Source organism: Streptomyces sp. B8-7, from assembly GCF_058833805.1.
The window spans coordinates 746,607-802,545 of record NZ_JBYRRL010000003.1; the positions used below are offsets into that span (position 1 = coordinate 746,607).

Annotated in this window: 52 protein-coding genes and 1 pseudogene (2 of these 53 only partly in view); 25 read left to right on the forward strand and 28 right to left on the reverse strand. The window is 74.4% G+C overall.

The window, feature by feature from the left end:
- Positions 1-124: pseudogene (locus AC5K6T_RS18420) on the forward strand (DUF6332 family protein) (its annotated part extends 113 nt beyond the left edge of the window); the annotation flags it as partial.
- Between the two features lie 128 nt (positions 125-252).
- Here the strand turns inward: AC5K6T_RS18420 and AC5K6T_RS18425 are convergent.
- A complete protein-coding gene (locus AC5K6T_RS18425; protein ID WP_493210363.1) occupies positions 253-981 on the reverse strand; it encodes a TetR/AcrR family transcriptional regulator in 729 nt (242 codons plus the stop codon).
- 368 nt (positions 982-1,349) lie between these two features.
- Between AC5K6T_RS18425 and AC5K6T_RS18430 the strand changes: the two genes are divergently transcribed.
- Entirely contained in the window at positions 1,350-1,823 is a 474-nt protein-coding gene (locus AC5K6T_RS18430; RefSeq protein WP_493210365.1) for a nitroreductase family deazaflavin-dependent oxidoreductase, read from the forward strand.
- Positions 1,824-2,157: 334 nt separating this feature from the next.
- On the opposite strand, the gene AC5K6T_RS18435 is transcribed toward AC5K6T_RS18430, so the two are convergent.
- Positions 2,158-3,546: a geranylgeranyl reductase family protein gene (locus AC5K6T_RS18435; RefSeq protein WP_493210366.1), complete on the reverse strand. Its 1,389-nt coding sequence runs from the start codon at positions 3,544-3,546 to the stop codon at positions 2,158-2,160.
- Positions 3,547-3,834: 288 nt separating this feature from the next.
- On the opposite strand from AC5K6T_RS18435, the gene AC5K6T_RS18440 reads away from it, so the two are divergent.
- Positions 3,835-5,190: a dipeptidase gene (locus tag AC5K6T_RS18440; protein WP_493210368.1), complete on the forward strand. Its 1,356-nt coding sequence runs from the start codon at positions 3,835-3,837 to the stop codon at positions 5,188-5,190.
- A 241-nt stretch (positions 5,191-5,431) separates the two neighbouring features.
- Here AC5K6T_RS18440 and AC5K6T_RS18445 read toward each other — a convergent pair whose 3' ends face one another.
- The 3 genes from AC5K6T_RS18445 to AC5K6T_RS18455 form a co-directional block, all read right to left on the reverse strand.
- Positions 5,432-6,484 (reverse strand): NUDIX hydrolase, encoded by a 1,053-nt coding sequence (locus AC5K6T_RS18445; RefSeq protein ID WP_493210370.1) that lies wholly within the window; start codon positions 6,482-6,484, stop codon positions 5,432-5,434.
- A 181-nt stretch (positions 6,485-6,665) separates the two neighbouring features.
- The gene (locus AC5K6T_RS18450) at positions 6,666-6,869 is read right to left on the reverse strand and encodes a hypothetical protein (protein WP_493210372.1); all 204 of its coding nucleotides are present in this window, start codon (positions 6,867-6,869) and stop codon (positions 6,666-6,668) included.
- 201 nt (positions 6,870-7,070) lie between these two features.
- A complete protein-coding gene (locus AC5K6T_RS18455; RefSeq protein WP_493210374.1) occupies positions 7,071-8,027 on the reverse strand; it encodes an ROK family protein in 957 nt (318 codons plus the stop codon).
- A gap of 125 nt (positions 8,028-8,152) precedes the next feature.
- On the opposite strand from AC5K6T_RS18455, the gene AC5K6T_RS18460 reads away from it, so the two are divergent.
- Both AC5K6T_RS18460 and AC5K6T_RS18465 read left to right on the forward strand, forming a co-directional pair.
- On the forward strand, positions 8,153-9,280 hold the full coding sequence (locus AC5K6T_RS18460; RefSeq protein ID WP_493210376.1) for a LacI family DNA-binding transcriptional regulator: 1,128 nt from the start codon (positions 8,153-8,155) through the stop codon (positions 9,278-9,280).
- A 7-nt stretch (positions 9,281-9,287) separates the two neighbouring features.
- Positions 9,288-10,217 carry a hypothetical protein gene (locus AC5K6T_RS18465; protein ID WP_493210378.1) on the forward strand — a complete coding sequence of 310 codons (930 nt, stop codon included), beginning with the start codon at positions 9,288-9,290 and terminating at the stop codon, positions 10,215-10,217.
- Between the two features lie 151 nt (positions 10,218-10,368).
- On the opposite strand, the gene AC5K6T_RS18470 is transcribed toward AC5K6T_RS18465, so the two are convergent.
- The 6 genes from AC5K6T_RS18470 to AC5K6T_RS18495 form a co-directional block, all read right to left on the reverse strand.
- A complete protein-coding gene (locus tag AC5K6T_RS18470; protein WP_493210848.1) occupies positions 10,369-11,673 on the reverse strand; it encodes a DUF6986 family protein in 1,305 nt (434 codons plus the stop codon).
- Between the two features lie 161 nt (positions 11,674-11,834).
- On the reverse strand, positions 11,835-12,809 hold the full coding sequence (locus AC5K6T_RS18475; RefSeq protein WP_493210380.1) for an electron transfer flavoprotein subunit alpha/FixB family protein: 975 nt from the start codon (positions 12,807-12,809) through the stop codon (positions 11,835-11,837).
- 53 nt (positions 12,810-12,862) lie between these two features.
- The gene (locus AC5K6T_RS18480; protein WP_493210382.1) at positions 12,863-13,651 is read right to left on the reverse strand and encodes an electron transfer flavoprotein subunit beta/FixA family protein; all 789 of its coding nucleotides are present in this window, start codon (positions 13,649-13,651) and stop codon (positions 12,863-12,865) included.
- 218 nt (positions 13,652-13,869) lie between these two features.
- A complete protein-coding gene (locus AC5K6T_RS18485) occupies positions 13,870-14,379 on the reverse strand; it encodes a flavin reductase family protein (protein WP_493210384.1) in 510 nt (169 codons plus the stop codon).
- A 40-nt stretch (positions 14,380-14,419) separates the two neighbouring features.
- Positions 14,420-14,500, reverse strand: a complete 81-nt coding sequence (locus tag AC5K6T_RS18490; protein WP_493210850.1) for a putative leader peptide — start codon at positions 14,498-14,500, stop codon at positions 14,420-14,422.
- Positions 14,501-14,620: 120 nt separating this feature from the next.
- The gene (locus tag AC5K6T_RS18495; RefSeq protein ID WP_493210852.1) at positions 14,621-14,932 is read right to left on the reverse strand and encodes a thioredoxin family protein; all 312 of its coding nucleotides are present in this window, start codon (positions 14,930-14,932) and stop codon (positions 14,621-14,623) included.
- Between the two features lie 711 nt (positions 14,933-15,643).
- Between AC5K6T_RS18495 and AC5K6T_RS18500 the strand changes: the two genes are divergently transcribed.
- Positions 15,644-16,372 carry a lysophospholipid acyltransferase family protein gene (locus AC5K6T_RS18500; RefSeq protein WP_493210386.1) on the forward strand — a complete coding sequence of 243 codons (729 nt, stop codon included), beginning with the start codon at positions 15,644-15,646 and terminating at the stop codon, positions 16,370-16,372.
- A gap of 16 nt (positions 16,373-16,388) precedes the next feature.
- Here the strand turns inward: AC5K6T_RS18500 and AC5K6T_RS18505 are convergent, their stop codons facing one another.
- From AC5K6T_RS18505 to AC5K6T_RS18520, 4 genes are all read right to left on the reverse strand, one after another.
- Positions 16,389-16,991 carry a transglutaminase domain-containing protein gene (locus tag AC5K6T_RS18505; RefSeq protein ID WP_493210388.1) on the reverse strand — a complete coding sequence of 201 codons (603 nt, stop codon included), beginning with the start codon at positions 16,989-16,991 and terminating at the stop codon, positions 16,389-16,391.
- Between the two features lie 80 nt (positions 16,992-17,071).
- Positions 17,072-18,142 carry a threonine aldolase family protein gene (locus AC5K6T_RS18510; RefSeq protein WP_493210390.1) on the reverse strand — a complete coding sequence of 357 codons (1,071 nt, stop codon included), beginning with the start codon at positions 18,140-18,142 and terminating at the stop codon, positions 17,072-17,074.
- Positions 18,139-18,885, reverse strand: coding sequence for an SDR family NAD(P)-dependent oxidoreductase (locus AC5K6T_RS18515; RefSeq protein WP_493210854.1), 747 nt, complete (start codon positions 18,883-18,885; stop codon positions 18,139-18,141). Before AC5K6T_RS18515 ends, AC5K6T_RS18510 begins: the two co-directional genes overlap by 4 nt.
- Positions 18,886-18,929: 44 nt before the next feature.
- Complete coding sequence (locus AC5K6T_RS18520; RefSeq protein WP_493210392.1) at positions 18,930-20,327, reverse strand: DUF6421 family protein; 1,398 nt, start codon at positions 20,325-20,327, stop codon at positions 18,930-18,932.
- Between the two features lie 337 nt (positions 20,328-20,664).
- Between AC5K6T_RS18520 and AC5K6T_RS18525 the strand changes: the two genes are divergently transcribed.
- Complete coding sequence (locus AC5K6T_RS18525; protein WP_493210394.1) at positions 20,665-21,393, forward strand: glycerophosphodiester phosphodiesterase; 729 nt, start codon at positions 20,665-20,667, stop codon at positions 21,391-21,393.
- 75 nt (positions 21,394-21,468) lie between these two features.
- Here the strand turns inward: AC5K6T_RS18525 and AC5K6T_RS18530 are convergent, their stop codons facing one another.
- On the reverse strand, positions 21,469-22,014 hold the full coding sequence (locus tag AC5K6T_RS18530; protein ID WP_493210856.1) for a GNAT family N-acetyltransferase: 546 nt from the start codon (positions 22,012-22,014) through the stop codon (positions 21,469-21,471).
- Between the two features lie 68 nt (positions 22,015-22,082).
- Here AC5K6T_RS18530 and AC5K6T_RS18535 point away from each other — a divergent pair, with 68 nt between their 5' ends.
- The 5 genes from AC5K6T_RS18535 (at position 22,083) to AC5K6T_RS18555 (ending at position 26,323) form a co-directional block, all read left to right on the forward strand.
- Positions 22,083-22,478 carry a VOC family protein gene (locus AC5K6T_RS18535; RefSeq protein WP_493210396.1) on the forward strand — a complete coding sequence of 132 codons (396 nt, stop codon included), beginning with the start codon at positions 22,083-22,085 and terminating at the stop codon, positions 22,476-22,478.
- A gap of 309 nt (positions 22,479-22,787) precedes the next feature.
- The gene (locus tag AC5K6T_RS18540) at positions 22,788-23,336 is read left to right on the forward strand and encodes a DUF5134 domain-containing protein (protein WP_493210398.1); all 549 of its coding nucleotides are present in this window, start codon (positions 22,788-22,790) and stop codon (positions 23,334-23,336) included.
- A 172-nt stretch (positions 23,337-23,508) separates the two neighbouring features.
- A complete protein-coding gene (locus AC5K6T_RS18545; RefSeq protein WP_493210399.1) occupies positions 23,509-24,447 on the forward strand; it encodes a M56 family metallopeptidase in 939 nt (312 codons plus the stop codon).
- Positions 24,448-24,516: 69 nt separating this feature from the next.
- Entirely contained in the window at positions 24,517-25,209 is a 693-nt protein-coding gene (locus AC5K6T_RS18550; RefSeq protein WP_493210401.1) for a phosphatase PAP2 family protein, read from the forward strand.
- 358 nt (positions 25,210-25,567) lie between these two features.
- Entirely contained in the window at positions 25,568-26,323 is a 756-nt protein-coding gene (locus AC5K6T_RS18555; protein WP_493210403.1) for a TetR/AcrR family transcriptional regulator, read from the forward strand.
- 183 nt (positions 26,324-26,506) lie between these two features.
- On the opposite strand, the gene AC5K6T_RS18560 is transcribed toward AC5K6T_RS18555, so the two are convergent.
- A complete protein-coding gene (locus tag AC5K6T_RS18560; RefSeq protein ID WP_493210405.1) occupies positions 26,507-28,009 on the reverse strand; it encodes an LVIVD repeat-containing protein in 1,503 nt (500 codons plus the stop codon).
- A 217-nt stretch (positions 28,010-28,226) separates the two neighbouring features.
- On the opposite strand from AC5K6T_RS18560, the gene AC5K6T_RS18565 reads away from it, so the two are divergent.
- The gene (locus tag AC5K6T_RS18565; RefSeq protein ID WP_493210407.1) at positions 28,227-28,895 is read left to right on the forward strand and encodes a DUF305 domain-containing protein; all 669 of its coding nucleotides are present in this window, start codon (positions 28,227-28,229) and stop codon (positions 28,893-28,895) included.
- Positions 28,896-29,113: 218 nt separating this feature from the next.
- Here AC5K6T_RS18565 and AC5K6T_RS18570 read toward each other — a convergent pair whose 3' ends face one another.
- Positions 29,114-29,875 (reverse strand): DUF6214 family protein, encoded by a 762-nt coding sequence (locus AC5K6T_RS18570; protein ID WP_493210408.1) that lies wholly within the window; start codon positions 29,873-29,875, stop codon positions 29,114-29,116.
- Between the two features lie 192 nt (positions 29,876-30,067).
- Here AC5K6T_RS18570 and AC5K6T_RS18575 point away from each other — a divergent pair, with 192 nt between their 5' ends.
- Positions 30,068-31,468 (forward strand): FAD-dependent oxidoreductase, encoded by a 1,401-nt coding sequence (locus AC5K6T_RS18575; protein ID WP_493210410.1) that lies wholly within the window; start codon positions 30,068-30,070, stop codon positions 31,466-31,468.
- On the opposite strand, the gene AC5K6T_RS18580 is transcribed toward AC5K6T_RS18575, so the two are convergent.
- The gene (locus AC5K6T_RS18580; protein ID WP_493210412.1) at positions 31,441-31,800 is read right to left on the reverse strand and encodes an ArsR/SmtB family transcription factor; all 360 of its coding nucleotides are present in this window, start codon (positions 31,798-31,800) and stop codon (positions 31,441-31,443) included. The genes AC5K6T_RS18575 and AC5K6T_RS18580 overlap by 28 nt on opposite strands.
- Before the next feature lie 105 nt (positions 31,801-31,905).
- Between AC5K6T_RS18580 and AC5K6T_RS18585 the strand changes: the two genes are divergently transcribed.
- Positions 31,906-32,985, forward strand: coding sequence for an NADH:flavin oxidoreductase/NADH oxidase (locus tag AC5K6T_RS18585; protein ID WP_493210413.1), 1,080 nt, complete (start codon positions 31,906-31,908; stop codon positions 32,983-32,985).
- A gap of 15 nt (positions 32,986-33,000) precedes the next feature.
- Here AC5K6T_RS18585 and AC5K6T_RS18590 read toward each other — a convergent pair whose 3' ends face one another.
- Entirely contained in the window at positions 33,001-33,765 is a 765-nt protein-coding gene (locus AC5K6T_RS18590; protein WP_493210415.1) for a PaaX family transcriptional regulator C-terminal domain-containing protein, read from the reverse strand.
- A 104-nt stretch (positions 33,766-33,869) separates the two neighbouring features.
- On the opposite strand from AC5K6T_RS18590, the gene AC5K6T_RS18595 reads away from it, so the two are divergent.
- The gene (locus AC5K6T_RS18595) at positions 33,870-35,534 is read left to right on the forward strand and encodes an acyl-CoA dehydrogenase family protein (protein WP_493210417.1); all 1,665 of its coding nucleotides are present in this window, start codon (positions 33,870-33,872) and stop codon (positions 35,532-35,534) included.
- A gap of 145 nt (positions 35,535-35,679) precedes the next feature.
- Here the strand turns inward: AC5K6T_RS18595 and AC5K6T_RS18600 are convergent, their stop codons facing one another.
- Entirely contained in the window at positions 35,680-36,285 is a 606-nt protein-coding gene (locus tag AC5K6T_RS18600; protein ID WP_493210419.1) for an Rv1733c family protein, read from the reverse strand.
- 276 nt (positions 36,286-36,561) lie between these two features.
- Here AC5K6T_RS18600 and AC5K6T_RS18605 point away from each other — a divergent pair, with 276 nt between their 5' ends.
- The 4 genes from AC5K6T_RS18605 to AC5K6T_RS18620 all read left to right on the forward strand — a co-directional run bounded on the left by AC5K6T_RS18605 (position 36,562) and on the right by AC5K6T_RS18620 (position 40,632).
- Positions 36,562-37,647 (forward strand): WD40/YVTN/BNR-like repeat-containing protein, encoded by a 1,086-nt coding sequence (locus AC5K6T_RS18605; protein ID WP_493210420.1) that lies wholly within the window; start codon positions 36,562-36,564, stop codon positions 37,645-37,647.
- Between the two features lie 239 nt (positions 37,648-37,886).
- Positions 37,887-38,564 carry a uracil-DNA glycosylase gene (locus AC5K6T_RS18610; RefSeq protein WP_493210421.1) on the forward strand — a complete coding sequence of 226 codons (678 nt, stop codon included), beginning with the start codon at positions 37,887-37,889 and terminating at the stop codon, positions 38,562-38,564.
- The gene (locus AC5K6T_RS18615) at positions 38,561-39,565 is read left to right on the forward strand and encodes an N-acetylglucosamine kinase (protein ID WP_493210423.1); all 1,005 of its coding nucleotides are present in this window, start codon (positions 38,561-38,563) and stop codon (positions 39,563-39,565) included. Before AC5K6T_RS18610 ends, AC5K6T_RS18615 begins: the two co-directional genes overlap by 4 nt.
- A 143-nt stretch (positions 39,566-39,708) precedes the next feature.
- The gene (locus tag AC5K6T_RS18620) at positions 39,709-40,632 is read left to right on the forward strand and encodes a sirohydrochlorin chelatase (protein WP_493210425.1); all 924 of its coding nucleotides are present in this window, start codon (positions 39,709-39,711) and stop codon (positions 40,630-40,632) included.
- A gap of 33 nt (positions 40,633-40,665) precedes the next feature.
- Here AC5K6T_RS18620 and AC5K6T_RS18625 read toward each other — a convergent pair whose 3' ends face one another.
- Positions 40,666-41,691 (reverse strand): lactonase family protein, encoded by a 1,026-nt coding sequence (locus AC5K6T_RS18625; protein ID WP_493210427.1) that lies wholly within the window; start codon positions 41,689-41,691, stop codon positions 40,666-40,668.
- Between the two features lie 219 nt (positions 41,692-41,910).
- On the reverse strand, positions 41,911-43,494 hold the full coding sequence (locus AC5K6T_RS18630; protein WP_493210428.1) for an FUSC family protein: 1,584 nt from the start codon (positions 43,492-43,494) through the stop codon (positions 41,911-41,913).
- A gap of 274 nt (positions 43,495-43,768) precedes the next feature.
- Between AC5K6T_RS18630 and AC5K6T_RS18635 the strand changes: the two genes are divergently transcribed.
- Positions 43,769-44,248 carry an Lrp/AsnC family transcriptional regulator gene (locus AC5K6T_RS18635; protein ID WP_493210430.1) on the forward strand — a complete coding sequence of 160 codons (480 nt, stop codon included), beginning with the start codon at positions 43,769-43,771 and terminating at the stop codon, positions 44,246-44,248.
- A 17-nt stretch (positions 44,249-44,265) separates the two neighbouring features.
- On the opposite strand, the gene AC5K6T_RS18640 is transcribed toward AC5K6T_RS18635, so the two are convergent.
- Positions 44,266-45,126, reverse strand: coding sequence for a LysR substrate-binding domain-containing protein (locus AC5K6T_RS18640; RefSeq protein ID WP_493210431.1), 861 nt, complete (start codon positions 45,124-45,126; stop codon positions 44,266-44,268).
- A gap of 58 nt (positions 45,127-45,184) precedes the next feature.
- On the opposite strand from AC5K6T_RS18640, the gene AC5K6T_RS18645 reads away from it, so the two are divergent.
- Both AC5K6T_RS18645 and AC5K6T_RS18650 read left to right on the forward strand, forming a co-directional pair.
- Entirely contained in the window at positions 45,185-45,580 is a 396-nt protein-coding gene (locus tag AC5K6T_RS18645; RefSeq protein WP_493210433.1) for a DUF5997 family protein, read from the forward strand.
- A 336-nt stretch (positions 45,581-45,916) separates the two neighbouring features.
- The gene (locus AC5K6T_RS18650) at positions 45,917-46,831 is read left to right on the forward strand and encodes a peptidoglycan-binding protein (RefSeq protein ID WP_493210435.1); all 915 of its coding nucleotides are present in this window, start codon (positions 45,917-45,919) and stop codon (positions 46,829-46,831) included.
- Between the two features lie 39 nt (positions 46,832-46,870).
- Here AC5K6T_RS18650 and AC5K6T_RS18655 read toward each other — a convergent pair whose 3' ends face one another.
- A complete protein-coding gene (locus AC5K6T_RS18655; protein WP_493210857.1) occupies positions 46,871-48,352 on the reverse strand; it encodes an MFS transporter in 1,482 nt (493 codons plus the stop codon).
- A 1,059-nt stretch (positions 48,353-49,411) separates the two neighbouring features.
- Between AC5K6T_RS18655 and AC5K6T_RS18660 the strand changes: the two genes are divergently transcribed.
- A complete protein-coding gene (locus AC5K6T_RS18660; protein WP_493210436.1) occupies positions 49,412-50,596 on the forward strand; it encodes a type III polyketide synthase in 1,185 nt (394 codons plus the stop codon).
- A gap of 296 nt (positions 50,597-50,892) precedes the next feature.
- Here AC5K6T_RS18660 and AC5K6T_RS18665 read toward each other — a convergent pair whose 3' ends face one another.
- Positions 50,893-53,055: a SpoIIE family protein phosphatase gene (locus AC5K6T_RS18665; protein ID WP_493210438.1), complete on the reverse strand. Its 2,163-nt coding sequence runs from the start codon at positions 53,053-53,055 to the stop codon at positions 50,893-50,895.
- A 326-nt stretch (positions 53,056-53,381) separates the two neighbouring features.
- Positions 53,382-53,804, reverse strand: coding sequence for a secondary thiamine-phosphate synthase enzyme YjbQ (locus tag AC5K6T_RS18670; protein WP_493210439.1), 423 nt, complete (start codon positions 53,802-53,804; stop codon positions 53,382-53,384).
- Between the two features lie 209 nt (positions 53,805-54,013).
- On the opposite strand from AC5K6T_RS18670, the gene AC5K6T_RS18675 reads away from it, so the two are divergent.
- Positions 54,014-55,081 carry an NAD(P)-binding domain-containing protein gene (locus AC5K6T_RS18675; RefSeq protein ID WP_493210859.1) on the forward strand — a complete coding sequence of 356 codons (1,068 nt, stop codon included), beginning with the start codon at positions 54,014-54,016 and terminating at the stop codon, positions 55,079-55,081.
- 84 nt (positions 55,082-55,165) lie between these two features.
- Here AC5K6T_RS18675 and mltG read toward each other — a convergent pair whose 3' ends face one another.
- Positions 55,166-55,939 carry the 3' portion of an endolytic transglycosylase MltG gene (gene mltG / locus AC5K6T_RS18680; RefSeq protein WP_493210440.1) on the reverse strand. Its footprint extends 102 nt past the window's final position, so 774 of the gene's 876 nt are visible here — the last part of the coding sequence; its start codon lies off the right edge, out of view; its stop codon occupies positions 55,166-55,168.

Consider the following 55,939-nt stretch of genomic DNA (forward strand, 5'->3'; position numbering starts at 1 on the left):
GATCACCGGGCCGGTCCGGCTCCTCGACCTGCCGCATCCGCGGCTCCTCGACCTGTCGCATCCGCTGCGGACCCTGCTGCCGTACACGGGAGCGGTCGTCACACCCGTGCTCTCCACCGCCCGCGTGGTCGCGGTACCGCCCGCACCCGGCGGAGCAGGACATCGGCCGGCACCGGAGGCGGAGACCGTCGGCCGGCACGGGCAGGGAGGCCGGTGCCGGGCGCGGCAGGGCGGGCGCGGACCGCGGTGGGCTCAGGCGCTTCCGGCGGGGTTCCCGGAGGGTCCCTGCTGCGGGTACACCAGGCCGACCCCGTGCGCGAGCTGGGTCACGGCGTGCCGGAAGAACGGCCCACGCTCCTCGACGACCCGGGTGAACTGCCCGAACACCTCGAAGCCGACCAGCCCGTACAGCTGGGCCCAGGCCGCGACCAGGGCGGCGACCACCTCGGCGGGCAGGTCGGGCGCGAGGTCCGCCGCCATGCGCTCCGCCTCGGGCCGCAGCTCTGCGGGGAGCCTGGTCCGGGCCACACCGAGTCCGCGATGAGCGTCCCGGACGACGGCGACGAGGAGCAGACCCACCCGCGCGGCGGGCCGGACGGTCGTCTGCGGCGCGGCGTAGCCGGGCACCGGTGAGCCGTAGATGAGGGCGTACTCGTGCGGATGCGCGAGCGCCCAGCCGCGCACGGCCTCGCACACGACCGTCCAGCGGCGGACGGGGCTCGCGTCGGCCACCTCGGCGTGCGCGGACTCGGCCGCCTCGCCGAGCGAGTCGTAGGCGTCGATGATGAGCTCGGTGAGGAGGTCGTCGCGGCTGGGGAAGTACCGGTAGAGCGCCGACGACGCCATGCCGAGCTCGCGGGCGACGGCCCGCAGCGACAGTCTCGCGGCACCTTCCGCGGCGAGCTGGCTGCGCGCCTCGTCCTTGATGGCTGCGGTGACCTCGATCCGGGCGCGGGCGCGGGCTCCTTGTGCGGGCTTCATGGGGTGCAGTGTGCCACGCGGCGAGAGCAGTGCACGCATTCGAGAGCGGTGCACGCATTCGGGAGCGGTGCACGCACTTGTGAGCAGCGAACGCGCAGGTGGGCGACGGACGCACGCGTGAGCCTTGCACGCGCGCGAGGGCAGTGAGCTGCGCATGGGAGCAGCGCTTCCCTTCGAGAGCGGTGCTCCACGACGCGAGCACCGTTCGCCGCACGCGACACGACACGACACAAAGAGAGAGCAGTGCTCTCCATTCGGAGCACTGCTCTTGTTTTGGCCGCCGACTCCGTGCACACTGTTCTTGAGCGAGAGCAGTGCTCACAAACCGGAGCAGTGCTCCACCACATCGCAGCCCCGAGGGGATCCTCATGTCGACGTCCACGCCCTCCCCGTCGCCCGCGCCGTACTACCTGAAGGCCGGCCCCGTGGCCACCCGCCTCAACGGCGTCATCGGCTGGCTCGCCCGGCACGGCATCAGTCTCGCGGGGACGGCGGAGCTGTCGGTGAAGGGGCGCAAGAGCGGACGGATGCAGCGCATCCCGGTGAACCCGCACACCCATGACGGCGCCCGCTATCTCGTCTCGGCCCGCGGGCACTCCCAGTGGGTGCGCAACATGCGCGCGGCCGGCGGCGGCGAGCTGCGGGTGGGCCGCAAGGCGCGCGCGTTCACCGCGCAGGAGCTCCCCGACGCCGAGAAGCTCCCGATCCTGCGCTCCTACCTGGAGAAGTGGGGCTGGGAGGTCAACCAGTACTTCCAGGGCGTCACGGCGAAGTCCTCCGACGAGGAGATCCTGGCCTCCGCCGGAGACCACCCCGTGTTCCGGATCACCGTCGAGGGCTGACACCGGTCCGGTCCGGCGAGCCGCAGCGCGCCCGGGATCCGGCACGCCTGCGCGGCGCCGGGCCCGGGCATCCCGCCCCGTCGATCGGCCTGTTCACGACTGGGCCCCGGCGCTCGTCCCGGGTCGTGTTCCGACCGCAACGCCCGTCCGCCCGGAACGGGCGGGGCCCGGCGCGTGCGGAGCCGGGGTACCTCGCACGCCCTTGCGGCAGCGGGGGAGCATCGCAAGGCGGAGGACCGCCCGCGTACCGGGCGGACGCGGGCGGCCCCGACAACGAACACGGCAGGATGCCGTGCCAGGCGCCGCGGACCGGGCGGGACCCTCGCAGAACGCCCTAGCCCTGTCCCCCGGCGCTCCCGGCGCCCCCGGCGCCCTCGCTCCCCGCGTCGGCCCCGCCGCCGGCGCCGGTCCCCTCACCCGCACCGCTGCCGCCGACGCCGACCTCGGCACCCCGGCCCGCACGCGCTCCGCGGGCCCCGGTCCCGGCCCGGCCGGGACCGTCCGGCTGTGCGCCCTCCCACCGGTCCAGCACGGTCAGCAGCCGCTGCACCATCGGCCGGTCCCGCATCAGCTCGCCCAGGGTCGTGCTCCCGCGGGTGATGTCCGTGAACGCCCGCCACGCGGGGCGGAATCCGGTGAGCGCGGCGTGGAAGACGCCGGGGCGCCGCTCGAACGCGGTGAGCAGCCGCTTGCCGACGGCCATCTCGACACCGAGCCCGGCCTTGACGGCGAAGGCGTAGTTGAGGGCCTGGCGGCGGGTGTCGACGCCGTCGTGCGCCTCCGCGATCCGGACCGCCCACTCCCCCGCGAGCCGCCCGGAGCGCAGTGCGAAGGAGATGCCCTCACGGGTCCACGGCTCCAGCAGGCCCGCCGCGTCACCGCACACCAGGACCCGGCCCCGGGAGAGCGGGGAGTCGTCGGAGCGACAGCGCGTCAGGTGCCCGGAGGAGAGGGTGGGTTCGAAGCCAGCCAGGCCGAGCCGGCCGATGAAGTCCTCCAGATAGCGCTTGGTGGCGGCGCCCTCGCCGCGCGCGGAGATCACGCCGACCGTCAGGGTGTCGCCCTTGGGGAAGACCCAGCCGTAACTGCCGGGCATCGGGCCCCAGTCGAGCAGGATGCGGCCCTTCCAGTCCTCGGCGACCGTCTCCGGCACCGGGATCTCGGCCTCCAGACCGAGATCGACCTGGCCTAGCTTCACCCCGACGTGCGCTCCTATCCGGCCGGCACTGCCGTCGGCGCCGACCACGGCCCGCGCCAGGACCGTCTCGCCGTCCTGCAGGACGACCGCGACGGTGCGCCGGTCGGGCACCGCGGAGCCGTGCTGCTCGACCCGGGACACCGCGACACCGGTGCGCAGTTCGGCGCCCGCCTTCTGCGCGTGCTCGACGAGCTGCCGGTCGAAGTCGGACCGGTTCACCAGCCCGAACAGCATGTGCCGGGAACGGCGGGTGCGGCCGAAGCGGCCGTGGTGGGTGAACGTCACGGCGTGCACCCGGTCGCGCAGAGGGAGGTCGAAGCCGGGGGGCAGGGCGTCCCGGGAAGGGCCGATGATGCCGCCGCCACACGTCTTGTACCGGGGCAGTTCGGCTTTCTCCAGCAACAGCACACGCCGTCCGGCGACCGCCGCCGCGTAGGCGGCGGAGGCCCCCGCGGGTCCCGCGCCCACCACGACGACGTCCCACGCCTGCCGCTCGTCGTCCGCCGAAGAGTTCTCGCTGCTCACGATGGTCTACTGCTCCCGGTCCAGCCGCCTGCCGCATCTGTCCCCCGCATCCTACGGCGGGCCCCCGCGTCTTCCCGATCATGCCGGTGCCGCCGTACGGGCACCGCCTGTCCCCTGCCCAGCCGGCCCGCCCTCACACCCCCGCCCCCGGACCTGCGTCCGGCCCGTCTCCCGGGGCGGCCCCCCGGGCCTGCGGCCTGATCCATGCGCCGGAATCCGGCCGGGACCCCCTGTGGGAAAATCGCGCCACCCAAGTCGTCCAACGTCGCACCTACGAGGAGCGTGCCCATGTCGTCGAACCCGGTCGCCGAGACCGTCGCCGCACTGATGCCCAGGGCCAGGACGGAACTCGCCGAGCTGGTGGCCTTCAGGTCGGTGGCGGACTTCGACCAGTTCCCGAAGAGCGAGAGCGAGGGCGCCGCACGCTGGGTCGCCGACGCGCTCGGCGCCGAGGGCTTCGAGGACGTCGCCCTGCTGGACACCCCGGACGGCACCCAGTCGGTGTACGGCTTCCTGCCGGGCCCCGAGGGCGCCCGGACGGTTCTGCTCTACGCGCACTACGACGTGCAGCCGCCGCTGGACGAAGCGGGCTGGACGACGCCGCCGTTCGAGCTGACCGAACGCGACGGACGCTGGTACGGGCGCGGCGCCGCCGACTGCAAGGGCGGCGTGGTGATGCACCTGCTGGCGCTGCGGGCGCTGAAGGCGAACGGCGGCATACCGGTGCACGTGAAGTTCATCGCCGAGGGTTCGGAGGAGATGGGCACCGGTGGCCTCCAGCAGTACGCCGAGGCGCATCCGGAACTGCTGACCGCCGACACCATCGTCATCGGCGACGCGGGCAACTTCCGGGTGGGCCTGCCCACCGTGACCACCACGCTGCGCGGCATGACGACGCTGCGGGTGCAGGTCGACACGCTCCAGGGGAACCTGCACTCGGGGCAGTTCGGCGGCGCCGCACCGGACGCCCTGGCCGCGCTGATCCGCGTGCTGGACTCGCTGCGCGCCGAGGACGGGACCACCACCGTGGACGGGCTCGGCCAGGGAACGCCGTGGGAGGGGCTGGCCTACGACGCGGAGCAGTTCCGGGCGGACGCCAAGGTGCTGGACGGGGTCGGGCTGATCGGTTCCGGCTCGGTCGCCGACCGCATCTGGGCGCGGCCGTCGGCGACCGTGCTCGGCATCGACTGCCCGCCGGTGGTGGGCGCGACGCCGTCGGTGCAGGCGAGCGCCCGGGCGCTGATCGGCCTGCGGGTGCCGCCGGGGGCCGACGCGCTCGAGGCGACGAAGCTGCTGGAGGCACACCTGGAGGCCCACACGCCGTGGGGGGCCCGGGTGACGACGGAGCGGATCGGACAGGGTCAGCCGTTCCGGGCGGACACCTCCAGCCCGGCGTACCGGGCGATGGCCGACGCGATGGCGGTCGCCTATCCGGGTGAGGACATGCAGTACGCCGGCCAGGGCGGCTCGATCCCGCTCTGCAACACCCTCTCCTCGCTGTATCCGGAGGCGGAGATCCTGCTCATCGGCCTCAGCGAGCCGGAGGCGCAGATCCACGCGGTGAACGAGAGCGTGTCGCCGCAGGAGCTGGAGCGCCTGTCGGTGGCGGAGGCGCTGTTCCTGCGGAACTACGCCGCGAGCTGACATCCTCCGGATGCGCGGGGCTCCGCCCCGGCGGGGCCCCGCGCATCACCGTCCACGGCCGGCGCCGCCGGGCGTGTCCGCCTCGCCCGGTACACCCGCCCCGCCCGCCCCGCCCGGCGCGGACGGTCGCGCGGCCCGGTGTGACCGCGGCCCGCGGGACGACGGGACGACGGCACGGCGGGACGACGGCACGACGGCACGGCGGGACGACGGCACGGCGGGACGACGGGACGACGTGCGGTCAGCCGCCCTCGCCGGCCGGGACGCCGGCCTCTAGGTAGACCGCCGATGCGCGCTGGCGTGCCCGCAGGGCCCAGCGCAGCCGCTCGTAGCGGACGGGCGGCAGCAGGCGGGCGGCCTCGTCCTCGCTCGCGAAGCGCCAGGCGCGCAGTTCGGGGCCGGGCAGCAGCAGGCGTTCGGCCGCGGCCGGGTCCAGCCGGCCGCCGTCGAAGAGCAGGCGCAGGCCGCCGTAGCCGGGCGGCGCGGGGCGTTCCCAGTCGACGACCAGCAGACGGGGTACGGCGGTCAGCCGGATGCCGGTCTCCTCGGCGACCTCGCGCATGCCCGCCCGGGCGGGTGCCTCGCCGGGTTCGACGACGCCCCCGGGGAACTCCCAGCCGGGCTTGTAGGTGGGGTCGACGAGCAGGACCCGGTCGTCCTCGTCGAAGAGCAGGACGCCCGCGGCGACGGTCTCGGCGGTGGGTTCGGCGGTCTGCACGATGGCACAGGCGGGCGCGGTACCGGAGGCGACGGCGTCCGCGATGCGCGCGGCGGTCTCGTCCGGGGTGAGCGTTCCGTTGTCGACGGGGTGTGCGTCGGTCAGCAGCCAGCCGCCGAGGGCCGCCAGGTAGGGCTCGATGTGGTCGTGGGACCACTGGCGGACGCGGATCTCGCCGTCGGGCAGGTCGGGCGGGATCTCACGGCGGGCGATCCGCTCGCGCAGGATCGTTTCGGCCGGAGTGAGGACCACATGCCGGACGGCGATCCGGCGGGCGGCGAGCCCGCCGAAGATCTCGTCCCGGTACTCCTGCCGCAGCAGCGTCATGGGCACGACGAGGGTGCCGCCGAGTTCGGCGAGCAGCGCGGCGGCGGTGTCGATGACGAGCCGCCGCCAGACCGGAAGGTCCTGGAAGTCGCTCGTCTCGGCGAGCCGTTTGGCGGGCAGCAGGTGGGTGAGCGCCCCTGAGACGAGTTCGGGGTCGAAGAGCGTGCTGTTCGGGATCAGGTCGATCAGCTCCCGTGCGGTGGTCGTCTTCCCCGCACCGAACGCGCCGTTGATCCAGACGACGGTCACGATTCCCCCTCTTCTGTTGGCCCCCAGTGGCTTGCCCGCTCCACCCTGCCACGGAAACCAGGCGCAGTTGAGGGCCGGGGAACGGCGAGGGCGCCGGACCCGTACGAGGGGTCCGGCGCCCTGGCGGCCGGGCGGCCCGTGGTCGGGGCCGGCCGTCGCGGGTGGCGAGGAAGGCGGGCGGTCAGCCGTTGCGCGCCGTGTCGCCACCGGGCGCGCTGTCGTCGGCGCCCAGGCTGTCGCTGGCGATCGTGTGGTCCAGTGCGCTCAGGGTGCCGTTGACGTCGAGGTCGCCCAGGTCCTCGCCGAGGGCGTGGGACGGGGTGACCGCGGCGACGACGAAGCCGGTGGCGAGGGAGGCGATGGCGAGCATGCTGCGCTTCTTCATACCGGTCTCAACGCCACCCGTGGCGGGAAGGTCACGGCCGCGGGGCGAGCCCGTCGCCCGCCCCACCCGCCCGGACGGACCGGTCCGCCGCCGGCCGGCCCCGGACCGCCGGTGCCCCCTGCGGGCGGACCGGCGCCGCTTCCGGACAAACCGGTCCGTCCCCGCGGCCGGGCCGGTGCGGGGCCGTCCCGTGCCTCCGCGTCAGGCCCGGACGCGGACCGCGGCCGGTCGTTGCGCGAGGGCCGCCGCGGCGGCGCCCACCAGCCCGGCGTCCGTGCCCATCGCGGCGGGCACCACCTTCAGGTTCCGTACGAAGGAGAGGGCGGCGTAGTCGGCGAGAGCCTCGCGCAGGGGGGCGAAGAGGACGTCGCCGGCCCTGGCCACTCCGCCCCCGACCACCGCGATGTCGGTCTCGACGAGGGTCGCCGTCGCGGCGATGCCCGCGGCGAGTGCCTGGGCGGCGCGGGCGAAGGAGGCGAGGGCGAGGGGGTCGCCGGACCGGGCGGCCGCGGCCACCGCGGCGGCGGAGGTGTCACCGTCGGGACCGGGCAGCCAGCCCGTCTCCCGGGCGCGCCGGGCGATGTTGGGGCCGCTGGCGATGCGTTCGACGCAGCCGCGGGAGCCGCAGGGGCAGGGGTCGCCGTCGAGGTCCACGCTGATGTGGCCGATGTGACCGGCGTTGCCGCTGGGGCCGGGGTGGAGCCGGCCGCCGAGGACCAGGCCACCGCCGACCCCGGTGGAGACGACCATGCACAGCGCGTTGTCGTGGCCGCGGGCGGCACCCTGCCAGTGCTCGGCCGCGGTGATGGCGACGCCGTCCCCGATCAGCTCGACGGGGAGCCCGCCGGTCGCCCCCCGGACCTCCGCGACCAGCGGGTATCCGCGCCAGCCCGGCACGTTCACCGGACTGACCGTGCCGGTGGAGGCGTCGACCGGGCCGGCGCTGCCGATGCCGACGGCGCGCACGCGGCCCCACAGGGGCGAGCCGCCCAGTTCCGCGAGCACCTCCCGTACGGCGTCCATCACCGTGTCGCCGTCCTCCTCGGCGGGCGTGGGCCGCTGGGCGCGTGCGAGGATCCGGCCGTCGCCGTCCACCAGCGCGCCGGCGATCTTGGTGCCGCCGATGTCGAGTGCGGCCACGAGGGCGGTGTGCGTCAAGGTCTGTTCTCCCCGTCAGCCATGGGATAGGGCAGGTCGTGCGCAGCACTGTCCGGCGGTGGGGCGCGCGGGCGAAGAGCGCGGTGGACAGTGTCCCCCGGGCCTGACAACGTTGTCCAGGCTCTATGCTCGACGCCACATCCTCATACAATCCACGGATCGACGCACCCCCGGGACCACAGGACAGGACAGGACACCCCACCGTGGCCGATGCCATCCGCCGAGCCGACGGGCTCTCCACCGCCCGTTACGGGAACCGCCCGACGATGAAGGACGTCGCCGCACGGGCCGGTGTCGGCCTGAAGACCGTCTCGCGGGTCGTCAACGGCGAGCCCGGCGTCACGCCCGACACCGAACGGCGGGTGCAGGACGCCATCGAGGCGCTGGGCTTCCGCCGCAACGACAGCGCCCGGGTGCTGCGCAAGGGCCGCACCGCCAGCGTCGGCCTGGTTCTGGAGGATCTCGCCGACCCCTTCTACGGCCCGCTGAGCCGGGCCGTGGAGGAGGTGGCGCGGGCCCACGGCGCGCTGCTGATCAACGGTTCCAGTGCCGAGGACCCCGACCGGGAGCAGGAGCTGGCGCTGGCGCTGTGCGCCCGGCGGGTGGACGGGCTGGTGATCATCCCGGCGGGGACGGACCACCGCTATCTGGAGCCGGAGATCAGGGCGGGCGTGGCCACGGTGTTCGTGGACCGGCCGGCCGGGCGGATCGAGGCGGACGTGGTGCTGTCCGACAACCACGGCGGGGCCCGCTCCGGGGTCGCCCACCTCATCGCGCACGGGCACCGCAGGATCGGGTTCATCGGTGACATGCCCCGTATCCACACCGCGGCCGAGCGGCTGCGCGGCTACCGGGCCGCCATGGAGGACGCGGGCATAGCGGTGCAGCCCTCCTGGATGTCGCTCGGCGCGACCGGCGCGGAGCGGGTGCGCCGGGCGGCGGAGGAGATGCTGTCGGGGCCCGACCCGGTCACCGCGATCTTCACGGGGAACAACCGGGTGACCGTCACCGTGGTCAGGGTCCTGGCCGGGCACACCCGCCGGGTCGCCCTGGTCGGGTTCGACGACGTCGAGCTCGCCGACCTGCTGCGGCCGGGCCTGACGGTGGTGGCGCAGGACGCCGCCACGCTCGGGCGAACGGCCGCGGAACGGCTGTTCGGGCGGCTGGAGGGCGGACTGGTCGCCCCGGAGCGGATCGAGCTGCCCACCCGGCTGGTCGCCCGCGGCTCGGGCGAGCTGCCGCCGGCGGACTGAGCGGCTCGTGGAGACGCGGCGGCACACGCTTGAGGCCCTGGGACTCGCCGGGGTGCCGCTGGACGATCCCCTGAGCTACCCGGGCGCATGGCCGGACCGGTCCGGCCTGCTCGACGGGGACGCTCTGCTGCCCCTGGAGGGCTCCGTGCATCCGGGGCGCGAACCGGTGCTCGCGGTCGGCTCCAACGCGTGCCCGGGCCAGCTGCGCCGCAAACTGTCCGAGGCCGGTCTCGTCGCGCGGGTGCCGATGGTGCGGGTCCGCACGACCGGTCTCGGTGTCGGCGTCTCGGCCCATGTGAGCCGCGCCGGGTATGTGGCGGCGGCGCCGTTCCGGGCGCCGGACGAGGTGCGGGAGCTGTTCGTGCTCTGGCTGGACGCCGAGCAGCTTGCGGCCGTCGACGCCGGGGAGGGCGCGGCGCGGCCGGACGGCAACTACCGGCGGGCCTGGCTGCCGGAACCGGTGGTGCGGGTGTGCCCGGCGGACGGGCGGACCCTGCCCGGAGTGCACGCGTACGTCGGCCGGCGCGGGGTGCTCCGCGACAGCCGCGGCCTGCCGCGTGAGCACCCCGGCGAGCGGGCGCTGCTCACCGCTCTCCTGCGGGAGCACCGCTCGCTGCGGGAGCTGTTCGGGGGGACGCCGGAGGAGTTCGTGGCGCGCGCCCGGTCCGATGCGGCGCTGCGCGAGCGGGGCGCGCGGGCGTTCGCACGGGAGCGGCTCGTGACGCCGTCCGGCCTCGAACCGTTCGTCCGCCCGGTCGTGCCCCGCGTCGTGCCCCCCGTCGCGTCCCCTCTCGCACCGTCTCCCGTGCACCCTCCGCCACGGCCGGGGCCGGGCGCCGGCCGGGACGGCGGCCCGGGACCCGGCCCGCACCCGGGCGGCGGGCCCGGGCGTCCCGGGTCTCCCGGGCACCCCGGCGCTCCGGGCCGTCCCGGCTGATCCGGCCCGCCGCTCCACCGGGGAGAGGCGTGGCCGGGCGGCCGTGCGGACGGCGGCCGGACAGCCGGCCGGGGGCGGCCGTGGACGGCGCCCCCGAGGGCGGCTGGGCGGCCGGCACCGCGGAACCGGGCGGCGGCGCCCGGCTGCGGCGCTACTGGGCGGAGGCCGTGAGGCCGCCGCGGCGGGGGGCGGCGAACCCCTCCAGGTCGGCACGGGACAGTCCGGTGAGGCGGGCGACCTCGGCGGTGTCGAGGGCGCCGCAGTCGAGGCCGCGCAGGAGGTAGCCGCTGAGGGCCTTGGCGGTGGCGGGCTCGTCCATGACGTCACCGGCGGCGTGGCCGGCATAGCGGGCGAGACGGTCGGCGGCCTGCCGGAATCCCTCGCGGTAGAAGGCGAAGACGGCGGCGTAGCGGGTGGGGAGGTGGCCGGGGTGCATGTCCCAGCCCTGGTAGTAGGCGCGGGCCAGGGCGCGGCGGGTGAGGCCGTAGTGCAGGCGCCAGGCCTCGTGGACCTGCTCGGTGGGGCCGACGGGCAGGACGTTGGTGGAGCCGTCGCAGACGCGGACGCCGGTGCCCGCGGCGGCCACCTGCATGACGGCCTTGGCGTGGTCGGCGGCGGGGTGGTCGCCGGCCTGGTGGGCGGCGGAGACGCCGAGGCAGGCGCTGTAGTCGAAGGTGCCGTAGTGCAGGCCGGTGGCGCGGCCCTCGGCGGCCTGGATCATGCGGGCGACGGCGGCGGTGCCGTCGGCGGCGAGGATGGCCTGGCTGGTCTCGATCTGGATCTCGAAGCCGATCCGGCCGGGCTCCAGGGCGTGGGCCTTCTCGAAGCCGTCCAGCAGCCGGACCATGGCGGTGACCTGCTCGGGATAGGTCACCTTGGGCAGGGTGAGGACGAGCCCGCCGGGCAGGCCGCCGGCCCGCATCAGGCCGGTGAGGAAGATGTCCAGGGTGCGGATGCCGCGGTCGCGGACGGGCGCCTCCATGCACTTCATGCGGATGCCCATGCAGGGGGCGGCGGTGCCGGCGGCGTACGCCTCGGCGATCAGGCGGGCGGCGCGGGCGGCCGCCGCGTCCTCCTCGGCGTCGGGGCGGGGGCCGTAGCCGTCCTCGAAGTCCACCCGCAGGTCTTCGACCGGTTCGCGTTCCAGCTTGGCGCGGACGCGGTCGTGGACGGGCTCGGCGAGTTCCGCGGACAGGCCGAGGACCCGGGCGAAGGAGGCGGCGTCGGGGGCGTGGGCGTCGAGGGCGGCGAGGGCCTGGTCGCCCCAGGAGCGGAGGGTGTCGGCGGCGAAGGCGTCGCCGGGCACGTAGACGGTGTGCACGGGCTGGCGGGTGCCGGGGTCTCCGGGGTAGAGGCGCTCCAGTTCGGCGTCGACGGGGGCGAGGGAGGCGCTGATCTCCGCACCGACCGTGTCCGTGAGGCTCGTCGCCACCTGCTCCTGCTGGCCCTGGCCCATACCCATACCCTCCATTTTCCGCTGTACGGAATCAACAATCCGTTGAATGAAGTTATCCGGGCTCTTCGCGCTGGTCAACATCCGGGGGCTGCGCCGGGACACGGCGAGGCCCCCGTGACCGGGCTGGCGGGTCACGGGGGCCTCGTACGGCCGTGCGGGGATCAGCCCTTGCGGGTCTTGATCTCCTCGGTCAGCTGGGGGACGACGTCGAACAGGTCGCCGACGACGCCGTAGTCGACCAGCTCGAAGATCGGGGCCTCGGGGTCCTTGTTGACGGCCACGATGGTCTTCGAGGTCTGCATGCCCGCGCGGTGCTGGATCGCGCCGGAGATGCCGTTGGCGATGTACAGCTGCGGCGACACGCTCTTGCCGGTCTGGCCGACCTGGTTGGTGTGCGGGTACCAGCCGGCGTCCACCGCGGCGCGGGAGGCGCCGACGGCCGCGCCGAGGGAGTCGGCGAGGGCCTCGATGACCGCGAAGTTGTCCGCGCCGTTGACACCGCGGCCGCCGGAGACCACGATCGCGGCCTCGGTCAGCTCCGGACGGCCGGTGGACTCCCGCGGGGTGCGCCCGGTGACCTTGGTGCCGGTGGCCTTGTCGGAGAAGGTCACGGCCAGGGCCTCGACGGCGCCCGCGGCCGGCGCGGCCTCCACGGCGGCGCTGTTGGGCTTGACCGTGATGACCGGGGTGCCCTTGGAGACACGGGACTTGGTGGTGAAGGACGCGGCGAACACCGACTGGGTGGCCACCGGGCCCTCGTCGCCGGCCTCCAGGTCGACGGCGTCGGTGATGATGCCGGAGCCGATGCGCAGCGCCAGGCGGGCGGCGATCTCCTTGCCCTCCGCGGAGGACGGCACCAGCACGGCGACGGGGGAGCCGCCGGCGGACACCGCCTCGACCGCGGCCTGCAGCGCGTCCACCTTCGGGACGACCAGGTAGTCGGCGTACTCGGCGGCCTCGTGGGTGAGGACGCGGACGGCGCCGTGCTCGGCGAGGGCGGCGGCGGTGCCGGCGGCGCCGGCCCCCAGCGCGACGGCGACGGGCTCGCCGACGCGGCGGGCGAGGGTCAGCAGCTCAAGGGTCGGCTTGCGGACGGCACCGTCCACGTGGTCGACGTAGACGAGGACTTCAGCCATGGGATTGCTCTCCTGCGTAACGAAGTTGAGGGGCGGTCGGCGACTGCAGGGCCTTAGATGAACTTCTGGCCCGCGAGGAACTCGGCGAGCTGCTTGCCGCCCTCGCCCTCGTCCTTGACGATGGTGCCGGCCGTGCGGGCCGGACGCTCGGCCACGTTCGTGACCGCGGTCCAGGCGTTCTCCAGGCCGACCTCGTCGGCGTCGATGTCCAGGTCGGACAGATCCCAGGACTCCACCGGCTTCTTCTTGGCGGCCATGATGCCTTTGAAGGACGGGTAGCGCGCCTCACCGGACTGGTCGGTGACCGACACGACGGCCGGCAGGGAGGCTTCCAGCTGCTCGGAGGCGGCGTCGCCGTCGCGGCGGCCCTTGACGGTGCCGTCCTCGACGGACACCTCGGACAGCAGGGTGACCTGCGGGACGCCCAGCCGCTCGGCGAGCAGGGCGGGCACGACGCCCATGGTGCCGTCGGTGGAGGCCATACCGGAGACGACCAGGTCGAAACCGGCCTTCTCGACGGCCTTGGCCAGCACCAGCGAGGTGCCGATGGCGTCGGTGCCGTGCAGGTCGTCGTCCTCGACGTGGACGGCCTTGTCGGCGCCCATCGAAAGGGCCTTGCGCAGCGCGTCCTTGGCGTCCTCGGGGCCGACGGTCAGCACGGTGACCTCGACGTCGTCGTCCGAGTTCTCGGCGATCTGCAGGGCCTGTTCGACGGCGTACTCGTCCAGCTCGGAGAGCAGGCCGTCCACGTCGTCACGGTCGACGGTCAGGTCCTCGGCGAAGTGCCGGTCGCCAGTGGCGTCGGGCACGTACTTCACAGTGACAACGATCCTCAAGCTCACGCCGGCTCTCCTACTGCATCGTCATTTCTCGACTGCCTCTTGCAGGCAGCATAGGCGCCACAAGCGGCCTGTCCCGATCGGGGCGACCCGGCGCTCCGACCGAAATATTACTCGTCAGTACACCCAGTTCGTTCCCACTAAGCAAGCGCTTTGAACTGTGACCTTCGCAACGCAGCGTAACCGGAATCGGACCGCCGCGCAGAGCGGGAACGGCGTGATCAATCCCGCAGAGCGGTGAAGCGGCCCTGGTGGTAGAGGAGCGGACGCCCGGCGCCCGAGGCATCGCCGAGGACGACCTCGGCCAGCACCAGCCGGTGGTCACCGGCGGGCACCCGGGCGACGACCCGGCAGATCAGCCAGGCCGGCACGCCGTCGAGGACGGGCACACCCCCGGGACCCTCGCGCCAGTCGGTCGCCGGGCCGAAGCGGTCGGCGCCGCTGCGGGCGAAGGTGGCGGCGAGCTCCTGCTGGTGCTCGCCGAGTATGTGCACGCCCACATGCTCGGCCTCGGCGACCGCGGGCCAGCTGGACCCGCCGGTGCCGATGCCGAAGGAGATCATCGGGGGCTCGGCGGACACCGAGGTGAGCGAGGTGGCGGTGAAGCCGGCGGGACCCGCCGGGCCACTCGCGGTGATCACCGCGACACCCGCGGCGTGCCGCCGGAAGACCGACCGCAGCAGGTCGGCGGAGGCGAGCTGAGGGGTACCGAGGCCGGACAGGGCCGTCATGGAGTTGTCCTTCTGCCGTAGGGGAGCGGATCGCGGGGGCTCAGCGGCCCGGACAGCGCGCGCTCGACGTACGGGCCAGGTCGATGTGCACCCGGCGGGTCAGCAGGATCGGGGACGGCATGGAGGTCAGGCTGACGACAAGGGGGCCGCCGCGTCAAGTTCACGCCGTCCGGCACCCGCAAGTTCGCGCTGTCCGGCACCCGTCGGCGCACCGGGCCGCCCCGGCCCTCCGCGGGCCCCCTCACCGCTGCCCGACCGCGGCCCCGAGGGCCGCGATCACATCCGCCCTGCGCGGCTGCCCGCCGGCCCTGCGCACGACCCGCCCCCCGGAGTCGAGGACCAGCACCGTCGGAGTCGCGCGGATGTCCAGCGCCCGCACCAGTTCCAGCCGGGCCTCGGCGTCGACCTCCAGGTGAACCACCCCGGGCACCATGGCCGCCACCTCCCCCAGCACCCTGCGCGTGGCCCGGCACGGCGCACAGAAGGCACTGGAGAACTGCACCAGCGTGGCGCGCTCGCCCAGCCCCCCGCCCAGTTCGGCCGGGCCCAGCACCGCCCCCTCGCCGGCCTCGACGGCAACGGCGGCACCGACGGCCCTGCCGCCCTCGCCGCCCTCGCAACCGTCGGCGTCCCTGTCGTCCTGGTCGCCCGTGCCGCCGTTGCCGCCGTTGCCGCCGTTGCTGCCGTTGCTGCCGTTGCTGCCGTTGCTGCCCTTGTCGCGCCCGCGCACCCGCGTACTCCCCTTCCGTCCCTCGTCTTCCGTTTCTCGTCATCGGCGCTGCGCCCGGTCCCGCGCCGCGCGCCGGTCTTCCGCTCCTCGCCCGGCCCCGGAGCGTCCGGTCCCGGAGCGCCCGGTCCCGGAGCATCCGGTCCCGGAGCGCTCCGCCGTCCTGCGCCGCCCCGGGGCACCGCGTGCTCACCTGCCGCTCGCGGGTGCGCGGGTGCGCGGGTGCGCGCCCCCGCAGACGCAAGCGCTCCCGGCCCCGCAATGATTCCCGGCCAGGCATGGGGTCCCGCTCGCGCGGGGCTCGACGGCCCTGCGGCCGGAGCCCGCTGCGACCATCGCACCCGGAGTAAAGAGCTCCCCAAAGTGCGAGGTGGAGGTGGCGTGGACGTGACGAGGATCTCGCCCGGGACGGGCACGCGGGCTGGCTCCACAGGCGTTCTTGGGGCACGATCTGCGAGATGCCGTACACCTACGGCTGCGTAACTTTCCCGCCGGGAGCCCCTTTCCCAGGCTGAGCAGAAAGGGCCCGTCCCCCCTATGGCAGAGCTCGTGTACCGCCCCGTCGTCGGCCTGGCCCTGACCATGTTCAAGGTGTGGGACCTGAAGATCGACTGCAAGGGATCGGAGAACATCCCCCGGTCGGGCGGTGCCGTGCTGGTGAGCAACCACATCAGCTACCTGGACTTCATCTTCGACGGCCTGGCCGCGCTGCCGCAGAAGCGCCTGGTGCGCTTCATGGCCAAGGAGTCGGTCTTCCGCCACAAGATCTCGGGCCCGCTGATGCGCGGCATGAAGCACATCCCGGTGGACCGCGCGCAGGGTGAGGCCGCCTACCGGCACGCGCTGGACTCGCTGCGTTCCGGCGAGGTCGTCGGCGTCTTCCCCGAGGCCACCATCTCGCCGTCGTTCACCCTCAAGGGCTTCAAGTCCGGTGCCGCGCGCCTGGCCCAGGAGGCCGGCGTACCGCTGGTCCCGATGGCCGTGTGGGGCACGCAGCGCCTGTGGACCAAGGGGCACCCGCGCAACTTCAAGCGCAGCCACATCCCCATCACCATCCGCGTGGGCGAGGCGATCGAGGCCTCCCGCGACAAGTACGCCGGCGCGATCACCCGCCAGCTGCGCGAGCGGGTGCAGGAGCTGCTGGAGGCCGCGCAGCGCGCCTACCCGGCCCGCCCGAAGGGCCCGGAGGACTCCTGGTGGCTCCCCGCCCACCTGGGGGGCACCGCGCCCACCCCCGAGGAGGTACGCGCCTCCGAGGCGCGCTGAGCCCGCCGGAGGCGTCCTAGAGCACGTCGGGGAGCGCCTCCATCAGGCGCTCCCGGTCCGGTGCGGCCCTGAGCGCCCCGGGCACCGCCGGGTGCGGCGCGGCGTACAGAGCGGGGTAGTCCACCTCGTGCAGGCCCGGGTCGACGGGGAAGGCCAGACGCTCGCCGTCCAGGCAGAACCGGGCGTCGACGCCCGGCCTGTTGCCGCGCGGGTCCTGGCGGTGCCAGGCGCCGCCGAACCGGACGGCGACCAGCCCGTGCAGGCAGTGCCCCCGGCCGTCGTCGAGCCGCAGCCGCTGGTAGCACAGGGCGGCCGGAATGTCCTGCGCCCGCAGCAGAGCGGCCAGGGCATGGGCCTTGCCGTGGCAGACGCCCGTCCGACGGGCCAGGACGTCGGAGGCGCGCCAGGTGACGCGCGGGTCACCGGAGTCGGCGGAGTCGGCGGAGTGCAGCACGGCGTCCCGCACGTACTCGAAGGCCGCTTGCGCATACTCATACGAGTCCGCGACCTCGGCGGCGATCCGGTCGACGAGGGCCCGGACCGTCGGCCGGTGATGGTCGATGACCTCGTCCGCCGCCAAGTAGGCGGAGAGGTCAGAGGTGTTCTGAATCAGCTCCATGGCCGCAGAGCGTAGGAATGCGGCCACCCGGCAGTCAATGACTTTTCAGGCAACCGCATATCCATGCACAGCGTGAGGGGCTAGCGCGCCATCTCCTCCTTGAGCGCGGCGACGAACGCGTCGACGTCCTCCTCGGTCGTGTCGAAGGAGCACATCCAGCGCACGACGCCCTCGGCCTCGTCCCAGAAGTAGAAGCGGAAGCGCTTCTGCAGCCGCTCGCTGACGTCGTTGGGGAGCTTGGCGAAGACACCGTTGGCCTGCACCGGGTAGAGGATCTCCACGCCGTGCACCGCGCGCACGCCCTCGGCCAGCCGCCGGGCCATGTCGTTGGCGTGCCGGGCGTTGCGCAGCCACAGGTCCCTGGCGAGCAGAGCCTCCAGCTGCACGGACACGAAGCGCATCTTGGAGGCGAGCTGCATGGACAGCTTGCGCAGGTGCTTCATCCGGCGGACGGCGTCCTGGTTGATGACGACGACCGCCTCGCCGAACAGGGCGCCGTTCTTGGTGCCGCCCAGGGAGAGGATGTCGACCCCGGCCGCGTTGGTGAACGTCCGCATGGGCACGTCGAGGGAGGCGGCGGCGTTGGCTATCCGGGAGCCGTCCAGGTGCACCTTCATGCCGTGCGCATGGGCGTGCTCGCAGACGGCGCGGATCTCGTCGGGCGTGTAGAGGGTGCCCAGCTCGGTGCTCTGGGTGATCGAGACCACCTGCGGCATGGCACGGTGCTCGTCCTCCCAGCCCCAGGCCTGCCGGTCGATCAGCTCGGGGGTGAGCTTGCCGTCCGGGGTGGGCACGGTGAGCAGCTTCAGGCCGCCCATCCGCTCGGGCGCACCGCCCTCGTCGACGTTGATGTGCGCGCTCTCGGCGCAGATCACCGCGCCCCAGCGGTCGGTGACCGCCTGGAGTGCGACGACGTTCGCGCCGGTGCCGTTGAAGACCGGGAACGCCTCGGCCGTGGGCCCGAAGTGGCTGCGCACGAGCCGCTGCAGGTTCTCGGTGTACGCGTCCTCGCCGTACGCGACCTGATGGCCGCCGTTGGCCAGGGCGAGGGCGGCCATCACCTCCGGGTGGGCCCCGGCGTAGTTGTCGCTGGCGAAGCCCCGGACCTCCGGGTCGTGGTGGCGGCGCGCGTCGGTCTTCGGGGGGTTCACGGCTGCTCGGTGAGCCACAGACGGTTTCCGTTCACTTCCGCGGCGGGCTTGTCCCAGACGCCGACGATGGCCTCGGCGAGGTCCTTGACGTCCGTGAAGCCCGCGAACTTCGCGTTGGGCCGCTCGGCGCGCATCGCGTCGTGCACCAACGCCTTGACCACCAGGATCGCAGCCGCCGAGGTCGGCCCCTGCTCACCCCCGGCCTTGCGGAAGTAGTCGGCCATCGCCAGCGTCCATGCCTCCGCGGCCGCCTTGCCGGCGGCGTACGCGGCGTTTCCGGCGGTCGGCCGGCTCGCGCCCGCGGCGCTGATCAGCACATAGCGGCCGCGGTCGCTGCGCTGGAGCGCCTCGTGGAAGGCGAGGGAGGTGTGCTGGACGGTGCGGATGAGCAGCAGCTCCAGGAAGTCCCAGTCGTCCAGGCTGGTCTTGGTGAAGGTCTCGCTGCCGCGCCAGCCGCCCACCAGGTGGACCAGGCCGTCGACGTGCCCGAACTCCTTCTCGGTGCGGATCGCCCAGTCGCGGGTGGAGTCCAGGTCGAGCAGGTCGACCGTCTCGCCCGTGACGGCGGCGCCGCCGGACGCGTAGCGGGCCGCGTCCACGGCCTCCGCGAGCCGTTCCGGATCGTTGTCCGCGCCGACGACCGTCGCGCCCGCCTCGGCCAGTCGCCGCAGGGCGGCGCGGCCCGCCGGCCCGCCCGCTCCGGCGACCGCGATCACCGCACCGCTGAGAGCCCCGTTCCCCATGATCTTCGCCTCCTGAGCAGTGTTCTCGGTCCGCCGGTCGTCGCTCACGCGGCGACCCGCTCGGCGCTGTCCGCCGTGATGCCCTTGGTGGAGGCGATCACGTTCTTCAGCTTCTTGGACAGGGCCTCATAGAACATGCTCAGCGGAAACTCGTCCGCAAGCACGTCATCGACGAGTTTGCGCGGCGGCAGGGACAGGTCGAGGGCGTCGGGGCCCTTGGCCCAGTTCGAGCCGGGGTGCGGGGCGAGGTAGGTGGAGACCAGCTCGTAGCCGGCGAACCAGTGGACGAGCTTGGGACGGTCGATGCCGTCGCGGTAGAGCTTCTCGATCTCGGCGCAGAGCTCGTTGGTGACCTGCGGGGCGCGCTCCCAGTCGATGGAGAGCTTGTTGTCGGTCCAGCGGACCACGTCGTGCTTGTGCAGGTAGGCGAAGAGGAGCTGGCCCCCGAGGCCGTCGTAGTTGCGTACCCGGTCGCCGGTGACGGGGAAGCGGAACATGCGGTCGAACAGGACCGCGTACTGCACGTCGCGGGCCTGCGGGACGCCGTCGGCCTCCAGCTTCACGGCCTCCTTGAAGGCGGTGAGGTCACAGCGCAGCTCCTCCAGGCCGTACATCCAGAACGGCTGGCGCTGCTTGATCATGAAGGGGTCGAAGGGCAGGTCGCCGTGGCTGTGGGTGCGGTCGTGGACCATGTCCCACAGCACGAAGGCCTCTTCGCAGCGCTTCTGGTCGTCGAGCATGGCGGCGATGTCCTCGGGCAGCTCCAGGCCCAGGATGCCGACGGCGGCCTCGGAGACGCGGCGGAAGCGGGCCGCCTCGCGGTCGCAGAAGATGCCGCCCCAGGTGAATCGTTCCGGCGCCTCGCGCACGGCGATCGTCTCGGGGAAGAGGACGGCGGAGTTGGTGTCGTAGCCGGCCGTGAAGTCCTCGAACTTGATGCCGCAGAACAGCGGGTTGTCGTAGCGGGTGCGCTCCAGCTCGGCCAGCCAGTCGGGCCAGACCATGCGCAGCACGACCGCCTCCAGGTTGCGGTCCGGGTTGCCGTTCTGCGTGTACATCGGGAAGACGACCAGGTGCTGCAGGCCGTCCGCGCGGCTCGCGGCGGGCTGGAAGGCCAGCAGCGAGTCGAGGAAGTCCGGCACCCCGAAGCCGCCGTCGGCCCAGCGGCGCAGATCGCCGGCCAGAGCCGCGTGGTACGCGGCGTCGTGCGGAAGCAGCGGGGACAGCGCCTCGACGGCGTCCACGATCCGGGACACCGCGGCCTCGGCCGCCGCACGCCCGGGAGCGCCCTCGGCGGAGAAGTCGATCGACCCGTCCTTGGACTGCCATGGCCGGATCTGCTCCACGGCATCCTTGAGCACCGGCCACGCCGGGTGCTCAATCACCCTGGTCGTGGGAGGAATCCGCTCCCCCGCCGCCGCCTGCACAAGAATTTCCGTCATGTCCCATCCTCCACGGGAGATCCTCTCGTGGGGACACCGTAGACATACGCCGTTTCTTCGAGCAAGGGGGGTCCCCGAAAAATCTCCTGCTCACACCCGCCTTCTACCTCACTTTTTCCTGTCGAAACCCGCTACGGCGGAGTAGCCGGGCCGTGTCCCGGGCATGGACGGCCGGTGTCGCGGGGAGGACGGAAGAGGAGCGGGAATCGGCCAAGCCCGGGTTCGTCACGAGCGGGTTCATCCCCGGACCGGCACACTAGGCTGCGGGACCTGCCGTGCGGACGTCCGCCCCGGTCCGTACGGCGCAGAGCCGCCGTCGACGGAAGCGAGGTACCCCTTGAACTTCGTCACCATCGGTCACCGCGGAATCATGGGCGTGGAGCCCGAGAACACCCTGCGGTCCTTCGTGGCCGCCGAGCGCGCCGGCCTGGACGTCATCGAGCTGGACCTGCACCTCAGCAAGGACGGGGCCCTCGTGGTCCTGCACGACGAGGACGTGGACCGCACCACGGACGGCTCCGGCGCCGTCGCCGACAAGACCCTGGCCGAGCTGCGCGCACTCGATGCCGGGCGCGGCGAGCGCATCCCGCTGTTCGAGGAGGTGCTGGACGCGGTGCGGGCTCCGCTGCAGGCCGAGATCAAGGACACCGCGGCGGCACGGGTCCTCGCCGAGCTCATGCGGGCCCGCGGCCTCGCCGACCGCGTGGAGGTGTCCTCCTTCCACGACGCGGCGGTCGCCGAGATCGCCCGGCTGGTGCCCGGCGTACGCACCGCACTGGTCGACGGCCTGCCGCACTCCCGCGTGCGGGCCGGCGGGGAGGACGGGAGGAGCGGCGTCGGCACGGACGTCGTGGAGCGGGCGCTGGCCGTGGGCGCCGGCACGCTCTGCCTCGACATCCGCAGGCTGACCCTGGAGATCGTGGAGCACGCCCGTGCGGCGGGCCTCGGGATCGTCGGCTGGGTCGTCAACACGCAGACCCACCTGCGGCTGGTACGCGCCCTGGAACTGGACGGTGCGACGACCGACTACCCGGACATCAAACGCACCGGCCGCTTCACGGCCTGACGCGGAACCCGCCCCGGTCACCCCCGGCCCGGTCCCCCGCGCCGGAGCGGCCCCGGGACAGCGACCCCGGTGCCCTCACGCCAGCGGCTTGACCAGCAGCTCGAACTGGAGGTCGGCCCGCTGCGGAACGCCGAAGCGCTCGTCGCCGTACGGGAAGGGCGTCATCCGTCCCGTACGGCGGTAGCCGCGCCGCTCGTACCAGGCGATCAGGTCGCTGCGCACCGAGATCACCGTCATGTGCATCTCGGCCGCGCCCCAGACGTCGCGGGCCTGCCGCTCCGCCTCCGCGATGATCGTCTTGCCCAGGCCGGCGCCCTGCAGGGCGGGACTGACCGCGAACATGCCGAAGTACGCGTGCTCGCCGCGGCGTTCGAGCTGGCAGCAAGCCACGACCAGGCCGTCCCGCTCCACCGTCAGCAGCCTGCTGTCCGGCGACTCGATCACCGCCCGCACGCCTTCGGGATCGGTGCGCTGGCCCTGAAGGATGTCCGCCTCCGTGGTCCAGCCCTCCCGGCTGGAGTCCCCCCGGTACGCCGACTCGATCAGGGCGACCAGCGTGTCCACGTCCGCACCGGTGGCGTCCCGGAAGGTCAGTGCGGTGGCGGTGGCGGCGGATTCCATGGGCACAACTCCGGTGTGTGTCGCGGCTGGGACACCAGGAGCCTAACGCCGGTACTACGCTCCGGGTCATGGTGCATGTGCTGAGCGGCCGTATCCTGCTGCGCCCCCGCGACCCCGAGCGCTCCCGCGCCTTCTACGGCGACGCCCTGGGCCTCGCCGTCCACCGCGAGTTCGGCACCGGCCCGGACCGGGGCACGGTCTACTTCCTCGGCGGCGGCTTCCTGGAACTGTCCGGCCGCTGCGAGGAGGAGGAGCCCTCGCCGGCGATGCGGCTGTGGCTCCAGGTCGAGGACGTGGCGGCGGCGCACCGGGAACTGCGCGACAAGGGCGTCGTCATCGAGCGGCCCCCGGTCACCGAGCCGTGGGGGCTGATCGAGATGTGGATCGCGGACCCGGACGGCACCCGGATCGTGCTGGTCGAGGTCCCCGCGGACCACCCGCTGCGCTACCGGCCCGGTCTGTGAGGCCCGCCCCCCGCAGGCCGCGGGCTCCGGCCCTCTGAAGCACCCCGCCGTCCTCGCACCCCGCCGCCGCCGGGGCGCGAGGACGACGGGGCGGCGCGAGAACGACGGGGCGGCGGGCGGCGGGCGGCGGGGCGGCGCGAGAACGACGGGGCGGCGGGCGACGGGGCGGCGGGCGGCGGGGCGCGCCGGGATCTGCCGCGCGCCCCCCGCGCTTCCGCTGCCTTCACCCGCTGCCACTTCCCTTCGCGTACCTCCCGCCCCGTACGGGCATCGCTTCGCTGGGGCGGTTGCCGACGCGGGGAGGTAGCAGTGCACGGACCGGCGCCACCGGGCTGGCTGCTGGTCGCGCTGTGCGCCGCGGCCGGTGCGTACTGCCTGCTGCGGCTGCGCAGCAGGGTCGAGGAGCAGCGCCGCACGGCCGGCGCCGAGGCCCTCATGGGGTTCGGCATGGCCGCCATGGCGGTGCCCGCGAGCGCGGTCACCCCGCCGCGGTGGGTGTGGCCCGTCCTCGCCGCGGTCTTCGGCGTGGCCGCGCTGCGTGCCCTGTGGGCCGCCCGCCGCAGCGCGCACCACCTGCACCATCTGGTGGGGGACGCGGCCATGGTCTACATGGCCCTCGCCATGGCGGCCCCGCCCGGCGGTCACCGCCACGGCGGTGCCGGTGTCCCGCTGCTGACCGGTGTCCTGCTGGTGTACTTCACCGGCTACGTGCTGCTGTCGGGCGCGCGCCTGGTGCCGGTGCCCGGCGCACCGGGCGTCCCCGGCGGACCCCTCGCCTGGGAGGACCGGCCGGAACTGGCCCGGGTCTGCCGTCTCGCGATGGGCATCGCCATGGTGGCGATGCTGCCGGCGATGTGAGCCCCGCGGTCCGCCGCGGCCCGCACCCCCGCACGGACGGCCCGGGTCTCGCGGACCGCCCGGGGCGGCACCGTGCGCGCGCGTCGCCGCGGGCCGAACGGCGCCGTGGTCTGCGTCACTTGGCAGGGCGGCCCGTACCCGCGGGCGGGCGCGCGCTCATAGGGTGGTGGACATGATGGTCCCCGTGGCACTGCTGCTGCTCGGCGCCCTGACCGCGGTGGTCGCGCCCCGCATGCTGGCGCGGGCCGACTGGCCGGACCGCGAGCCGGTGCTGGCCCTGTGGGTGTGGCAGTGCGTGGTGGCGGCCGTGCTGCTGTGCTGTGCGCTGTCGATGGCCCTGAGCGCGGCGGCCGCCTGGCAGGCGGTGCGCGGCCGGCTGTTCGCCCCGGCGCCGCGCCCGGTCGTGGAGGCCTATGCGCTCGGCACGGCCGACGGGCCCTGGGCGGCGGTCACCGCCGTGGCGCTCGCGCTGGGCGGGCTGTGGAGCGCGGCGATGCTGGTGCGCGAGGTCCTGCGGGCGGCCGCGAGGCGTCGCAGCCGCCGGGCGGGGATGCTGGTGCGTGCTCCGCTACTGCCCGGTGAGGAGCCCGGCCGCGGACGGCTGGTGGTGCTGGAGAGCGAGCGGCCGGACGCCTGGTGGCTGCCGGGCGGCACCCCCCGTCTGGTGATCACGACGGGTGCGCTGCGCCGGCTGACCGGGCGGCAGCTGGACGCCGTGCTCGCGCACGAGATGGGCCACGCCCAGGCCCGTCACGACTGGCTGCTGCACTGCTCGTCCGCGCTGGCCGCGGGGTTCGGGCAGGTACCGGTGTTCGCGGCGTTCCGGGCGGAGATGCACCGGCTGGTGGAGCTGGCCGCCGACGACACGGCCTCCCGCCGGTTCGGGCGGCTGACGACCGCGCTGGCGCTGGTGGAGCTGAACGAGGGCCGCGGCGTGTTCGGCCCCTGCCCGGCGGGTCGCACGGAGGTCCCCCGGCGGGTGGACCGGCTGCTCACGGCTCCCCGGCGGCTCACCGCGGGCCGCAGGCTGCGGCTGACGGCGGCGGCCGCGCTGGTACCGGTGGTGCCGGTGCTGGTGGCGTTCGTCCCGGGACTTCGGGCACTCGGGTAGCGGTGGCGCGGACGGCGCCGCCGCCACCCGGCTGTTGTCCGGACCGCACGGCAGGGCGAGGATCGTCCCATGACCCCCACGCACACCGTCACCCCCGCCACGCCCCCGCGCCCCGGCGGCGCGGAGCGGCTCGCGGGCGGCCTGGCGGTGTGCTGTGCGCTGCTGACCGCGCTCGTCGCGGTGGGGTGGTCCCCGCTGACCGCCGCCGACCGGTCGGTCGCCCGCGCCGCCCACGGCTGGGCCGTCGCCGACCCCGCGGTCACCCGGGTCGCCCGCGTCCTCACCGACTGGGTGTGGGACCCGCAGACCATGCGGGTCCTGGTCACCCTCGCCGTGGCGTGGCTGGTCCTGCGGCACGCCGCGTGGTGGACGGGACTGTGGCTGGTGGTGACGGTCGCCGTGAGCACGGGGGTGCAGCAGACCCTCAAGGCCGCCGTCGGCCGTGACCGCCCCGTCTGGTCCGACCCCGTCGACTCCGCCCACTACGCGGCGTTCCCGTCGGGGCACGCCATGACCGCGACCGTGGTGTGCGGTCTGCTGCTGTGGCTGCTGTTCTGCTACGGCGTGAGCCGGGCCGTGCTCCGCGCCGCGGCCGCCCTGGCCGCGCTCTCGGTCCTCGGTGCCGGACTGACCCGGGTGTGGCTGGGCGTGCACTGGCCCACGGACGTGGCCGGCGGCTGGCTGCTCGGTGCGACGGTGGTGGCGCTGGCGGTGGCGGTGCACCGGCGCCTGCTCCCGCCCCCGCCCCGGCGGGCCCGCTGACACCACGCGGAGACCTGCCGGTTCCGCCGCGTCCGCGCGGCACGGCCGCGCGGACTCCGCGCACGGCCGCAGCGCCGTCCGGGTTCTACGGGTTCCACGGGTTCCACGGGTTCCACGGGTTCCACGGGTTCCGCGGTTTCTAGGGTTCCGCAGGTTCTCCGGGCCGCTGTTCCGGTGGGCCGCCCGGGACGTGAAAACGTGGCGCCGACACGGTGCGGGACCGTGAAAAGAGCCGTCCGCCTCGGACGATCCCCCGCGTCGCCCGAGGCGGACGGCATTCGGGAGCGCACCCCGGGCAGGGCGGAACCCGATGCGCTGAGTATAGTTGGCTGGCAGCCAGTCAACGCAGGAGTCCAGGATGTCCCCGCGCAGCGCCCAGGTCAATGAAGAGTTGCGCCGACGCTCACGGGAACGCCTCCTGCAGGCGGCCGTGGAGCTGGTCAACGAGCGCGGCTACGACGCCACGACACTCGGCGACATCGCGGACCGGGCGGGCTCGGCGCGAGGTCTGGTCTCGTACTACTTCCCCGGAAAGCGGCAGCTCGTGCAGTCCGCGGTGCACCGGCTGATGCACCGCACGCTGGAGGAGGCGCTGGAGCGGGAGCCGCGCACCGACGACGGCCGGGAGCGCATGGCGCGGGCGATCGACGCGGTGCTGGGACTGGCCCGGGACCGCACGGTGCTGATGCGCCAGCACATGGCCGGCCTGCTGGACGCGGAGGGCTTTGTGCGGTGCGTGGAGCAGCAGCGGCTCGCCGAACTGCTGCGGGACACCGTCAAGCGGCTCGGCTGCGGCGACCCGGACGTCGAGTACCCCATGCTGCGCGCCCAGTTGATGGGGGCGGTGTACGCCATGGTGCTGCCGAACGTGGGCATGCCGATCGGGCCGCTGCGCGCGGAGTTGTTCCGCCGCTACGGCCTGGACCGGGAGATGGGGGCCCCGCCGGACACCGAGGTGCCCGGCGGGAGGTGCGACGGGGATCTGTCGCGGTTCTTCGCCACCGGCACCCGGTCCGCCACCGGCCCGGACCGCGCACGGAGCACGGGTGGCACGCGACACACGGGGGGCACGCGGGGCCCGGGGGGCGCGGGAGGCGTGGGTACGGCGGACTAGGGCGTGTTTCGAAAGTAGCGTCGTCTGCCCGAAGGGCAGGCCTGGCGGCGTCTGGTGCGTGCGATCGCAAGGCGGAGGGTCGCCCCGATACTGGATGTATCGGGGCGAGCCCGACAACGCGGCGAGCGTGCGTGCCAGACGCCGCCAGGCAGGCGGGACTTTCGAAACACGCCCTAGCCGGTGTCAGTCGAAGTAGTCCGGCTGGGTCTGCACGTTGAGCTCGCGGAGGTGGACACGGCGGGCCGGGTCGGTCAGCCGGTCGCGGACCTTCAGCACGTCGAGGCCCTTGGCGATGTCGTTGGAGTAGATGTAGCCGTTGTAGTAGTACGCCGACCAGGAGCCGCCGACGCTGAGCCGGTCGGTGGTCAGCGGGCCCCGCTCGAAGTAGGCGATCTCCCGGGGCCGTGAGGAGTCGGTGAAGTCCCAGACGGAGACGCCGCCCTGGTACCAGGCCTGGACCATGATGTCCCGGCCCTTGACGGGGATGAGCGAGCCGTTGTGGGCCACGCAGTTCTCGGTGCCGGCCTGCATGCGCGGGATCTTGAAGTAGCTGCGGAAGACCAGTTTGCGGTGCTTGCCTCGGCCGGCGATGTCGTAGATGCCGTCGGCTCCGCGGGTGGCTCCGGTCGCCTCGTTGCAGGTGGCGCCGACGCCGCCGCCGAGCTCGTCGGTGAAGACGACCTTGTTCGCCTTCCGGTTGAACGTCGCCGAGTGCCAGAAGGCGAAGTTGACGTTGTCCTGGACCCGGTCGAGGACCCTCGGGTGCTCGGGGTCCTTGATCGAGAACAGGATGCCGTCGCCCATGCAGGCGCCCGCGGCGAGGTCCTCGGAGGGCAGGACGGTGATGTCGTGGCATCCGGTGGTCTTGGACACGCCCGGGTTGGTGGGCGGGCCGGGGTTGCCGCCGCCGTCGGGTCCGTCACCGGGGAACAGCACCGGGAAGCTGACGACCCGAGCCTTCTCGGGGGCCCTGCGCGGCACCTTGATGACGGAGATCCCGTCGTGCGGCGGCTGGCAGTCCGGGTAGGCGGCGTTGGGCGAGTACGAGGACACGTAGATGTAGACGTTGCGGCGCTCGGGCACCAGCGAGTGGGTGTGCGATCCGCACGCGGTCTCGACGGCGGCGACGTATCTCGGGTTCGCCTTGTCGGTGATGTCGAAGACCTTCATGCCCTCCCAGGAGGACTTCTCGGTCGCAGGCTGCGTGGTGCTGTTGCAACTGCTGTCGCTGCGGGAGGAGTCGGTGGACAGGAAGAGCAGGTTCCCGGAGACGGAGACGTCGTTCTGGGAGCCCGGACACAGCACCTGCGCGACCGTGCGAGGGCGGGCCGGGTCGCTGATGTCGAACACGCGGAAGCCGTCGTAGTTGCCGGCGAAGGCGTAGCGGCCCTGGAAGGCCAGGTCCGAGTTGGTGCCCGGCAGCAGGTCCTTGGGGACGTTCGCGACGTGTTCGACGTTGGCCGAGTGCACGACCTCGTCCTGGCCGGGGACCTCGCCCTCGGCGATGGCCTCGCGGACCTGGGCCTCGACGCCGCGGGACACGCCGGTGCCGGTCACGGGGGCGTCGCCGGGGTCGGGGGTGGCGTTCGCCGGGTGGGCCGTGAGCAGCGCGGCGAGGAGTCCGGCCGCCGCGGCGGCGGCACCCCGGCCTCTGCGCCGTGTTCGGGGATGGTTCGACAGGGTCACTGCTTCCTCCCTAGTGCCGTGCACGTCGAAACGGTGCTCGGACCCCCGAAGTATCGAACTCATCATGCACAGATCAACAGTGCCTCCCTGGACAACTCCCGGCGTTTTCAGCCCGGTTGGAGGCGCCTCGACGGCCGGACACACCGGCCGGGGAGGAGTGCCGCGGGCACCGGCCGGGTAGTGCTCGTCCCGGTCCCGTCCGCCACAGGAGGTCGTCGTGCCCGTCCGCCGCACGTCCCGCGTCCCGCTCACGACCGTGCCCTTCGCCGCCCTGGCCGCGCTCGCCCTGGCCGCGACGCTCGCCCTGACCGGCTGCGACTCGGACGACGCCGCCGCCGTGGCGCCGAGCGGGCCCTTCGTGCTTCAGCCCGGCCTGCCGGGCGAGGACAACCGCACCCTGTCGGCGGAGCAGGCCGCGACCCGGCGGGCCGAGGACGACAGTCCCAACTCCGCCGACGTGTCGTACGTCCGCATGATGATCGAGCACCACGAACAGGCCGTCGTGATGTCCGCACTCGCCCCCGAACAGGCCGGATCGGCGCAGGTGAAGCGGCTCGCCGCGCGCATCAAGGCCGCGCAGGAGCCGGAGATCGGCGCCATGAGGGGCTGGCTCACCGCACACGGCCTGCCGGAACGGGGCGAGGAGCACGACCACGCGGAGATGCCCGGCATGGCGAGCGAGGAGCAGCTGACACGGCTGCGGGCGGCGCGGGGCGAGGAATTCGACGCGCTGTACCTGAAGCTGATGATCACTCATCACGAGGGGGCCGTCACCATGGCCACCGAGGTGAAGGCCCGGGGGAACAACATCCAGGTCGAGGAGATGGCCGACGACGTCGTGGCCCAGCAGACCAGCGAGATCTCGCGGATGCGGGACATGCCCTGAGGCGGACGGGACCCGGCCCCGCCGGGCCGGGCCGGGGCCGCACCGGGGACGCCGCGCCGGTGCGCTGTAAGCGACGCCGCACCGGGACGGCAGCAGGCACGGCTCGGTCGCCGATCGCTGACGCCCGGTCCGGCGCGTCCGGTGCATCCGGTGCATCCGGTGCATCCGGTGCATCCGCACGAGGTACCTGACGCGCCGGACGCGCCGGACGCGCCGCCTCAGCGCCGCGCGTGACGTGGCGTCAGGAACCCGGCGTCCCGGGCCTGGGCGATCAGCTTCAGGGACCTGCGGCGGCTGTGCCCGGTCGCCCACATCACGGCCAGGACCGGATCGAGGCCGTCCTCCTGCGCCGCCCGGTACTCCTCGGCAGCCAGCCAGCACCCCTCCACGCCGCGCGGCCAGGACGGGCGCGCACGGCGCGGAGCCGGACCGTCGGGAAGTCCCGCCCGGTCCGCCAGTCCGCCGAGGTCGTCCACCTCGGCGGGGTCGTGCAGGTCGGGCGGGCCGGCAGGGTGGCCCTCGGCACCGGCCCGGGAGCCGCCCCCGGCACCGGCTCCGCCGTCGCCTCCGCCGGACGCGGAGCCGACGCAAGGGGGATCGCCGTACCGGGGATCACCGTACGAGGCGCCGTCGTACGGGGCGCCGTCGTACGAGGCACCGCCATCCGGCCACCGGTCCGGCGCCCCCTCCTCCCGGATCTCGATCCCGCACGCCTCGGCCAGCGGGCCCTCGATCCAGTCGGCGAGGACGGTGAGGTCGGCGAGGGAGAGAGCCGGGTGGGCCCGCACGTCCTCGATGGACAGGCATCCCGCGCTCAGCACGGCCAGCGCGTCGACCCGGGCGCCGTCCGCGAAGCCGAGCCGCACCTGGAACCAGGACGTGGCCCCGTCGCTCTCCTGCACTTCCCACGCGGGCCACACGGACACCGCGCCGTCCTCGAAACGGCGGTCAGAAAGATTAAGAAAGGATGCTTCTAGCACACACGCAACGTAACCGCATCATCACATTCCATACGAAAGGACAGAGCGGACACGCGCGTCCGGCACTCCGACGGCTCAGCCCGCCCCCGCAACGGGCCGGCCCCGGCCCGCCCCCTCCCCCGGCGGGCCCGCCGGTGCGATGCTGGAGGCGTCAGCGATCTCCTGCCACACCCCGGGACAAGGAGTTGCGCAGTGCTGCGTGTCGCCGTCGTCGGTTCCGGACCCAGCGGGGTCTACACCGCGCAGACGCTCGTCCAGCGGGATCCCGCCGTGCGGGTCGACGTACTGGACCGGCTGCCCTGCCCGTACGGCCTGGTGCGCTACGGCGTGGCCCCGGACCACGAGAAGATCAAGTCGCTGCAGAACGCCCTGCGGACGGTGCTGGAGCACGAGCGGGTACGGTTCCTCGGCGGCGTCCACGTGGGCCCCGAAGGCGTGCCCGCGGCCCGGCTGCGGGAGCTGTACCACGCGGTGGTGTACTGCGTGGGCGCCGCCACCGACCGGCATCTGGGCATCCCCGGCGAGGATCTGCCGGGCAGCTGGTCGGCGACCCGGTTCGTGTCCTGGTACAGCGCCCATCCGGACGCCCCGGACGACGCCTTCGTGCGCGGTGTGCGGTCGGCCGTCGTCATCGGCCTCGGCAACGTCGCCGTGGACGTCACCCGGATCCTGGCCCGCGGCCCGGCCGAGCTGACCGGTACGGACATGCCGCAGGCCGCGCTCACCGCACTCACCGCGAGCCGGCTCACCCACGTGCACATGGTCGGCCGGCGCGGCCCCTCCCAGGCCCGGTTCACCACCAAGGAGCTGCGCGAGCTGGGCACCCTCACCGGGACCGGCGTGGCCGTGGATCCGGCCGAGCTGGCCATGGACCCGGCGTCCGCCGATCCGTCCGCGCTGCCGGCCGTACAGCGGCGCAACATGGAGGTCCTGCGCGGCTGGACCTCGCCGCCGGACGACGCGGCCCGCCGGATCCAGGTGCGCTTCTTCCTGCGCCCCGTCGAACTCCTCGCGGACGGCGGCCGGGTGGGCGCGGTGCGCTTCGAGCGGACGGCCCCCGACGGGCGGGGCTCGGTGCTCGGAACGGGTGAGTTCCTGGACGTCGAGGCGCAGTTGGTGCTGCGCTCGGTCGGCTACCGCGGAGTGCCGCTGGAGGGGCTGCCGTTCGACGAGGCCACCGGCACCGTGCCGCATCGCGCGGGCCGGGTCCTGCGGGCAGGGGCCGCGCCGCCCGGCGAGTACGTGGCGGGCTGGATCAAGCGGGGTCCGACGGGGGTCATCGGCACGAACCGGCCGTGCGCGAAGGAGACGGCGACGTCGCTGCTCCAGGACGCGCCGCTGCTGCTCGGCCGGGACGTTCCCGAGGACCCGCTGAGGGCACTGCGGGCGCTGGGCGCCGACCCGGTGGACTGGGCGGGGTGGCAGGCGATCGAGCGGGCGGAGGCCCGTCTGGGCGCGTCCCTGGGCCGCGGCCCGGTCAAGCTCCCGGACTGGACGTCGCTGCTGGACGCCGCGCGGGGCCGGGCCCTCGGCCCGGTGGCACCCGCCGGGCCCTCCGCGCCCGGTCAGCCGCTGCCGCCGGGCCCCGGCTGACGGGCCGCCGCGACCAGCAGGGCGCCGAGGAGCCCGGGGAAGAGCGCGTCGAGGTCGTCGTCGCGCAGGCCGTTCATCTTGGCGGTGCCCCGGTAGACCTGCCGGATCACACCGGCCTCCCGCAGCACCCGGAAATGGTGCGTGGTGGTCGACTTGGCGACCGGCACGTCGAACTGCGAGCAGCTGAGCTCCTCGCCGCCGACGGCTGCCAGCTCGCGGACGATCTGCAGCCGCAGCGGATCCGCCAGGGCGTGCAGCACCGCCTCCAGCCGGATCTCCTCACGGGTCGGGTGCGGCAGCTCTCGGGGGCCCGGGGGCGCGGTCGCGGTCATGCCTGCATGGTACGAGACTCTTCGTAGTTTGACATCCGCCGTACTACGAGGGATATCGTACGAGCCGTATCGCACCGGCCCGGCCCATGACGAACTGGAGGCGCCGTGACCGCGCTCTTCGAGCCCTTCACCCTGCGTGAACTGACCATCCCCAACCGTGTGTGGATGTCCCCGATGTGCCAGTACTCGGCCGCCGCGGAAGGCCCCGGCACCGGCGCACCCGACGACTGGCACTTCGCGCACTACGCGGCCCGCGCGGCCGGCGGCACCGGCCTGATCGTCGTGGAGGCGACCGGGGTGAGCCCCGAGGGCCGCATCTCACCCTACGATCTCGGCCTCTGGAACGACACGCAGGTGGCCGCGTTCCGCCGGATCACCCGCTTCCTCGTCGCCCAGGGCACCGTCCCGGCGGTCCAGCTGGCGCACGCCGGCCGCAAGGCGTCCACCGACCGGCCCTGGAAGGGCGGCACGCCGCTCGGCCCGCGGGACCTCGGCTGGACGCCGGTGGCGCCCAGCGCGGTGCCCTTCACCGAGCGGCACACCACGCCCGAGGAGCTGAGCGTCGAGCGGATCAAGGAGATCGTCGGCCTCTTCGCGGACGCGGCCCGGCGGGCGCTCGCGGCGGGTTTCGAGGTGGTCGAGATCCACGGCGCCCACGGCTACCTGATCCACGAGTTCCTCTCGCCGTACTCGAACCGCCGCACCGACGCCTACGGAGGCTCCTACGCAGGCCGCGCCCGCTTCGCCCTGGAGGTCGTCGACGCGGTGCGGGAGGTCTGGCCGCAGGACCGGCCGGTGTTCTTCCGCGTCTCGGCGAGCGACTGGCTGGACGAGGGCGGCTGGACCGCGCAGGACACCGTCCGGCTGGCCGGCGACCTCCGGTCCCACGGCGTGGACCTGCTCGACGTCTCCAGCGGCGGCAACGTCGCCGACGTCCGGATCCCCACCGGCCCCGGGTACCAGGTCCCCTTCGCGGCCCAGGTCAAGGCCGGCAGCACGCTGCCCGTCGCCGCCGTGGGGCTGATCACCGACGCCGCGCAGGCCGAGAAGATCATCGCCAACCGCGAGGCGGACGCCGTGCTGCTGGGCCGCGAGCTGCTGCGCAACCCCTCCTGGGCCCGGGCGGCGGCCCGGCAGCTCGGAGGTGAGGTGCGGACGCCGGACCAGTACCGGGCGTCGGCCTGATCCGGCCGGACCCGGTCACTCGGGGCACCGGACGGCGGACCCGCCCGTGCGGGCCTGCCGGGCCAGCTCCCGCCGGTAGCCGGCGTACGCGGCCCGCAGGGCCGGCCCCGGCCAGCCGGCGGGCAGCAGCGGGTCCGGCAGGACGGGGTCGGCCAGCAGATGCCGGACCATCGCCGCGTAGGCGGTGAGTCGTTCGGCGGGCCGGTCCGCCCGCTCCCCGTGCTCCAGCAGCGCGTACGCCGTGCCGGCCCAGGCCCGCACCGGCCACAGGCGCGCGGCCAGCTCGCGCGGGGACCGGGCCGGGCGGCTCATGGCCAGTTCGGCCACCTGCTCCAGACCGGCGGGCAGCTCCCGGGACAGGTTGGCGGGGCGCAGCCAGACGCCCTCGCGGAGTTCGGCGAGCCGCAGGGCGGCCAGCCGGGCGCGCAGCGCGGCGCGTTCGGCGGGGCTGCGGCCCGTCGCGGTGACGACGACCGTCTCCCAGTCGCCGTTCCAGTCCCGCGTGTGCGGACGCACCGCCTCGTCCTGGCGGCGGCGGCGCTCCAGCAGCCGCTCCCCGATGCGGTAGCCGGCCGCCGTGCGGCGCAGGTCTCCGGCCGCCGCCATCCGGGAGAGCGCGGCACGCAGTGTCGACCCGCCGACGCCGAAGGGCTCCACCACGCGTGCGAGGTCCTTCGCGGTCAGCTCGGGCGGGTCCGCCCCGAGCAGCAGGCTCAGCACGACGGACCGCGCCGACAGCGGGCGCAGGACGACGGGGTCCGGCCGGGCCGGGGCGGTCATCGGGAGGCCGGGGAGTCGTGGCGGTGCATGGCCCGGCCACTGTACGGCCCGACACCGGATGTTGCATCATTGCTGCGACCGCAGGATTAGTGCAACACTCGGGTATGGTCCCGACATCCGCGCAGCACCGGTACGAGCAGCACGTGACGCACGACGTCACCAACCAGGCCCCGCCCCTGGCCCCCTACGACGCCGCGGACGACGCGGCCCTCCTGGAGGGCCTGTGCCGGGAGGGCGCGGGCTGGGCGGAGGCGGACATCCGCAGGATCGGCCTGCTGGCAGGCGGCGCCGAGGCGCAGGAATGGGGCGAACGGGCCAACCGGCACGAGCCCGAACTGCGCACCCACGACCGCTGGGGCCACCGCGTGGACGAGGTGGACTTCCACCCGGACTGGCACCGGCTGATGCGGGTCGCCGTCACCGAGGGGCTGGCCGGATCACCCTGGGCGGACCCCCGGCCGGGCGCACACGTCGCCCGGACCGCGGGCGGTCTGGTGTGGCACCACAGCGAGGCCGGGCACGGCTGCCCGACGTCCATGACCTACGCGGCGGTCCCGGCGCTGCGCCGCGAGCCGGAACTGGCCAAGGTGTACGAGCCGCTGCTCACCAGCCGCGTGTACGAGCCGGGGCTGAGCGTCCCGGCCCAAAAGCGCGGGCTGCTCGCCGGGATGGGCATGACGGAGAAGCAGGGCGGTTCCGACGTCCGGACCAACACCACGACGGCCACCCCCACCGCGGAGCCGGGCGTGTACACGCTGCGCGGGCACAAGTGGTTCACGTCGGCGCCGATGTGCGACGTGTTCCTGGTGCTGGCCCAGGCACCGGGGGGCCTGTCGTGCTTCCTGGTGCCGCGCGTGCTGCCCGACGGCACCCGGAACACCTTCCGCATCCAGCGCCTGAAGGACAAGCTCGGCAACCGGTCCAACGCCTCCTCCGAGCCGGAGTTCGACGGCACCGTCGCCTGGCGCGTCGGGCCGGAGGGGCAGGGCGTGAAGACCATCATCGAGATGGTCAACTGCACCCGCCTGGACTGCGTGATGGCGTCCGCGACACTCATGCGCAGGACGCTGGTCGAGGCGGGGCACCACGCCCGCCACCGCAGCGCCTTCGACGCCCGCCTCGCGGACCAGCCGCTGATGCGCAACGTGCTGGCCGATCTGGCGCTGGAGTCCGAGGCCGCCACCACGCTCACGCTGCGTCTGGCCGGGGCGGCCGACCGGGCCGTGCGCGGGGACGAGGGCGAGCGGGCCTTCCGCCGGATCGCCACGGCCGTCGGCAAGTACTGGGTGACCAAGCGGGGCCCCGCCTTCACCGCCGAAGCCCTGGAGTGCCTGGGCGGCAACGGCTACGTCGAGGACTCCGGCATGCCCCGCCACTACCGCGAGGCGCCGCTGCTGTCCATCTGGGAGGGCTCCGGCAACGTCAACGCCCTCGACGTCCTGCGGGCCTTGGCGCGCGACCCGCGCACCGCCGACGCCCTGTTCGCCGAACTCGCCCTCGCCCGGGGCGCGGACGCCCGGCTGGACGCGGCCGTGGGCCGGCTCAGGGACGGTCTCGCCTCCACGTCCGAGACCGGCGCCCGCCGGCTCGTCGAGGCCATGGCCCACACCCTGCAGGCGTCCCTGCTGGTGCGGCACGCCCCGCCCGCGGTCGCGGACGCCTTCTGCGCCACCCGTCTCGGCGGCGACTGGGGCCACGCCTTCGGCACCCTCCCGGACACGGCCGACCTGACCGGCATCCTGGGCAGGGCGCTGGGCCATCCGGGCTGAGCGGGCGGGCGCCCGCCGGTGCGTGCGGCGGCCGTGCCGCGCCTCCGGCGGCCCGCGAGCGGCACGGGTGACCGGTCCGGGGCGGCCGCGCGGCGCGCCGCCGCCGTGGCCGGAGCCCGGGCGGCCCGGGGCGCCGGGCACGGTGTCAGGGGTCCTGGGGCCCCGGTCCCGTGCGGTGGCCCCAGAGGGGGTCGAAACGCGCCCAGTCAGCCTCCCAGCGGTCCAGGCGGCGCCTCTCCAGGCGCTCGCGGGCCACGCGTCCGCAGGCGAAGGGGACGATGGCGGTGCCCAGGCCGGCGAGCACGCCGAGCAGGGCGGAGCGGAGCCGGGCCTGGGCGGCGGACGCGGGCCGGGTGACCAGGCGGCCCTCGGGGTCCGTCCAGACCGTGACCCGCGCCCCGGGAGGCGTACCGGGGCGGGCCCGGACCAGGCCCGACCGCGCGGAACCGTCGGGCGCGGTCCACCCGGCCTCCGCCCAGACGGCCCGGCCGTCCGCCGCTCCGTGCGCGGCGGCGCCCGGCGCGCGTCCGGTCAACCGCGCCGCGACGGGCCGCCACTGGGCACGCTCGCGCGCCATCCCCTGCTCCACCGACCCGGCCACGGCCCACCCCGCGACGGGGCCGCACAGCGCGGTGAGCACCCACACGGCGAGCAGCATCCACGCCTCGGCCTCGTCGGAGCGGCGCCGCAACGGATTGCGCCGCCAGCGCCACAGCCACACGCGCCGAACCCTCCGACCCCGCAGCCCCATCGAAGGCCGCCTCCTCACGAGCGCACGAGCATCCCGGTCCCCGTCCCATACGGTCGGCGGCCCCCCGATGCTCAAGGAGGGTCCTCCGCCGCCCCGACGGTGCACCGCGGCGGGCGGCCGTGCCGTGCAGTCGCCGGGCGCGCCCGTGCGGCGCCGCGGCCGCGTCTGTCGCCGACACCCTCCGACCTGCGGCGACGCCTCCTCCGGGGGTGACTGTCAGTGGTGGGGTGCAGACTGGCCGGTGTCTGGGACGAAGACGTCGCGGAGGTGATCGGCATGACCGGCGTACTGCTCGCCGTGGGTACCCGCAAGGGTCTGTTCATCGGGCGCCGGCGCGAAGGCGCCTGGGAGTTCGACGAGCAGCCCTGCTTCAACGCACAGGCCGTCTACTCGGTCGCCATCGACACCAGGGGGGACGCTCCGCGTCTGCTGGCGGCCGGCGACAGCGCGCACTGGGGGCCGTCGGTGTTCCACTCCGACGACCTGGGCCGGACCTGGACGGAGCCGGAGAGACCGGCTGTCAGGTTCCCGCAGGACACGGGGGCCTCGCTGGAGCGGGTGTGGCAGCTGCACCCGGCGGCGGCCGAACCGGACGTGGTGTACGCGGGCACGGAGCCGGCCGCGCTGTACCGCTCGGAGGACCGGGGCGAGAGCTTCGACCTCGTGCGTCCGCTGTGGGAGCACCCCACCCGTTCCCGGTGGGTCCCGGGCGGCGGCGGCGAGGGGCTGCACACCGTCCTCACCGACGCGCGGGACGCGCGCGCGGTCACGGTCGCCGTGTCCACGGCCGGGGTGTTCCGCACCACGGACGGGGGCGCGAGCTGGGCACCGTCCAACAGCGGTGTCTCCGCGGTGTTCCTGCCGGACCCCCACCCCGAGTTCGGGCAGTGCGTGCACAAGGTCGCGCGGGACGCGGCGGACCCCGACCGCCTGTACCTGCAGAACCACTGGGGTGTGTACCGCAGCGACGACGGGGGCGCGCGGTGGACCGACATCGGCGAGGGCCTGCCGTCGACCTTCGGGTTCGCCGTGGCCGCCCACCCGCACCGCGGCGACACCGCCTACGTGTTCCCGATCAACGCCGACTCCGACCGGGTTCCGGCCGGCCGCCGCTGCCGGGTGTTCCGCACCCCCGACGCGGGCAGAACCTGGGAGCCGCTCGCGGCCGGGCTGCCGCAGGGCGACCACTACGGGACCGTGCTGCGCGACGCGCTGTGCACGGACGACGCGGACCCGGCGGGCGTGTACTTCGGCAACCGCAACGGAGAGGTGTTCGCCTCGGCCGACGACGGCGACACCTGGCGGCAGCTCGCCGCACACCTGCCCGACGTGCTGTGCGTGCGGGCCGCGGTCGTCGGGTGAGGCACCTGCCGCCCGCGGCCACCGCCGTCCGGGGCGCAGCCGCGTGGGGCGGTGGCCGCGTGAGGGCGTCGTCCGAGGCCGCCGTCGCGTGGGTCGGAGCCGCGCCGGGAAGCGGCGCACGCCGAGCGGGAGAGGCGTGGACGGTGCCGGGCGCGGAACGGGGCGGAGCGGGCGGCCGGCACCGGCCGCCCTTGGCCACCGGTTGATCTCCATGCCGTGTACGGCAGTAGGGTGACGCCGTGGCACCACGACCCTTGCATGAGATCGTCGAGCCGGGCTGGGCACAGGCCCTGGAGCCGGTGGCCGGACGAATCGCCGAGATGGGCGCCTTCCTGCGGGAGGAGATCGCCGCGGGGCGCACCTACCTCCCCGCCGGACAGAACGTCCTCAGGGCGTTCCAGCAGCCCTTCGACGAGGTCCGCGTCCTCATCGTCGGCCAGGACCCGTACCCCACCCCGGGACACGCGGTCGGGCTGTCGTTCTCGGTGGCGCCGGACGTACGGCCGCTGCCCGGCAGCCTGATCAACATCTTCCGGGAACTGCACACCGATCTGGGGCTGCCCCAGCCGTCCAACGGCGATCTGACGCCGTGGACGCAGCAGGGCGTTCTGCTGCTGAACCGGGCGCTCACCACCGCGCCGCGCCGGCCGGCCGCGCACCGGGGCAAGGGCTGGGAGGAGGTCACCGAGCAGGCGATACGCGCCCTGGCCGCGCGCGGGAAGCCGCTGGTGTCGATCCTGTGGGGACGCGACGCGCGCAATCTGCGCCCGCTGCTGGGCACCCTGCCGTCGGTGGAGTCCGCCCACCCCTCCCCCATGTCGGCCGACCGGGGCTTCTTCGGCTCGCGTCCCTTCAGCAGGGCCAACGAGCTGCTGATCGGACAGGGCGGACAACCCGTGGACTGGCGCCTGCCGTGACCCGGCCGCCGGGGAGCACCGCCCGTGCCCCGTCGAGCCGCCCCGGTTTCCTCGCCGTCGACTCCGGGGGCTCCGGACTCCGTGTCGTCGTCGCCACCGCGGACGGCGGGCTGTCCGCGCGGCGTGAGACGGCCGTTCCGGTGCGGACCGGCCCCCGGGGCATCGACGCCGGGCACCTGATGGAGCAACTGCTCCCCCTGGTGCGGGCGTTGACCGAGGAGACCGGGGTGACCGAGTTGTCCGCGGCGGCGGTCGGCGCGGCCGGGCTGGGCACGCTGGGCGACACGCTGCGGGCGGAGCTGCCGGGCGCGCTGCGGCGGGAGTTCGGCATCCGCACCAGCGCGCTCGCGGCCGACGCCGTCACCGCGTACACCGGGGCCCTGGGGCCGCGACCCGGCGCGGTGGTCGCCGCCGGCACGGGACTGATCGCGATCGGTACGGACCTGACGCGCTGGCACCGCGCCGACGGCTGGGGCCACTTGCTGGGCGACTGCGGCAGCGGCGCGTGGATCGGGCGCGCGGGACTGGAGGCCGCGCTGCGCGCCCATGACGGCCGGGCCGACGGCTCCGCCCCGCTGCTGTCGCACGCCGTGGAGGTGTTCGGGCCGCCGCAGGAACTGCCGGGCAGGCTGTACCCGCGCGCCGACCGGCCGGCGGTGCTCGCCTCCTTCGCGCCGCACGTGGCCGCGTGCGCGGCCGACGATCCGGTCGCCGCCGCGATCCTGCGGGAGGCGGCACGGCACATCGCCGATTCGGCGGCGGCGGTCTGCCCCCGCGAAGGCGAGCCCGTCCTGGCCCTCACCGGCGGGCTGTTCCGCATGGGCGCGCCGCTCACCGGCCCGCTGGCCGACGCGTTGGAGCGACGGCTGCCCCGGGTCCGCCCGGCACCCGCCGACGGCGATCCTCTGCTGGGGGCGGTGCGCATCGCCGCAGCGCTGGTCGCCGGCCGGCTCGTTCTGCCGCGCGACGACCGGATGTTGCTGGTCACAGCCCTGGACTGACCGAGGACCGGCCGCCCGGACCCGCCTCGCCAGATGGCTGCCGCCGTCACGCGTCGCACCGCATCGGACAAAACCGGACGGATACCGCTCACCTGCCCCCTCCCCGAACAGGGACACCCAGGAAGCCAGTAACATGCGGCGCCATGAGTTCCCCCACTGGACCCGCGTCCGGCCTGCCTGTACGAATGCCGCGCCCCCGTCAGCCGGGACGGCACCGCCGACCCGAGCCCCTGGCGGCTCCAGAGGGCGCGCCCGCGCTCGTCCTCGCGGTTCCGGGCACGCCCAGCGCCGCCGTACGCGGTCTCGCCGAGGAGATCGTGAGCATCGCCCGCTCCGAGCTTCCCGGCCTCGACGCCCGGATCGGGTACGTCGACGGGGACGACGTGGAGTACCCCTCCGTGACCACCGTGCTCGCGCGTACGGCGGACGAGCGGACCGCGCGCTACGAGCTGGCGCTCTCCGCGGGCACGGAGGCGAAGGAGCCCGAGGGGCCCGTCGCGGTGGTCGTGCCGCTGCTGGCCGGCCCCGACAGCGCGCTGCTGCGCCAGGTCCGGCAGGCCGTGATGGACAGCCGCGTCGCCGCCGACCTCACCGATGTCCTGGGCCCCCACCCGCTGCTGGCCGAGGCCCTGCACGTGCGGCTGTCCGAGGCCGGCCTGGCCCGCGCCGACCGGGCCCGGCTGTTCACCGTGGCGACGGCCGCGGACGGCATCGTCCTGGCGTCCGTGGGCGGGGAGGAGGCCGTGCAGGCGGCCGGGATCACCGGCATGCTGCTGGCCGCGCGGCTGGCCGTACCGGTGATGGCGGCCGCGCTGGACCAGGAGGGTTCCGTCCAGGCGGTGGCCGAGCAACTGCGGTCCTCCGGCTCGCAGCAGCTGGCCCTGGCCCCTTATCTGATCGGCCCGGAGATCGACGCCTCGCTCGTGGAGGCGGCCGCGCAGGAGGCGGGCTGCTCCGCCGCCGAGCCACTCGGGCCGTACCCGGCGATCGGCAAGCTGGCGCTCGCCCAGTACACGCAGGCACTGGGCATCACCCCGCAGACGGCGCAGGGCGCACCCGTGCGCTGAGCGGCGGACCGCCCCGGGTCCCCGGGCGCGGGCTCAGCCGAGGACGACGCAGGAGGCGGCCGGCACGCGCACGGCGCCGGACCGCCGGGGCAGGCCGGTACCGGGGTCGACGTGGAACCAGGTGACATCGCCGGACCGCTCGTTGGCGACGTAGAGGCGGCCGTCGGCCTCGGTGAGGGCGCGCGGCCAGTGACCGCCGCAGGGCACCGTTCCGACCAGCCGCAGGCTCTCGCCGTCGACGGCCAGCACGCTCAGCACGTCCTCGCCGCGGACCGCCGTCCACACGAACCCGCCGCCGGGCGCGGCCACGATCCCCGACGGAAAGGCCTCACCCTGCGGCGCGCCCTGCAGCACCGCGACCTCGGTGAGCGGCTTCAGGGTGCCGTCGACGGCGTTCCAGCGGCAGACCGTCACGGTCGGGGCGAGCTCGTTGACGACGTAGGCCCGCTCGCCGTCGGGGTGGAAGGCCAGGTGGCGGGGGCCCGAGCCGGGGCGCAGGGCGGTCTCCCGGTGCAGCCGCAGCCGTCCCTGCGCGAGGGCGCACACCCGCACCGAGTCCGTGCCGAGGTCGACGCTGACGGCCCAGCGGCCGCTCGGGTCGGGCTGCACCTGGTGGGCGTGCGGGCCCTGCTGGCGGGGGGTGTGCGGGCCGGAGCCGGTGTGGCGGAGCACTCCGGAGGCGGCGGCCCCGAGAGTGCCGTCGGGGCGCAGGGGGACGACGGAGACGGTGCCGGAGCCGTAGTCGGCCGTCAGGAGATGGCCGTCGAAGAGGCTGAGGTGGGTGGGGCCGGAGCCCACGGGGACGGGTCTGCCGGCCGGTTCGGGGGTGTCGCCGTGCACGCGGTACGCGGCCACCGCGCCGGCGGCCGTCTCGCTGACGGCGTACAGCGTGCCGCCGTCGGGGGCGAGCGCGAGGTACGAGGGGTCGGGCACACCGTTCACACCGCCGAGGACGGCCAGGGAGCCGTCCTCGGCGTCCACCGCCGCCGTGATCACTCCGGGGCCGCCCGCCGCCGTGAACGATCCGATGAACGCCCTCCGCCTGCCGCGCTCTGCCACCGCTGTCCCCTTTTGTCGGTATGCCGGTCTGCCGGCCTGCCGGTATGCCGGCCTGCCGGCCAACTGGTTCGCCGGTCTGCCGGTTCGCCGGTCGGCTGCCCGTCCGGGGCGACGGTAGCACTTGCGGTCTAGACCAAGAGGCGGTCCGGGGCACCGCGGCTCGCGTCGGGCCGGGGCACCGCGGCTCGCACACGGCCGGGCGAGCGCACGGCCGCGCGGTCAGGCCCCCACGAGCCGGGAGCCGGAGGGCGCCCGCAGCGGAGCGGCGAGTTCCGTCAACGCGTGTTCGAGACCGTGCAGGTGGGCGAGGGCGGGCTCGGCGAGATGGTGCGCAGCCGCCGGGGTGACGGCCGGGCGGGGCTCACGGCCCCTGCCTCCGCGGCCCTCCGCGGCACGGCCGTGCGAGGCCTGCGAGACGGCTGAACCGGCTGAACCGACCGAGCCGGCCGAGCCGATGAGCAGCGCCTCCACCGAGGCCTGGACCCGGTCGCAGGCCCTGGCCAGGCGGGCGTCGTGGGAGGCCTCCGGGTCGGCGGCGACGGCGACCAGGCCGCGGATCTGGCGGGCGCAGTCGTCGAGGAGGGCCAGCACGCGCAGGGCGCGGCCCTTGCGGACCGTCATCGGGCTCAGCGGGTGCACGAGGGGCGCGAGGGCGAGCCGCACCCGGCCCAGGAGCTGCTCCAGCTCCGCCACCCGGGGGGCCGGGTCGGCGCCGGGAACCCCGGCCAGCCGGGCGGCGGCCTCCGCGGTGCAGGCGTGGACGCAGTGCAGGGCACGCCGGATCCAGGCGTCGGTGACGGCGTGGGTGGTGACGGGCAGGACGAACAGCACGGCGAGGACGGCGCCCAGCGCGCCCACGCCCGTCTCGGCGAGCCGCAGCGCGAGCAGGGCCGGGTCGAGCACGTCCAGCAGTCCGTACAGCAGCGAGGCCAGCAGCGTCACGCAGAGCATCATCCACGTGTAGGACACGGCCGCCGTGTAGAAGATGCCGAACACACAGGCGGCGAGCACCACCGAGGAGACCACCGGGTCGCCCTGTACCGGTATCGCGACCAGCAGGCCCAGGCCGATGCCGAGCACCGTGCCCAGGACCCGGCGGAAGCCGCGTACCAGGGTCTCGCCGCGGGAGGTGGTGTTGACGAAGATCCACCAGGTGGCGCCGACGGCCCAGTACCAGCGCTGTCCGGACACCAGCTGGCCGACGCAGAGCGCGAAGCCCGCACCCGCGGTGGCCTGGACGGCCTGCCGGGTGGTGATGCGGGCCAGTCCGGTGCCTCCCGGCGGGGCCACGGCGGGAGGCGGGGGCAGCCGCCGCTCGTAGCACCACAGCCCGAACCGCACGGCCGCCGCGACGAGGACGGACAGCAGGACGGCGGCGTACAGCTCGGGCAGCCGGTCGGGGGTGGCGCGCAGGAACTGGGCGATGAAGTACGTCATGAAGGCGAACACGCCCAGGCTGTGGCCGCGCGGCCCCCAGCGGCGGGCGTACACCCCGGCCCCGACCACGGCGAGGAACGCCAGATCGCGGGCGACGGGACTGTCGTGCAGTTCGGCTGCCAGGGCGAGCACCGGCAGGCCGACGGCGGGCAGCAGGGCGGTGGTGAGGGCCTGCCCGCGGACGGTGGCGTCGGTGACCGTGAACAGCGCGAGCAGTGCGGCGAGCCCGCCGGTGATCGCACCGACGAGGGAGTGACCCGCGAGGCCGCACACGACGACGGCGAGTCCGATGCCGAGCACGGCCCGGGTCGCGAACCGCAGCCGCGTCCGCCCCGGGTCCGGAGCCACGAACACCCGCTTGACCACTGCTGTCCGCTCCCTTGAACGACCGGCGTGTGAACGACCGGCATGAAAAAGGCGCCGCGGGATCCGCAGCGCCATCGACCTCTCCATGACAGCATCCCTGCCGCCACTGGCTCAAGTCGGCTCCCGTCGACTGAGCCAATGGCACAGCAAGAGGCCTTTCCGCCTGGCCGGGACCGGGCCAACGGACCACAGGGCCTGGTCCAGCCGGGTCGCGAGGCGGTGGACCGTTGGTACAGTCGATGAAGATCGACAAGTTGCGAGGGGGCCGTGCGCCGTGGCCGTGGACGAACTCGACACCCGCATTCTGCGCCTGCTGCTGGAGCAGCCCCGCACCAGCGTGCGCGAGTACGCCCGTGTTCTCGGTGTCGCCCGCGGCACGCTCCAGGCCCGCCTGGACCGGCTGGAGCGGGACGGCGTCATCACGGGCACGGGCCCGGCGCTCTCCCCCGCCGCGCTCGGCCATCCCGTGCTCGCGTTCGTGCACATCGAGGTCACCCAGGGCCACCTCGACGACGTGGGAGACGCGCTGGCGACCGTGCCGGAGATCGTCGAGGCGTTCTCGATCACCGGCGGCGGGGACCTCCTCACCCGGGTGGTGGCCCGCGACAACGCGCACCTGGAGGACGTCGTGCAGAAGCTGATCAGCCTCCCCGGGGTCGTCCGCACCCGCTCCGAGGTCGCGCTGCGCGAACGCGTCCCGTACCGGCTGCTGCCGCTCGTGGAGTCGATCGGCAGAGCGGCCGCCGCACCGTGAGCGGGGACGCCGGACGGTCAGGCGCGACGGCGCGGTCTGCCGCGGCCGCCGCCTTTCCCGGCGCCCTTCCCGCCCTTGGCGCCGCCCTTCGCCGTCCCCTTGGCGCCGCCCTTCGCGGTGCCCTTCCCTCCGCTCCGAGGGCCGCCGCCCTGTGCGGAGCCGCTCGGGGCACCCGTGCCGGCGCGGGCGCCCCGGCCGGACGACGGTGAGCGGCGCACGGCAGGCTCCCGCCCGCCGTCGTCGCCCGCACCGCCCTCGGGACGGGGCCGGCGGCCGCGCGTGCTGTTGACGGTGCGGCCGCGGACGATGCCGATGAACTCCTCGACCAGGTCGGTGTGGGCGTCCTCCGGCCAGGACAGCGCGACGGCGGACTCGGGGGCGCCGGCGACCGGGCGGTAGGTGAGGTCCCTGCGGTGGTGCAACCGGGCCAGGGACTGCGGCACGACGAGGACGCCGACCCCGGCCGCGACCAGCTCGACGGCATCGGCGGTGGTGGCGGGGCGTTCGAGGGCCGCCCTGCCCGGGAGGCGCTCCCAGCCGAGGACGTCGTCGAGGGGATGCAGGACCACCTCGTCCGCGAGGTCGTCGACGGCGACCTCGTCCGCGGCGGTGAGCAGGTGGTCCTTCGGCACCACCACGACCGTCGTCTCGGTGTAGAGGGGGATCGCGCTGAACACGGTACGGTCCACGGGCAGGCGCACGAGGCCCGCGTCGGCCCCGCCGGAGCGGAGCGACCCGGCCGCGTCCGCGGCGGCCACGGGCACCAGCGCGAGCGGGACGCCCGGCAGGCGCTGTTCCCAGATCCGCACCCACTTGCCGGGCGTCGCCCCGGGTACGTACGCGAGCCGGAACGAGGGGGGAACATCCGAGCCTGTCACCCCGCCAGGCTACCGGCTGTGGTCGGGGGCAGGTCACCCGGCGTCTAGGCTGGACGGCATGAAGTCGCACCAGACCACCCAGACGATGAAGCCCGCCACCGCGGCGAAGAAGCTGGGTGTGTACCTGCCCGCCACCCCCGCCGAGTTCCAGGAGGGGGTCGTCACGCGCGCCGAGTTGAACGCGCTCCAGGCCGACCCGCCCGCATGGCTGCGCGAGCTGCGACAGAACGGCCCCCACCCGCGCCCCGTGGTCGCGGCGAGGCTGGGTGTGTCCATCGCGGGCCTCGCCCGCGGCGGTGTCACCGAACCGCTCACCAGCGAGCAGATCGACGCGCTGAGGTCCGAGATGCCCCCGTGGCTGCAGAAGGAGCGCGCCACCCAGGCCGAGGTCCGCAAGGAGACCGCCCGGATCAAGAAGCGCGACGCGGAACGCGCCGGGCGACAGGACTCCTGATCCGGGGGGTCCCGGAGGGCCGGGACCCCCTCTCCGCACGGCGGCGCGGCCGGGGCCCGTCCCGTGGCACGGGCGCCCGCCGCGCGCGGACCGCGTAGAGACCGCCGAGGCCGCCGAGGCCGCAGGGACGCGCCGGGCGGCGCCGGGGCCGCGAGGCGCCGACAAACCGAGGGCGACACCGGCCGACCACTCTCGGTCACCTCGCGGTCCGACGTGGGCGAAATATGCTGACTTCTATCATCTTCCGCGCAACTGGGACAAGTTGAGTCATCATCAGGTGAGCCCCGAGGACGCTCGGAGCGGGCCCGGGGCACCTCATGACTCGAAAGGCTGCGCATGAGTGTGAAGACCGGCCCCCAGCGCTACCCCGGCTCCAGCCGCGCCCGCTGGTACCAGGACGACTTCCCCGGCGATCCGATGGAGGTCAACGTCGTCGTCCTGCACACCACCGAGGGCACCAGCCTCCCGGGCTACAGGGACGGGGCAGTCGCACCGAACCTGTCGGCGGTGCCCGACTTCGAGACCCGGCGGCTGCGCTGGTTCCAGCACTTCGACATCGAGGTCTCCTCCCGCGCCCTGGTGAACCTCAGGGGCGGCGTCGAGACGAACACCCTCAACGTCTGCCAGGTCGAGCTGGTGGGCACCTGCGATCCCAAGACCCACCGCGACTGGCTGGGCGCGGGCCGCCGGCACCTGTTCTGGCCGCAGGCCCCGGACTGGGCGCTGGAGGGCGTCTCCCGGTTCCTGGCGTGGATGCACGAGGAGCACGGCGTGCCCCTGACCGGCCCCAGGGCGTGGCCGGCGTATCCGGACTCGTACGGCAACCGGCACGGACAGCGGATGAGCGCCGCCGCCTGGAACTCCTTCCACGGGGTGTGCGGCCACATGCACGTCCCCGAGAACCAGCACGGCGACCCGGGTGCGGTCGACATCACCGAGATCCTGCGGCGCGCCCGTGCCGACCTCGACGTGGCGGAGCCGCGGCCCGAGCCGTCCTCCGGCAGGCCGAAGGCCCCGCCCTTCCCGGGCCGCAAGTTCTTCCGCGCGGGCGCCGTCAACGACCACGTCCTGACGCTCGGCAGACAACTCGTCAGACGCGACTTCGACTGCCACTACCGAGTCGGGCCGAGCCGGTCCTGGAGCGAGGCCGACCGGCTCAACGTGCGCGACTTCCAGAAGTCCCGGGCCGAACTCCGCGGTGACGCCGACGGATACCCCGGTCCGCTCACCTGGAAACTGCTGTTCTCCTGACCCCGCCGGCCCGCTCCCCCGTCCCTCCCGGCCCCGGGGTCAGCCCGGGCCGGGGCCCGTCCCGCCCTGCAGGCGCTCCAGGTCGGACGGGCGTATCTGGATCACCAGCACCGCGATGACCGCGGCGACCGCGGTGAAGATCGCCGCCATCACGAACGCGGCGGACACACCGGAGCTGAGGATCTCGTCCGAGAACGGCGGCGGCAGTTCGCCGGTCCGCCGGAAGCGCAGGCGCTCGGCCGGGGTGGCCTGCTGCAGGAAGAGCGGGATCTGCCGGTCCGCCTCGTTCGCGCTGGCGGTGCCGTACATCGTGACCAGGATGGACAGGCCCAGCGATCCGCCGACCTGCTGGGTGGCGTTCAGCAGGCCGGAGGCCGCGCCCGTCTCGCGCGTCCTCACGTTGGACAGGGCCATCAGGGTCAGCGACACGAACTCCATGCCCATGCCGAGACTGAACACCAGCATCGGGCCCAGGATGCTGCCCGCATAGGTGGAGTGGACGTCGGTCAGCGTCAGCCAGCCCAGACCGGCCGACGCGAGCAGCGCGCCCACCACCATGAAGGGCTTGGGTCCGTAGACCGGGAGGAACCGCGAGGCCAGGCCCGCACCGACCGCGATGACCGCACTCACCGGCAGGAACGCGAACCCGGCCTGGAGCGGACTGAAGTCCAGCACGTTCTGTACGAACAGGGTGAGGAAGAAGAACATCCCGAAGATCGCCGCGGCCAGGCACAGCATGATCCCGTACGTGCCGGCGCGGTTGCGGTCGGCGAACATGTGCAGCGGCGTGATCGGCTGCCGGGACCGGCGCTCGATCAGTACGAACACCGCGAGCACGACCACGGCCGCACCGAACGACGCGAGCGTCCACGGATCGCGCCAGCCGTCCTGCGCCGCCCGGATGAAGCCGTAGACCAGCAGCACCATGCCCGCCGTCGAGGTGAGCGCGCCCGCCACGTCGAAGTGCCCGGGGTGACGCTCGGACTCCTTGATCCAGCGCGGTACGGCGAGCGCGATCAGCAGCCCGATCGGCACGTTGACGAACAGCACCCACCGCCAGTCCAGCCACTCGACGAGGATCCCGCCCGCGAGCAGGCCGATGGCGCCACCGCCTGCCGACACCGCGGCGAACACCCCGAACGCCCGGTTGCGCTCCGGGCCTTCCCGGAACGTGGTGCTGATCAGCGCCAGCGCCGTCGGCGACGCGATGGCGCCGCCCACGCCCTGCAGCGCCCTCGCGGCCAGCAACTGCCCGGCACTCTGGGCGAGACCGCCCAGCAGCGAGGCCAGGACGAACAGCAGCACGCCGAAGATGAACACACGCCGCCGGCCGAGAATGTCGCCGGTCCGCCCGCCGAGCAGCAGCAGCCCGCCGAAGGTCAGCGTGTAGGCGTTGACCACCCAGGACAGGGTCGTGGTGGAGAAACCCAGGGCCGTCTGGATGTGCGGCAGCGCGATGTTCACGATGGTGATGTCCAGCACCACCATGAGCTGACAGGAGGCGATGACCAGCAGCGCCATCGCGTTGCCACCGCCACCCTTCCGGGGGGTGGCGGTGTTCGTCGCCCCGCCGGGCTGCGGATGACTGCTCATGAGGCGTCACGCCCTGGTCACGAGGGGTAGGCGGACGGCGTCCGCCTACTGGTCCACCGTTCGACCGTACGCCGGGCCCGGGACGATCACCACTCGATCACGGAGCCGCGCAACACCCCTCCGACAGGCCCCGAGCCCGGCCCTCACCCGGGCTCCGGGACAGGAGGACTCCCCCCTGCCGGCGTCCGCGAAGGCGGCTCCCGCCGAGGACGACCGGGCGGCGCGAAGCGCCCGGTCGTCCTCGGCGGGAGCAGCTCGAACGCCGCGCCGGGCACGAGCCCGTCGGCGTCGCCCGGCTCGACGGCGGACACGACGGCGGACACGGCAGCGGACACGGCGGCGGGGACGGCAGCGGGGACGGCGGCGGGGACGGCCGCGTTGCGCGTGCCGAGGATGTCCGCGGCGGGATCCTTCGGCGGCGGCACGTCCGCGCCGCCGGCGACCGCGGTGACTCCGCCGCCGGCGACCGCGGTGACTCCGCCGCCGGCGACCGGCCGGATCGTCACGACGGCCGTACGCGACCGGGCGAGGGCATCCTCCGCGACGGGCGAGAGGCGTCGGCCGGCCGTGACGCACGGGCGGCTCCGGGAGGCCGTCCGCACGGCCGGGACCCGGGGGCTCCGGTGACCGGCCGGCCACGACGAGGGCAGGAGTCCGTCCGGGGTCAGCTCCCCCTCTCCGGTCTGCCGTTCGGCGACCGGGGGCGAGGTCCGGACGGCCGGCCCCCTGGCTGACCACACGTCAGTCAGGGGCCTCGGCATCGCGCCGGGGAAGGAGCCGCTCGGCGGTGTGTGCCGTGTCACGCACTCAAGACCTGTCCAAGTTGCCTACATCACAGCGGAAATGTCCGATTATCGTCCATGCTCGAACCGGACACCGTCGCCCGAAGCGGAGCCCCTCGGTACCTTCCTGGGCGCGAAGTTCCGAAGTCACCCATGACACAGCACTCGTCATGTTCCGGCCCGTCCCCTTGAAAGGTGCCTCACCATGGCCGCTTACCTCTGTCCTCCTGCCGTGATACACGGCGAGCACGCCGTCCGGACCAGTCAGATCGTGGCGGAGGTGCGTGACCGGCATCCGCAGGCGGCCTGGGCGCCGCGGATCGACGGCATCGCGGCGAGCACGGGCATCGAGACCCGCGGATGGATGCTGCCGCTGGAGACCGCCGTCGCACCCGGCAACAGCGGGGCCCTGAGCGCTGTCGGCGTCGGGCCGGCCCAAGAGGCGCTGGCCCGCGACGGGTTCACCCGGCAGGACGTGGACCGCGCCATCGCCGCCCTTGAGGCGATACCCGCCCCGCAGACCGTCCAGGAGCGCACCGCGCCGGCCTGGGAGGCCGTGCAGTCCTACGGAGAGCGGGCGGCGCGCGGCGCTCTGCAGATCGCCGGGCTGGACGCCGCGGATGTCGACTGCCTGATCACCAGTCACTCCACCACCCCGGCGCTGCCGGGTCTGGACATCGCCCTGGCCGGAAGGCTGCCGCTCCGCAACGACGTGATGCTGCTGCCGGCCACGCAGTGGGCCTGCGTGGCCGGGACCCGCTCCCTGGCGCTGGCGGCCGACCTGGTGGCCGCGGACCCCGACCGGGTGGTCCTGGTCGTGATCGCCGAGGCGCTGAGCACGACCTACCAGCCCGCGGACGACAGCCTCGAATCCCTGATCGTCCGGCTGCTGTTCGCGGACACCGCGGTCGCCGCGGTGGTCACGGGCCGCCCGAGGCACGAGTCGGTGCTGCGGCTGGACGCCGCCTGGCACCACACCCTGCCCGGCACGCAGGACCTGCACCGTCTGGAAACCCGGGCGGACGGCACCCACTTCGTGATGGACCGGCGCGGCCCGCGTGCCGTTCAGGAGACGGTCACCGCGATGTGGGAATGGCTGCGCCGGCGCAACCAGGACCACCCCGGCTCCTGGCACCCCGACGTCCTGCTCGCGCACCCCGGCGGCACCCGGGTGCTGGAGTACATGGAGCAGACCATGCCCGACACATGGCCGTCGGGCCTGCTGGACCACAGCCGGGACAGCTACACCAGCGGCAACCGCGGCGGGGCCGCCGTGTTCGACATCATGCGGCGGGCGTACGACGCAGGGCAGAAGCCCGGCGACCGCGCCGTCCTGTACGCGGCTGCACCGGGGCTCACCGCCACGGCCCTGGAAGGGGAGTGGCTGTAGGACGAGCCCGCACCGCACGTACCGGCGCCACCGGCGTCGTCCGTACCGGCGGGCGCCACGGGCTCCGTACGTACCGGCGTCGTCGGTGGCACCGGTGGCCGGTGGCACCGGTGGCCGGTGGCACCGGTGGCCGGTGGCACCGGTGGCCGGTGGCACCGGTGGCCGGTGGCACCGGTGGCCGGTGGCACCGGTGGCCGGTGGCGGCGCGCCGCCACCGGCCCTGACCGCTCCCCTGGCACTCCAGCGGGATCAGTACGCCGGACCGCTCCGGCCGCGCGCCCCGGACGGCAGCCGGGTCACCTCGCGACGTCCGCCCAGACCACCTTGCCGGTCTCCGTCCACCGCACCCCCCACCGGGTGGTGAGCCTGTGCACCACACGCAGGCCACGACCGTCGTCGTCGAGGAGGCCGCCCCGGCCCAGACGCGGCCTGCCGTTGCCGGTGTCGCCCACCTCGCACAGCAGGCCGTGACCGGACCTGATCAGCCGTACCGTGACGGGGCCGGTGGCATAGCGCACGGCGTTCGTGACCAGCTCGCTGACCAGGAGAGACACGGTGCACCGGGTGTCGTCCCTGACCTGCCACTGCCGCAGCAGCGCGGAGACCTGGGAGCGGGCCCGGGCGGGCGCGTCCCTGCGGGCGGGGAGCCGCCAGGTCGCGGTGTCCTCGTTGCGGTACCCGATCATGCGGGCGAGCAGCAGGGTGACGTCGTCGCGCTGACGCGCCGGAGCCAGCGCGGCGACGACGCGCCGGGCGGCCTGCTGCAGGGCGTCCCAGGGGTGCACCGCGGACACGGCCTCCGCCAGCCTGCCGATGCCCTCGTCGATCGGCAGGGCCGGATCCTCCACCAGGCCGTCCGTGTAGAGCGCGAGGAGAGCACCGGGAGGCGCCTCGAACGTGTGCACGTCGAACGGCTCCCGCAGCGCGAACTCGGCGCCCAGACCGGGGTGGGGTCGGATCGCGAGCGGGCCCGCGCGCCCGTCCGGGGAGACCAGGACCGGGGGCAGGTGCCCGGCGCTCGACAGGGCCACCCGATGGTTGACCGGGTCGTAGAGGGCGATGCAGCAGGTCGACCCGAGAGCGCTGTAGCCGGCCGTCAGCCCGGCCTCCGTGTCGTCCAGCAGCGTCACGGTCTCGTCCAGGTGCTCCAGCACCTCGTCGGGCGCCAGCCCCGCGGACAGCAGCGCGCGGGCCTCCATGCTCAGCTGGCCCATGGTCGCCGTGGCTCCCAGCCCGTGCCCGACGACGTCGCCGACCACCAACGCGGTCCGGCCGTCCGCCAGCGGAAAACTGTTCACCCAGTCGCCCCCGACGCCCGCGCTGTCGGGGGTGGCGGGCTGGTACACACTGGCGATCTCGACGGTGTCGCCGCCGGTGCGGGGCAGCAGCCGGCGCTGCAGGGCCAGTACCTGCGTGTGCTCGCGCTGGTGCTGGCGGGCCAGATCGACGTGGTGGGCGGTCCTGGCCACCAGTTCCTGCAGGTCGAGCAGCTCGCTGTCGCGGAAGGGGCGGTCCGCCCGCCGCCAGACCTCCGCCACGCCCAGGACGACGGGCGGCGAGCCGTCCAGGACCAGCGGGATGCAGGCCACACCGGCCGACCGGTCACCGGGTACCAGGGCGCGCACCACGCGCGGGCTGCCGAGCACCCGCTCGATGGTGTCCCGGTCGGGAATGACGATGGTCTGCGGGGCGTCGTCCCGCCGCACCGCCTGGGCCAGCAGGCGACTGGCGTCGCCGGGCAGGTCGTCCCCCGGAGTCACGTAGCCCTCGGGCCAGGCCCGGTCCGGCACCAGCGCCGCTCGCCGCAGCCGGATGCGGCCCTGCGCCTGCTCGGTGACTCCTTCGCCCGTCCACACGGCGAAGTCGAGGTCGACGGCGGCGACGTCTCCCCAGGCCAGTAGCGACTCCGCAAGCGACTGCGCGGTCTCGCCGATGTCCAGCGAGGTCCCGATCGCGGTCTCGGCGGCGTACAGGTGCAGTCTCCTGGCCATGGCGATCAGCGAGAGGGTGAGACCGTCCTCCGGCTCCGCGGCGGGCAGGATGCTCAGCGAGACCACGAGCTCCGACCCGTCGCGGCGGCGCAGGCGCTGGATCCGGGCGACGTGCGCCTCGCCGGTCTCCAGGACCTGCCGCAACCGCCGGGTGACCGTCGGTACGTCCCCGGGGGGCAGGAGATCGGCGAACAGGCTTCCGGTCGCCGCCTCCAGTCCCGCGAACACGGGGGCGTCCAGGTTGCGGCGGGTGATTCTCAGGTTCCTGTCCAGGTTGACCGCGCCGAGGATCTGATCGTGGCGGCCGGCCGCCTGGTCGTCGGGCTCGCGCAGCTGGGTGGTGCGTTCGTCCCGCGCGTCGGCGGGACCGCCGGCGGCTGCGCGCGCGCCGCGCGGGATGTAGCGCCCCAGGGCGCCGCTGACCAGCTCGAAGGGCGACGAGGACGAGGGAGAGGGTGTGGAGTCCATGCGGCTCCCTCGGCAATCCCCGGCGCAGCGCCGGGGCCGTACTCGGACCCTGCGACGGGGCCCCGAGATCCCCCACCGCACATCCCATTGAATACCACCGGGAGTCGCTTCGCCCACAGCAGCGGATCGCGCGGCGGACACGCACAGTGAGGGACTCCGCGCCGCCGGCGGAGCCGTGCTCACCCCCCGGGACCCCGGCGCCCGAGGCGCACGGGGCGCCCGGGGCGCACGGGTTCCACCGGGCCCGCGCGGGCCACCCGGCGTCCGCGCGGGCCACGGGGAGTCCGGACGGGCCGGAGTCCGGCGGCCCGCCTCCGGCCCGCCCGTCAGCCCAGGAAGCTCAGCCGCACCCGGCGCTCGGGGTTGTCCTTGTTCGTGTCGACCAGGCACACCGACTGCCAGGTGCCGAGGTCGAGGCGGCCGCCGACGACCGGCAGGGTGGCGTGCGGGGGCACGAGGGCGGGCAGGACGTGGTCCCGCCCGTGCCCCGGACTGCCATGGCGGTGACGCCAGCGGTCGTCCGCGGGCAGCAGGGTGCGCAGGGCGGCGAGGAGGTCGTCGTCGCTGCCCGCGCCGGTCTCGATGACGGCGACCCCGGCGGTCGCGTGCGGCACGAACACGTTGAGCAGGCCGTCCCGGCCGCCGGCCGCTTCCGCGAGGAAGGCACGGCAGTCGTCGGTGAGGTCGACGATCCGCTCCACGGAGCCGGAGGCGACGTGCAGCACTCGGGTGGTGAAGGCGTCTGGCATGCCCTCCATCCTGGCCCATGCACGGCCGTCCTGGCCCGCACCGGACGTTCTCGTCGCGGACTCCGGTTCGGTGGCCGGGGACGGGCTCCCCGGCCACCGGAACGGGGAGCGGGGGGAACGGGGGACGGGCTCGCGGCACGGGGCGGGTGGCGCGGGTCCCCGGCGGGAAGACCGGCAGCCCCGCCACGGTTGGTAGAAGCGTGAACCACATGCGTGAGGTCGAGGTCGCCGTCATCGGTGCCGGACAGGCGGGCCTGTCCAGCGCCTATCACCTCCGCCGCGCCGGTCTGGAACCGGGAAGCGGCTTCGTGGTGGTGGACCGCTCCCCCGGTCCGGGCGGCGCCTGGCAGTTCCGGTGGCCCTCGCTCACGTACGGCAAGGTGCACGGCCTGCACGCGCTGCCGGGCATGGAGCTGACGGGCGCCGACCCGCGCCGGCCGTCCGCGGCGGTGGTCTCCGAGTACTTCACCGCGTACGAACAGACCTTCGACCTGCGCGTACGGCGGCCGGTCGAGGTGCACGCGGTCCGGGAGGGCGGGGGAGGAAGGCTGCGCGTCGAGACCTCGGGCGGGGTCTGGGAGGCCCGTGCGCTGATCAACGCCACCGGCACCTGGGACCGGCCGTTCTGGCCGCACTATCCCGGGCAGGAGGCCTTCCGGGGGCGGCAGTTGCACACCGCGCGGTACCCGGGCCCCCTCGCGTTCGCCGGACAGCGGGTCGTGGTGGTGGGCGGGGGCGCGTCCGGCACCCAGCATCTGCTGGAGATCGCCCCCTACGCGGCCGCCACCACCTGGGTCACCCGGCGTCCGCCCGTCTTCCGTGACGGCCCGTTCGACGAGAACGCGGGCCGGGCCGCGGTGGCACTCGTGGCGGACCGGGTGCGGCAGGGGCTGCCGCCGCGCAGTGTGGTGTCGGTGACCGGGCTGCCGCTGAACGACGCGGTCCGCGCGGGACTGCGGGACGGGGTCCTGCGACGCGAGCCGATGTTCGACCGGATCACGCCGGACGGTGTGGCCTGGGACGACGGACGGCATGTGGCGGCCGACGTCATCCTGTGGGCGACCGGGTTCCGGGCCGCGATCGACCATCTGGCCCCGCTGCGGCTGCGTGAGCCGGGCGGCGGCATCCGGATGGAGGGCACGCGCGCGGCCGCCGATCCGCGCGTCCATCTCGTCGGCTACGGCCCGTCGGCGAGCACCGTCGGCGCCAACCGGGCCGGGCGGGCCGCCGTACGGGACATCCGGCGGCTGCTGGCCGGGGAGGCGGTCGCCGCGTGACGCACCGCCCGGAGACGCGCCGGACCGCGGGGGTGCCGGCCGCCCGGCCCCCGGGGCCGTCCCGCCCGCGGCCGGGCCATCGGGTCAGGGCTTCGCCTGGGCGCTCGTCTTCTGCTGCTGCTTCTGCTGCTTCTGCTGCTTCTGCTGCGCGTTGAACTCCGCCACGTTGCGCTGGTGTTCGGCGTAGTCGGCGGTGAAGCGGGTGTCGCCGGGCTTGACCGTGACGAAGTACAGCCAGTCGCCCGGGGTGGGGGTGATCGCGGCCCGCACGGCGTCCTCCCCCGGGTTGTCGATCGGGGTCGGCGGCAGCCCCATGCGCCGGTAGGAGTTGTAGGGGCTGTCCAGGCGGGTGTCGGACAGGGTGGTGTTCAGGGTGGAGCGGCCGAGCGCGTAGTTGAGGGTGGAGTCCATCTGCAGCGGCATGCCGCGCTCCAGCCGGTTGAAGATCACCCGGGCCACCTTGCCCATGTCCGCCTTCGTGGCGGCCTCGGCCTGGACGATGCTGGCGATGGTGACGGCCTGGTAGACGTTCATCGCGTTGCGCTGGGCGCCGGCCGAGACGGGCGCACCGTTGAACTTCTTGTTCGCCGTGTCGACCATGTACGCCAGCAGCGCCTCGGGCGTCGTCTTCTTCTCCGGCAGCGGGTAGGTCGCCGGGAAGAGATAGCCCTCCGGGTTGCCCTCCGCGTCGTTGGGCAGCTTGAGACGGGCCTTGGGCAGCGCCTTCCTGGTGCTGCCCGCGGGCAGTCCGAGGGCCTTGTCCACGGCCTCGTAGACCTGGCCGGCGCGCCAGCCCTCGGGGATCACCAGGGTGGCGGGCTTGGGCTCCGGTTTCTCTTCGAGGGTCAGCAGCGGCAC

Bases quoted from the DNA above. Each gene is read 5' to 3' on its own strand.
- AC5K6T_RS18425 (WP_493210363.1), bottom strand. From the start codon at position 981: ATGAAGCCCGCACAAGGAGCCCGCGCCCGCGCCCGGATCGAGGTCACC.
- AC5K6T_RS18430 (WP_493210365.1), top strand. From the start codon at position 1,350: ATGTCGACGTCCACGCCCTCCCCGTCGCCCGCGCCGTACTACCTGAAG.
- AC5K6T_RS18440 (WP_493210368.1), top strand. From the start codon at position 3,835: ATGTCGTCGAACCCGGTCGCCGAGACCGTCGCCGCACTGATGCCCAGG.
- AC5K6T_RS18450 (WP_493210372.1), bottom strand. From the start codon at position 6,869: ATGAAGAAGCGCAGCATGCTCGCCATCGCCTCCCTCGCCACCGGCTTC.
- AC5K6T_RS18460 (WP_493210376.1), top strand. From the start codon at position 8,153: ATGCTCGACGCCACATCCTCATACAATCCACGGATCGACGCACCCCCG.
- AC5K6T_RS18470 (WP_493210848.1), bottom strand. From the start codon at position 11,673: ATGGGCCAGGGCCAGCAGGAGCAGGTGGCGACGAGCCTCACGGACACG.
- AC5K6T_RS18475 (WP_493210380.1), bottom strand. From the start codon at position 12,809: ATGGCTGAAGTCCTCGTCTACGTCGACCACGTGGACGGTGCCGTCCGC.
- AC5K6T_RS18485 (WP_493210384.1), bottom strand. From the start codon at position 14,379: ATGACGGCCCTGTCCGGCCTCGGTACCCCTCAGCTCGCCTCCGCCGAC.
- AC5K6T_RS18490 (WP_493210850.1), bottom strand. From the start codon at position 14,500: ATGCCGTCCCCGATCCTGCTGACCCGCCGGGTGCACATCGACCTGGCC.
- AC5K6T_RS18500 (WP_493210386.1), top strand. From the start codon at position 15,644: ATGGCAGAGCTCGTGTACCGCCCCGTCGTCGGCCTGGCCCTGACCATG.
- AC5K6T_RS18505 (WP_493210388.1), bottom strand. From the start codon at position 16,991: ATGGAGCTGATTCAGAACACCTCTGACCTCTCCGCCTACTTGGCGGCG.
- AC5K6T_RS18515 (WP_493210854.1), bottom strand. From the start codon at position 18,885: ATGGGGAACGGGGCTCTCAGCGGTGCGGTGATCGCGGTCGCCGGAGCG.
- AC5K6T_RS18520 (WP_493210392.1), bottom strand. From the start codon at position 20,327: ATGACGGAAATTCTTGTGCAGGCGGCGGCGGGGGAGCGGATTCCTCCC.
- AC5K6T_RS18530 (WP_493210856.1), bottom strand. From the start codon at position 22,014: ATGGAATCCGCCGCCACCGCCACCGCACTGACCTTCCGGGACGCCACC.
- AC5K6T_RS18535 (WP_493210396.1), top strand. From the start codon at position 22,083: ATGGTGCATGTGCTGAGCGGCCGTATCCTGCTGCGCCCCCGCGACCCC.
- AC5K6T_RS18545 (WP_493210399.1), top strand. From the start codon at position 23,509: ATGATGGTCCCCGTGGCACTGCTGCTGCTCGGCGCCCTGACCGCGGTG.
- AC5K6T_RS18550 (WP_493210401.1), top strand. From the start codon at position 24,517: ATGACCCCCACGCACACCGTCACCCCCGCCACGCCCCCGCGCCCCGGC.
- AC5K6T_RS18555 (WP_493210403.1), top strand. From the start codon at position 25,568: ATGTCCCCGCGCAGCGCCCAGGTCAATGAAGAGTTGCGCCGACGCTCA.
- AC5K6T_RS18580 (WP_493210412.1), bottom strand. From the start codon at position 31,800: ATGACCGCGACCGCGCCCCCGGGCCCCCGAGAGCTGCCGCACCCGACC.
- AC5K6T_RS18590 (WP_493210415.1), bottom strand. From the start codon at position 33,765: ATGACCGCCCCGGCCCGGCCGGACCCCGTCGTCCTGCGCCCGCTGTCG.
- AC5K6T_RS18595 (WP_493210417.1), top strand. From the start codon at position 33,870: ATGGTCCCGACATCCGCGCAGCACCGGTACGAGCAGCACGTGACGCAC.
- AC5K6T_RS18600 (WP_493210419.1), bottom strand. From the start codon at position 36,285: ATGGGGCTGCGGGGTCGGAGGGTTCGGCGCGTGTGGCTGTGGCGCTGG.
- AC5K6T_RS18605 (WP_493210420.1), top strand. From the start codon at position 36,562: ATGACCGGCGTACTGCTCGCCGTGGGTACCCGCAAGGGTCTGTTCATC.
- AC5K6T_RS18620 (WP_493210425.1), top strand. From the start codon at position 39,709: ATGAGTTCCCCCACTGGACCCGCGTCCGGCCTGCCTGTACGAATGCCG.
- AC5K6T_RS18645 (WP_493210433.1), top strand. From the start codon at position 45,185: ATGAAGTCGCACCAGACCACCCAGACGATGAAGCCCGCCACCGCGGCG.
- AC5K6T_RS18650 (WP_493210435.1), top strand. From the start codon at position 45,917: ATGAGTGTGAAGACCGGCCCCCAGCGCTACCCCGGCTCCAGCCGCGCC.
- AC5K6T_RS18655 (WP_493210857.1), bottom strand. From the start codon at position 48,352: ATGGCGCTGCTGGTCATCGCCTCCTGTCAGCTCATGGTGGTGCTGGAC.
- AC5K6T_RS18660 (WP_493210436.1), top strand. From the start codon at position 49,412: ATGGCCGCTTACCTCTGTCCTCCTGCCGTGATACACGGCGAGCACGCC.
- AC5K6T_RS18665 (WP_493210438.1), bottom strand. From the start codon at position 53,055: ATGGACTCCACACCCTCTCCCTCGTCCTCGTCGCCCTTCGAGCTGGTC.
- AC5K6T_RS18670 (WP_493210439.1), bottom strand. From the start codon at position 53,804: ATGCCAGACGCCTTCACCACCCGAGTGCTGCACGTCGCCTCCGGCTCC.
- AC5K6T_RS18675 (WP_493210859.1), top strand. From the start codon at position 54,014: ATGCGTGAGGTCGAGGTCGCCGTCATCGGTGCCGGACAGGCGGGCCTG.